The organism is Pseudomonas sp. ef1 (genome assembly GCF_007293365.2).
GTDB lineage: Bacteria > Pseudomonadota > Gammaproteobacteria > Pseudomonadales > Pseudomonadaceae > Aquipseudomonas > Aquipseudomonas siliginis.
Map to the genome: position 1 here is coordinate 1,203,305 of NZ_CM129815.1, position 57,060 is coordinate 1,260,364.

General features: G+C 59.9%; 49 protein-coding genes and 3 pseudogenes (2 of these 52 only partly in view). 16 read left to right on the forward strand and 36 right to left on the reverse strand.

Features of this window, described 5'->3' with window-relative positions:
• On the forward strand, positions 1-1,526 hold the 3' portion of the coding sequence (locus FEE99_RS05595) for an RHS repeat domain-containing protein (protein WP_064361050.1). Its footprint begins 1,282 nt before the window's first position; the window shows 1,526 of its 2,808 coding nt (coding positions 1,283-2,808); the start codon falls outside the window, past its left edge; it ends in the stop codon at positions 1,524-1,526.
• A 77-nt stretch (positions 1,527-1,603) separates the two neighbouring features.
• Here FEE99_RS05595 and FEE99_RS05600 read toward each other — a convergent pair whose 3' ends face one another.
• From FEE99_RS05600 to FEE99_RS05650, 11 genes are all read right to left on the reverse strand, one after another.
• Positions 1,604-2,248, reverse strand: a complete 645-nt coding sequence (locus FEE99_RS05600; RefSeq protein WP_016772208.1) for a methionine ABC transporter permease — start codon at positions 2,246-2,248, stop codon at positions 1,604-1,606.
• On the reverse strand, positions 2,238-3,359 hold the full coding sequence (locus FEE99_RS05605) for a methionine ABC transporter ATP-binding protein (RefSeq protein ID WP_041477465.1): 1,122 nt from the start codon (positions 3,357-3,359) through the stop codon (positions 2,238-2,240). Before FEE99_RS05605 ends, FEE99_RS05600 begins: the two co-directional genes overlap by 11 nt.
• A gap of 2 nt (positions 3,360-3,361) precedes the next feature.
• The gene (locus tag FEE99_RS05610; RefSeq protein ID WP_041477466.1) at positions 3,362-4,171 is read right to left on the reverse strand and encodes a MetQ/NlpA family ABC transporter substrate-binding protein; all 810 of its coding nucleotides are present in this window, start codon (positions 4,169-4,171) and stop codon (positions 3,362-3,364) included.
• A gap of 85 nt (positions 4,172-4,256) precedes the next feature.
• Entirely contained in the window at positions 4,257-5,648 is a 1,392-nt protein-coding gene (locus FEE99_RS05615) for an LLM class flavin-dependent oxidoreductase (RefSeq protein WP_052392140.1), read from the reverse strand.
• A complete protein-coding gene (locus tag FEE99_RS05620) occupies positions 5,648-6,841 on the reverse strand; it encodes an SfnB family sulfur acquisition oxidoreductase (protein ID WP_041477467.1) in 1,194 nt (397 codons plus the stop codon). The genes FEE99_RS05615 and FEE99_RS05620 overlap by 1 nt, the downstream gene beginning before the upstream one ends.
• 27 nt (positions 6,842-6,868) lie before the next feature.
• Positions 6,869-8,110, reverse strand: a complete 1,242-nt coding sequence (locus tag FEE99_RS05625) for an SfnB family sulfur acquisition oxidoreductase (protein WP_041477468.1) — start codon at positions 8,108-8,110, stop codon at positions 6,869-6,871.
• Positions 8,111-8,375: 265 nt separating this feature from the next.
• The gene (locus FEE99_RS05630; protein WP_041477469.1) at positions 8,376-9,140 is read right to left on the reverse strand and encodes a hypothetical protein; all 765 of its coding nucleotides are present in this window, start codon (positions 9,138-9,140) and stop codon (positions 8,376-8,378) included.
• A 462-nt stretch (positions 9,141-9,602) separates the two neighbouring features.
• On the reverse strand, positions 9,603-10,352 hold the full coding sequence (gene tcyN / locus FEE99_RS05635) for an L-cystine ABC transporter ATP-binding protein TcyN (RefSeq protein ID WP_041477470.1): 750 nt from the start codon (positions 10,350-10,352) through the stop codon (positions 9,603-9,605).
• A gap of 4 nt (positions 10,353-10,356) precedes the next feature.
• Entirely contained in the window at positions 10,357-11,022 is a 666-nt protein-coding gene (gene tcyL / locus FEE99_RS05640; RefSeq protein WP_016772200.1) for a cystine ABC transporter permease, read from the reverse strand.
• A complete protein-coding gene (tcyJ, locus tag FEE99_RS05645; RefSeq protein WP_016772199.1) occupies positions 11,022-11,822 on the reverse strand; it encodes a cystine ABC transporter substrate-binding protein in 801 nt (266 codons plus the stop codon). Before tcyJ ends, tcyL begins: the two co-directional genes overlap by 1 nt.
• A 282-nt stretch (positions 11,823-12,104) precedes the next feature.
• Complete coding sequence (locus tag FEE99_RS05650; protein WP_041477471.1) at positions 12,105-13,097, reverse strand: D-cysteine desulfhydrase; 993 nt, start codon at positions 13,095-13,097, stop codon at positions 12,105-12,107.
• Positions 13,098-13,287: 190 nt separating this feature from the next.
• Here FEE99_RS05650 and epsC point away from each other — a divergent pair, with 190 nt between their 5' ends.
• Together epsC and betT are read left to right on the forward strand one after the other, a co-directional pair.
• Positions 13,288-14,214: a serine O-acetyltransferase EpsC gene (epsC, locus tag FEE99_RS05655; protein WP_024011175.1), complete on the forward strand. Its 927-nt coding sequence runs from the start codon at positions 13,288-13,290 to the stop codon at positions 14,212-14,214.
• A gap of 405 nt (positions 14,215-14,619) precedes the next feature.
• Positions 14,620-16,581, forward strand: coding sequence for a choline transporter BetT (gene betT, locus FEE99_RS05660; protein ID WP_160768576.1), 1,962 nt, complete (start codon positions 14,620-14,622; stop codon positions 16,579-16,581).
• Positions 16,582-16,609: 28 nt separating this feature from the next.
• Here the strand turns inward: betT and FEE99_RS05665 are convergent.
• A pseudogene (locus tag FEE99_RS05665) lies at positions 16,610-16,866 on the reverse strand (hypothetical protein); the annotation flags it as partial.
• 189 nt (positions 16,867-17,055) lie between these two features.
• Positions 17,056-17,178, reverse strand: a pseudogene (locus tag FEE99_RS05670) (LacI family transcriptional regulator); the annotation flags it as partial.
• A gap of 360 nt (positions 17,179-17,538) precedes the next feature.
• Here FEE99_RS05670 and mgrA point away from each other — a divergent pair.
• Positions 17,539-18,576: an L-glyceraldehyde 3-phosphate reductase gene (gene mgrA / locus FEE99_RS05675; RefSeq protein ID WP_041477473.1), complete on the forward strand. Its 1,038-nt coding sequence runs from the start codon at positions 17,539-17,541 to the stop codon at positions 18,574-18,576.
• A 130-nt stretch (positions 18,577-18,706) separates the two neighbouring features.
• Here the strand turns inward: mgrA and tauD are convergent, their stop codons facing one another.
• The 7 genes from tauD to FEE99_RS05710 form a co-directional block, all read right to left on the reverse strand.
• Positions 18,707-19,549, reverse strand: coding sequence for a taurine dioxygenase (gene tauD / locus FEE99_RS05680; protein WP_041477474.1), 843 nt, complete (start codon positions 19,547-19,549; stop codon positions 18,707-18,709).
• Between the two features lie 138 nt (positions 19,550-19,687).
• Complete coding sequence (gene tauC / locus FEE99_RS05685; RefSeq protein WP_041477475.1) at positions 19,688-20,521, reverse strand: taurine ABC transporter permease TauC; 834 nt, start codon at positions 20,519-20,521, stop codon at positions 19,688-19,690.
• The gene (tauB, locus tag FEE99_RS05690; RefSeq protein ID WP_041477476.1) at positions 20,518-21,312 is read right to left on the reverse strand and encodes a taurine ABC transporter ATP-binding subunit; all 795 of its coding nucleotides are present in this window, start codon (positions 21,310-21,312) and stop codon (positions 20,518-20,520) included. The genes tauC and tauB overlap by 4 nt, the downstream gene beginning before the upstream one ends.
• Positions 21,313-21,327: 15 nt before the next feature.
• Positions 21,328-22,305, reverse strand: coding sequence for a taurine ABC transporter substrate-binding protein (tauA, locus tag FEE99_RS05695; RefSeq protein WP_024011179.1), 978 nt, complete (start codon positions 22,303-22,305; stop codon positions 21,328-21,330).
• Positions 22,306-22,562: 257 nt separating this feature from the next.
• Positions 22,563-24,146, reverse strand: coding sequence for a glutamate--cysteine ligase (gene gshA / locus FEE99_RS05700; protein WP_041477477.1), 1,584 nt, complete (start codon positions 24,144-24,146; stop codon positions 22,563-22,565).
• Positions 24,147-24,393: 247 nt separating this feature from the next.
• A complete protein-coding gene (locus tag FEE99_RS05705; protein WP_052392141.1) occupies positions 24,394-24,777 on the reverse strand; it encodes a PaaI family thioesterase in 384 nt (127 codons plus the stop codon).
• Entirely contained in the window at positions 24,777-27,101 is a 2,325-nt protein-coding gene (locus FEE99_RS05710; protein ID WP_041477478.1) for a Tex family protein, read from the reverse strand. The genes FEE99_RS05705 and FEE99_RS05710 overlap by 1 nt, the downstream gene beginning before the upstream one ends.
• A gap of 358 nt (positions 27,102-27,459) precedes the next feature.
• Here FEE99_RS05710 and ompR point away from each other — a divergent pair, with 358 nt between their 5' ends.
• Positions 27,460-28,200 (forward strand): osmolarity response regulator transcription factor OmpR, encoded by a 741-nt coding sequence (gene ompR / locus FEE99_RS05715; RefSeq protein ID WP_016772186.1) that lies wholly within the window; start codon positions 27,460-27,462, stop codon positions 28,198-28,200.
• 114 nt (positions 28,201-28,314) lie between these two features.
• Positions 28,315-29,628, forward strand: a complete 1,314-nt coding sequence (locus FEE99_RS05720) for an ATP-binding protein (protein WP_016770645.1) — start codon at positions 28,315-28,317, stop codon at positions 29,626-29,628.
• 98 nt (positions 29,629-29,726) lie between these two features.
• Here the strand turns inward: FEE99_RS05720 and rimK are convergent, their stop codons facing one another.
• The 3 genes from rimK to rimA are packed head-to-tail and all read right to left on the reverse strand — an operon-like array spanning position 29,727 to position 31,904.
• A complete protein-coding gene (gene rimK, locus FEE99_RS05725) occupies positions 29,727-30,632 on the reverse strand; it encodes a 30S ribosomal protein S6--L-glutamate ligase (protein ID WP_024011184.1) in 906 nt (301 codons plus the stop codon).
• Positions 30,629-31,108, reverse strand: coding sequence for a retropepsin-like aspartic endopeptidase RimB (gene rimB / locus FEE99_RS05730; RefSeq protein WP_016772184.1), 480 nt, complete (start codon positions 31,106-31,108; stop codon positions 30,629-30,631). Before rimB ends, rimK begins: the two co-directional genes overlap by 4 nt.
• Positions 31,109-31,124: 16 nt before the next feature.
• Positions 31,125-31,904 (reverse strand): S6 modification regulatory phosphodiesterase RimA, encoded by a 780-nt coding sequence (rimA, locus tag FEE99_RS05735; protein ID WP_041477479.1) that lies wholly within the window; start codon positions 31,902-31,904, stop codon positions 31,125-31,127.
• Between the two features lie 116 nt (positions 31,905-32,020).
• Between rimA and FEE99_RS05740 the strand changes: the two genes are divergently transcribed.
• Positions 32,021-32,428, forward strand: coding sequence for an RNA-binding S4 domain-containing protein (locus FEE99_RS05740; RefSeq protein WP_016772182.1), 408 nt, complete (start codon positions 32,021-32,023; stop codon positions 32,426-32,428).
• Between the two features lie 97 nt (positions 32,429-32,525).
• On the opposite strand, the gene FEE99_RS05745 is transcribed toward FEE99_RS05740, so the two are convergent.
• Entirely contained in the window at positions 32,526-33,326 is an 801-nt protein-coding gene (locus FEE99_RS05745) for a phosphatase PAP2 family protein (RefSeq protein WP_041477480.1), read from the reverse strand.
• A 107-nt stretch (positions 33,327-33,433) separates the two neighbouring features.
• Between FEE99_RS05745 and hslO the strand changes: the two genes are divergently transcribed.
• Both hslO and FEE99_RS05755 read left to right on the forward strand, forming a co-directional pair.
• Positions 33,434-34,336, forward strand: a complete 903-nt coding sequence (gene hslO, locus FEE99_RS05750; RefSeq protein ID WP_041477481.1) for an Hsp33 family molecular chaperone HslO — start codon at positions 33,434-33,436, stop codon at positions 34,334-34,336.
• Between the two features lie 181 nt (positions 34,337-34,517).
• Complete coding sequence (locus tag FEE99_RS05755; protein WP_041477482.1) at positions 34,518-36,059, forward strand: phosphoenolpyruvate carboxykinase; 1,542 nt, start codon at positions 34,518-34,520, stop codon at positions 36,057-36,059.
• Positions 36,060-36,166: 107 nt separating this feature from the next.
• Here the strand turns inward: FEE99_RS05755 and nadS are convergent, their stop codons facing one another.
• The 3 genes from nadS to FEE99_RS05770 form a co-directional block, all read right to left on the reverse strand.
• Positions 36,167-36,454 (reverse strand): NadS family protein, encoded by a 288-nt coding sequence (gene nadS / locus FEE99_RS05760; RefSeq protein WP_016772178.1) that lies wholly within the window; start codon positions 36,452-36,454, stop codon positions 36,167-36,169.
• Between the two features lie 2 nt (positions 36,455-36,456).
• Positions 36,457-36,756 carry a type II toxin-antitoxin system RelE/ParE family toxin gene (locus FEE99_RS05765; protein ID WP_041477483.1) on the reverse strand — a complete coding sequence of 100 codons (300 nt, stop codon included), beginning with the start codon at positions 36,754-36,756 and terminating at the stop codon, positions 36,457-36,459.
• 110 nt (positions 36,757-36,866) lie between these two features.
• Complete coding sequence (locus FEE99_RS05770; protein ID WP_041477484.1) at positions 36,867-38,009, reverse strand: hypothetical protein; 1,143 nt, start codon at positions 38,007-38,009, stop codon at positions 36,867-36,869.
• 273 nt (positions 38,010-38,282) lie between these two features.
• On the opposite strand from FEE99_RS05770, the gene FEE99_RS05775 reads away from it, so the two are divergent.
• From FEE99_RS05775 to FEE99_RS05785, 3 genes are all read left to right on the forward strand, one after another.
• A complete protein-coding gene (locus FEE99_RS05775) occupies positions 38,283-40,211 on the forward strand; it encodes a RecQ family ATP-dependent DNA helicase (RefSeq protein ID WP_041477485.1) in 1,929 nt (642 codons plus the stop codon).
• A 213-nt stretch (positions 40,212-40,424) separates the two neighbouring features.
• A complete protein-coding gene (locus tag FEE99_RS05780) occupies positions 40,425-41,651 on the forward strand; it encodes a 3-hydroxyacyl-CoA dehydrogenase (RefSeq protein ID WP_041477486.1) in 1,227 nt (408 codons plus the stop codon).
• A gap of 102 nt (positions 41,652-41,753) precedes the next feature.
• The gene (locus FEE99_RS05785; protein WP_071174077.1) at positions 41,754-42,173 is read left to right on the forward strand and encodes an acyl-CoA thioesterase; all 420 of its coding nucleotides are present in this window, start codon (positions 41,754-41,756) and stop codon (positions 42,171-42,173) included.
• A 55-nt stretch (positions 42,174-42,228) separates the two neighbouring features.
• On the opposite strand, the pseudogene FEE99_RS05790 reads toward FEE99_RS05785, so the two are convergent.
• The 4 genes and pseudogenes from FEE99_RS05790 to FEE99_RS05805 all read right to left on the reverse strand — a co-directional run bounded on the left by FEE99_RS05790 (position 42,229) and on the right by FEE99_RS05805 (position 47,201).
• A pseudogene (locus FEE99_RS05790) lies at positions 42,229-42,704 on the reverse strand (glycine zipper domain-containing protein).
• 332 nt (positions 42,705-43,036) lie between these two features.
• Positions 43,037-45,385, reverse strand: coding sequence for an FdhF/YdeP family oxidoreductase (locus tag FEE99_RS05795; RefSeq protein WP_041477488.1), 2,349 nt, complete (start codon positions 45,383-45,385; stop codon positions 43,037-43,039).
• Positions 45,382-46,221, reverse strand: coding sequence for a formate dehydrogenase accessory sulfurtransferase FdhD (fdhD, locus tag FEE99_RS05800; RefSeq protein WP_016772170.1), 840 nt, complete (start codon positions 46,219-46,221; stop codon positions 45,382-45,384). Before fdhD ends, FEE99_RS05795 begins: the two co-directional genes overlap by 4 nt.
• Before the next feature lie 92 nt (positions 46,222-46,313).
• Entirely contained in the window at positions 46,314-47,201 is an 888-nt protein-coding gene (locus FEE99_RS05805; protein WP_024011190.1) for a LysR family transcriptional regulator, read from the reverse strand.
• Positions 47,202-47,338: 137 nt separating this feature from the next.
• On the opposite strand from FEE99_RS05805, the gene lysM reads away from it, so the two are divergent.
• Positions 47,339-47,779: a peptidoglycan-binding protein LysM gene (gene lysM, locus FEE99_RS05810; protein ID WP_041477489.1), complete on the forward strand. Its 441-nt coding sequence runs from the start codon at positions 47,339-47,341 to the stop codon at positions 47,777-47,779.
• A 97-nt stretch (positions 47,780-47,876) separates the two neighbouring features.
• Here lysM and yrfG read toward each other — a convergent pair whose 3' ends face one another.
• Positions 47,877-48,539, reverse strand: a complete 663-nt coding sequence (gene yrfG / locus FEE99_RS05815; protein ID WP_041477490.1) for a GMP/IMP nucleotidase — start codon at positions 48,537-48,539, stop codon at positions 47,877-47,879.
• 88 nt (positions 48,540-48,627) lie between these two features.
• On the opposite strand from yrfG, the gene nudE reads away from it, so the two are divergent.
• Both nudE and cysQ read left to right on the forward strand, forming a co-directional pair.
• A complete protein-coding gene (nudE, locus tag FEE99_RS05820; RefSeq protein ID WP_041477491.1) occupies positions 48,628-49,197 on the forward strand; it encodes an ADP compounds hydrolase NudE in 570 nt (189 codons plus the stop codon).
• A gap of 7 nt (positions 49,198-49,204) precedes the next feature.
• Positions 49,205-50,032: a 3'(2'),5'-bisphosphate nucleotidase CysQ gene (gene cysQ / locus FEE99_RS05825; RefSeq protein WP_041477492.1), complete on the forward strand. Its 828-nt coding sequence runs from the start codon at positions 49,205-49,207 to the stop codon at positions 50,030-50,032.
• Between the two features lie 203 nt (positions 50,033-50,235).
• Here the strand turns inward: cysQ and FEE99_RS05830 are convergent, their stop codons facing one another.
• Genes FEE99_RS05830 through rfbC form a run of 4 tightly spaced genes read right to left on the reverse strand, consistent with a single transcriptional unit; the run spans position 50,236 to position 54,463 of the window.
• Positions 50,236-50,691: a YiiD C-terminal domain-containing protein gene (locus tag FEE99_RS05830; protein WP_041477493.1), complete on the reverse strand. Its 456-nt coding sequence runs from the start codon at positions 50,689-50,691 to the stop codon at positions 50,236-50,238.
• Positions 50,688-52,070: a sigma-54-dependent transcriptional regulator gene (locus tag FEE99_RS05835; protein ID WP_041477494.1), complete on the reverse strand. Its 1,383-nt coding sequence runs from the start codon at positions 52,068-52,070 to the stop codon at positions 50,688-50,690. Before FEE99_RS05835 ends, FEE99_RS05830 begins: the two co-directional genes overlap by 4 nt.
• Positions 52,067-53,875 carry a sensor histidine kinase gene (locus FEE99_RS05840; protein ID WP_041477495.1) on the reverse strand — a complete coding sequence of 603 codons (1,809 nt, stop codon included), beginning with the start codon at positions 53,873-53,875 and terminating at the stop codon, positions 52,067-52,069. The genes FEE99_RS05835 and FEE99_RS05840 overlap by 4 nt, the downstream gene beginning before the upstream one ends.
• A gap of 42 nt (positions 53,876-53,917) precedes the next feature.
• Positions 53,918-54,463 (reverse strand): dTDP-4-dehydrorhamnose 3,5-epimerase, encoded by a 546-nt coding sequence (gene rfbC, locus FEE99_RS05845; RefSeq protein WP_041477496.1) that lies wholly within the window; start codon positions 54,461-54,463, stop codon positions 53,918-53,920.
• Between the two features lie 161 nt (positions 54,464-54,624).
• Here rfbC and FEE99_RS05850 point away from each other — a divergent pair, with 161 nt between their 5' ends.
• Positions 54,625-57,060 carry the 5' portion of an aminotransferase gene (locus FEE99_RS05850; RefSeq protein WP_041477497.1) on the forward strand. The gene runs 477 nt beyond the window's last position, so only the first 2,436 of its 2,913 coding nucleotides appear in the window; the start codon lies at positions 54,625-54,627; its stop codon lies beyond the right edge, outside the window.

Consider the following 57,060-nt stretch of genomic DNA (forward strand, 5'->3'; position numbering starts at 1 on the left):
CCGGGGAAGCGGAGATAGCGCTGGGATTTGATCTGGCGGGTAATCAGTTGGAGTTGCAACGTGGTCAGGCCATGTGCTGGAACGTACGCAATGAGTTGAGCCGGGTTGTGTTGCTGAAACGTCCGAATGAAAGCGATGACTACGAATGTTATGGCTACGACGAGCCGGGGCATCGGTTGCGTAAAACGACTGTCAGCCAAGCGTCCGGTCAGAAGCTGACGGTAGAAGTTCGTTATCTGCCGGGGCTTGAGATTCATCGCGAAGTCGATGGTGTCGAGCGACATGTCTTCAGTGTCGACACCGGGCGCAATCAGGTACGACTGCTGCACTGGCCAAGCGGGGTGGAAAGCGACCAACTGCGTTACAGCCTCAATGATCACCTTGGTTCCAGCACGCTGGAATTGGATGATGGTGCGGGGATTTTGACTCAGGAGCACTATTACCCGTTTGGTGGCACGGCGTGCTGGGCGGGTAAGAATTCATTGGCGGTGAAAAACAAAACGATTCGCTACTCAGGCAAAGAGCGGGATGCGACCGGTCTTTACTATTATGGATATCGTTATTACGCGCCGTGGTTACAACGCTGGACAAGTCCCGATCCTGGCCGAGATATCGATGGAATCAATCTTTACGCAATGCTAGGAAATAGTCCGCTGATTTTCGTTGATGAACAGGGGACGGTCAGAGGTTTGAGTAGCGTTTTGAGCGGCGAAAGTGACGCGGAGCATGCGCGCAGGGCCCATTTCAAATTGCATTTGCTCCCCAGCATCATGGCTAGAAAGGACACGGATAAGAGTTCTGCCATTGGCAAAATTAAAAAGCTGGCGCGCATCCAGAGCGATGTGGCTGCGGATGAATTGCTGGAAGCCGCTGTTGATGTCATATCCAGGGCGAAACTGACTTTCAATATCAATCCGGAAAGCATCCCTGATCTAGAAGGTGATGGCCTCATGAATATGTGGCATCAGGGGGTTAAACCGGGTTTTGCAACGGAGATCCGGGATGGTTTCGAAATGGGCATGTTTGACTATGCTCATTCCCCTTCCAGAATAATAAAAGAGTATGGCTCGCTAGATCATCCGAAATTCAATGGGGATTTCAGGCCTGTTTATGGGGCTTTGAAACTCTCTTCCGGTCTGGCCAGCGCGGGTGGCGCTTCAGCCTATGGGGCTGCTGCCTTCCATCTGAAGGATGAGTCACGTAAATATATGACGTTGACCGGAGTCGACAGCTTTGATCTGAAGCCTTCAATCAATAATCTGGCTTCATTTGGAAATCTGTATCCAGTGTTTCACAAAATGCAATCCAAAACGTGGCAAGTATTGACAAGGATTATGTCGGGTGTCGAAACGGATCTGGCTTCGCCTGATGAGTATGTGGAGTGGCAATCTCATAACAGCGTGAAGTGGAAAGACATGACGAGTCTGATTTTTCAGACAAGAGAAAACATGGAAAACACGCTTGATCAGGGAAATACCCGGGCTTTTCTGAAAAAAAATTCGATTACTCCAGGTTATGTCGGGTGAACACTCACAGTAGCGCCACCAGTTCGCATCCGATGGTGGGCGCTGGCGTCCCAGCCATCGGAAGCAAAGAGTCTGCTTCACCGCTTGTTCAACCCCCGAGCCAACCGATCCCCACCTAATTGAATCACCGCCACCAGCGCCACTAGCAGGACGATCACCGTCAACATGATCTGGCTGTCGAAGCGCTGATAACCGTAGCGGTAAGCGATATCCCCCAGCCCACCAGCACCAATTGCCCCAGCCATGGCCGACGAATTGATCATCGTCACCAGGGTGATGGTGAAACCGCCGACAATCCCCGGCAGCGCCTCGGGCAGCAGCACATGCCAGACGATATGCCAGCGCCGGCAACCCATGGCCTGCGCGGCTTCGATCAGACCATGATCGACCTCGCGCAGACTCACTTCGGCGATCCGCGCGAAGAAGGGCGTTGCGGCAATCGTCAGCGGCACCACAGCGGCCCATACACCGTAAGTTGTGCCGACGATCAGGCGGGTGAACGGAATCAGCGCAACCATCAGAATCAGGAACGGGATCGAGCGGAACAGGTTGACGAAGGCGCCCAGCGCACGGTTCAACAGCGGCGCCTCATAGATCCCGCCCTTGTCACTGGTGACCAGAATCACCGCCATGGGAATCCCCGCCAGCAGCGCGATCAACGACGACACGCCAACCATCAGGAAGGTGTCGATAAAACCCTGCAGCAAGCGATCAAACCACATAGCCCAATACCTCCACTCGTTGCGCCCATTGCCCGGCGCGTTCGCGCAATTGCTCAGCGCTGAACGCCGAGCCGCTGACGGCCAGTAAAAGCTGCCCCAGCGCATGACCCTGAATCCTTTCCACGCCGCCCTGAAGCAGCTTCACTCGGCCACCCAATGCCGCAAATAATGCAGCCAGATCCGGCTCATCAGCGGCACTGCCGGTGAACTGCAAACGCAACACCACCGCTGCATTTGAAGCCGTTGATTGCGTCAGCAAACGGCTCTGCAATTCTTCCGGCAAGGCGTGTTGCAGCGGCGCGAGCAAGGTCTGGCTGACCTCGTGTTGCGGATTGCCGAACACTTGCCACACCGGCCCTTGCTCGACCGCATGGCCATGCTCAAGCACGACGACGCGATCGCAGATGTCGCGGATCACTGCCATTTCGTGAGTGATCAGCACAATGGTCAGGCCGAGGCGTTTGTTGATCTCGCGCAACAGGCCGAGGATCGACTGCGTGGTCTCCGGATCGAGTGCCGATGTCGCTTCATCGCAGAGCAGAATGTCCGGGTCATGCACCAGCGCGCGGGCGATGCCGACACGCTGCTTCTGCCCGCCGGAGAGTTGTGCCGGGTAGGCCTTGTGCTTGCTTTGCAGGCCGACCAGTTCGAGCAGTTCGCGCACCTTGTTGTCGCGCTGTTCCTTCGGCACGCCGGCGACTTTCAGTGGCAACTCGACGTTCTGCCAGACGTTCTTGGCCGACATCAGATTGAAGTGCTGGAAGATCATGCCGATACGCCGGCGCAGAGCGACGAGGCGGTCTTCATCGAACTCGCCAATGTCGACCTGATCGATCAGCACCCGCCCCGACGTTGGCTGTTCCAGGCGATTGATCGTGCGGATCAGCGACGACTTGCCGGCGCCGCTGCGGCCGATGATGCCGAACACTTCACCACGCTGAATCGCCAGGTCGATGCCCTGCAAGGCCGCGACCGGTCCTTGCCGGCCGTTGTAGGTTTTGCCCACGCCAATAAAGCGTACGTGGGCGCGATTCAACTCGGGGTGCAGCTCGGTTTTTTCAGCATTGTGTGGCTCTGGAAGCTCCAGTCGCCGTTGGATCGCCGCAGTCATGTTCAGCTTTCCCAGCCGGCCTGATAGAGCTTGCCGTGGGCCTTGTCCAGTGCCGCGCGAACGGCCGGCGAATGCTGATAGATGTCGACGAACTTGATCAGGCGCGGGTCGGTTTTGCTCTTCGGCTGGATGACGAACTGGATCACGTATTCCTTGTGATCGAGACCGTCGAACAGCAGCGCCGAGCCGGCATCGAAGGTCTTCGCCAGGCGGATATAGGCCGGGTAACCCTGAACCAGGTCGGCGTCGTCGTACGCGCGCACCAGCTGCACGGCTTCGACCTGAAGGATCCTGATCTTCTTCGGATTGGCGACGATGTCGTCCTCGGTGGCCTTGTAACCGACGCCCGGTTTCAGGGTGATCAATCCGGCCTTGGCGAGCAATTGCAAACCGCGTCCGCTGTTGATCGGGTCGTTGGCGATGGCGACGCTGGCGCCTTCGGGCAGTTCATCGAAACTTTTGTATTTCTTCGAATACAGACCGACGTTGTTAATGATCCCAGGAGCGAATGGCACCAGATCGAAACCGGACGCGGCTTTGGCGTTTTCCAGGAACGGGATGTGCTGGAAGTAATTCACGTCGATGTCGCCAGCGGCGAGGCTGACGTTGGGCGCGATCCAGTCGGTGAATTCCACCAGTTCGACTTTCAGGCCTTGTTTGGAGGCTTCCTCGACGGCGGCTTCCAGCGGGATGGCAAAAGCGGCGGTGGTGCCGATTTTCAGCGGCGCATCGGCAGCAAACACCGCCGAGCTGAACAGGCCGAAGGCCAAGGCCAGTGCTTTGACTGGGTGGGACAGGGTTTTCTTGGTCATGATGGTTTTTCCAGTCAGTGCATGAATTTTTGCTGTCGGGGAGGGCCTCTTCGCGAGCAGGCTCGCTCCCACAGGGGCACGCATTTCAAATGTGGGAGCGAGCCTGCTCGCGAAGCTTCTGATGCCTGTACGAAGATCCGCTGTGTTGCTCAGGCAACTGAGCCTCACCGTGAAACAATTTCTCGCGCAAGCTGCCGCTGTCATACGCAGTCTTGTACGAGCCGCGCCGCTGCAACTCGGGAATCACCAGTTCGATGAAATCGACATAGCTTTCCGGGGTGACGATGCGGGTCAGGTTGAAGCCGTCCAGACCGGTTTCGGCAATCCACGATTCGAGTTCATCCGCCACTTGCTCGGGCGAGCCGACCACGGTGATGTAACGACCACCGAGGGCGTGCTGGTCGAGCAATTTGCGCCGGGTCCAGTCGTTGTTTTGCAGGTTTTTCGTCGCCGACTGAATCGCATTGCTCTTCACGTACTGGATCGGCTCATCGATTTCGTATTGGGCAAAGTCGATGCCGGTGGAGGCGGAAAAATGCGCCACGCCGGCCTCGGCGCTGGCGTAGCTCAGGTACTCAGCATGCTTGGCCCACGCCGCTTCTTCGGTGGCGCCGACGATCACATTGAGGCCCATGAACACCTTGATGTCTTGAGGATTGCGCCCGGCTTCGACGGCGCTGGCACGGACCTTGTCGACCTGCACTTTGGTCGATGGTTTGTTCTGGCCGCTGATGAATACGCACTCGGCATGACGCCCGGCGAAGAGCAAGCCGCGATCGGAGCTACCGGCCTGAAACAGCACTGGCGTGCGCTGCGGTGACGGCTCGCAGAGGTGATAACCCTCGACCTGATAGAACTCACCCTTGTGCTCGACCTTGTGCACTTTGTCCGGGTTGGCGTAGATGCGCTGCTCGCGGTCGTTGAGCACCGCGCCGTTCTCCCAACTGCCTTCCCAGAGCTTGTACAAGACCTGCAGATATTCTTCGGCCTGGTCGTAGCGGCGGTCATGTTCGACCTGTTCGCGCAGGCCCATGGCTTTGGCGGCGCTGTCCAGATAACCGGTGACGATGTTCCAGCCGACCCGGCCGCGACTCAAATGATCGAGCGTCGACATGCGCCGGGCGAACAGATACGGCGGCTCGTAAGTGAGATTGGCGGTCAGGCCGAAGCCGAGGTTTCTGGTTACAGCAGCCATCGCTGAAACCAGTAGCAGCGGATCGTTGACCGGCAACTGGATCGACTCTTTCAGCGTGACGTCCACCGAGTTCTGGTAGACGTCGTAGACGCCGACAATGTCAGCGATGAACAAGCCATCGAACAATCCACGCTCAAGCAACTGCGCCAGTTCGGTCCAGTATTCGATCGTGTTGTAGCGGGTCGAAGTGTCGCGCGGATGCGTCCACAGGCCGTGATTGATGTGGCCGATGCAGTTCATGTTGAACGCGTTGAGCAGAATCTTCTTTTTCGCAGCGCTCATCAGATCGTCCCTCGCAGCGGAGGGTTTTCATCGTTGAGGTAGTAATTGCCCACGGCGTGATATTTCCAGCGCACCGGGTCGTGCAGCGTGTGCACGCGCGCGTTGCGCCAGTGCCGGTCGAGGCCGTGTTCACTCAGCGTCGCCTGGCTGCCGGCCAGTTCGAACAAGGTGCTGCCGGCGGCGAGGGAAATTTCCGTACTGATCGCCCGCGCTTCGGCAACCGCGATCGATGCGGCGGCGACGGTTTCGGCGTTGGTTTCGGCTTGCGCGGCATCGAGGATTTCGCCCGCGCGTTCGAGCAAGGCTTCGGTGGCGTGCAGCCGAATGCTCAAGTGGCCGAAGCTCTTCAATGTCAGCGGATCTTCGGTGGCCTTGTCGTTGCCGGAATCGATCCACGGACGGGTTTTGCTGCGCACGAAATGCAAGGCATCTTCGTAAGCGGCGCGGGCAATGCCGGTGTCGATGGCGGCGTGGAGAATCTGCGCCAGCGGGCCGACCGTGGTCGGGCGTTCGAAAGCGCTCTGGAACGGCAGCACATCTTCAGCCGCTACATACACATCTTCGAACACCACCGAGCCACTGCCAGTGGTGCGCTGGCCGAAGCCGCTCCAGTCGTCGATCACCGTCAGGCCCTTGCTCTCGCGCGGGACGAAGGCCAGTTGCTGTACGCCGTTTTCATCGACCACCGACGTCGGAATGCGCTGCGCGTAAATCGCCCCGGTCGAGTAGAACTTGCGCCCGTTAATGCGATAACCAGCGCCGTCGCGGGTGAGACGGGTGACGCGGTCGTGAGCGGTTTTGGTGCCCAGTTCCGCCAGCGCATTGCCGAAGCGTTGACCGGCGAGGACCTCGGCGTACAGACGCTGTTTCTGTTCATCGCTGCCATTCACGCGCAGCACTTCCAGTGCGTAGAAATGGTTCTGCGGAATTTGCCCGAGTGAACCGTCGGCCTGCGCGATCAGGGCGATGACTTTGGCCAGGGTGACGTTGGATACGCCAGCGCCGCCATATTCTTTCGGCACGCTGATGCCCCACAGGCCGGAGCGGGAAAACACTTCGAGCTCGGCCAATGGCAGGCGGCGTTCGCGGTCGCGGATCGCGCTGTCGCGTTTGAAATCTTCGGCCAGGTCGCTGGCGACGATCAGGGCTTGCTCATCGCTGGTGATGAGCGCGACGTGATGGGAAAGCGTCATAGGGGGTTCTCCAGATGACTGGTCGTCTCAGATCCAGGAATGGCGAGCCGGCAAAGTGCCGTTCAGGCGATAGGCGCCGACTGCGTGATATTTCCAGCGCACCGGGTCGTGCAGGGTGTGCACGCGGGCGTTGCGCCAGTGGCGGTCGAGATTGAATTCGGCGAGGGTCGCGCGGCTGCCGGCCAGTTCGAAGAGCTTTTCGCTGGCCAGCAGCGAAATCTCGGTGGTCAGCACTTTTGCTTCGGCCACGGCGATCGAAGCGCGTGCGGCGGATTCGGCAGTCAGCGGCGCGGCGTGGACTTCATCGAGCACTTGCCCGGCCTTGCGCAGCAGCGCTTCGGCGGCGTGCAGTTCGATTTTCAGTTTGCCGATATCGGCGATCACGTAGAGGTCATCGCTGGCGCGCTCGACCTTGGCGTCGATCCATGGCCGTGCGCGGGTTTTGACGAAGTCGATGGCGTCGTCGATGGCGCCACGGGCGATGCCGGCGTCGATGGCCGCTTGAATCAGCTGCGACACTGCGCCTTGGGTGTTCGGCTTATCGTTGATCTTCCAGTTGTCGATAACCAGGCTCGACTCGACGCGCACGTTGTTCAGCAGGATCGTGCCGCTGGCGGTGGTACGCTGACCGAAGCCCGACCAGTCATCGACGATGCGCAAACCTGGCGTGCCGCGACGGACGAAGGCCAGCACTTGCTTGCCTTCATCGTTGAGCGCTTTCACCGCGACCCAGTGGGCGAACAGGGCGCCGGTGGAATAGAACTTCTGGCCGTTGATCACGTAGTCGTCGCCATCTGCACTGATTCGCGCCTTCAGTTCCAGGGTGTTTTTCGTGCCGCGTTCCGGGCCGGCATTGCCGATGCGCCAGCCTTCCAGAACACTCTGGAACAGCTGCTTTTTCTGCGCTTGGGTGGCGGTGCCGAGCACCAGATGGATGATGCCGAACTGGTTTTGCGGAATCTGTCCGAGCGCCGGGTCGGCGGCAGAAATGATCGCGAATACTTCGGCCAATGTGACGAAGGAAACCTGCGGGCCACCGTATTCGCGCGGGATGGCAATGCTGCCCAGACCGCTGCGGGTGAACTGTTCGATTTCCGACCACGGCAGCTTGCGCTGACGGTCACGTTTGGCCGCTTGCACACGGGCGGCTTGCGCCAGCTCGTGGGCGGCCTTGATGGCTTGAGCGTCGTTGCGCAGTACTTGCGCGGGCAACAACAGTGGGGCGATGTCCAGATCGGACTGCAGATTCGCATCTGCCAGACTGGACATCAATGCCGCTCCCTGGCTGCACGCAATGCCCTGGCGATCTGCACTGGGGTGATTGTGTTCCGGACCATACCTACCTCACATCTCATGAAAAACGCCGCGAAGTGCGACGATTGAAAGAATGTCCGGTGGTCCGGTTCATATACCCTAAGCGTGTATAAAAATTAAATAAACTAACTTTTAGGAATATGCATAGAAGGGTGGAATGTTCGTGTTGGTTAACGAGGTTCAGGTGAGAGATAACTGACCTCCCACCCCTGAGCAGGTCTCACTTGGTGCGTGATTCAGCGGCCTTGAATTCGGGCTTCAACGGGACTTTCACGTACGGATTCACGCAACCGATTTTCAACGTGCGCGGCGGCGCCCATCGCGAGTTGTTACCGACCCGGTCGAGGATGCAGTACGTCACGTCCAGCCGCAGGTCTTCGCCCGCTTCGACAATGACCGCCGGTGGCACCCAGACCTGAATCGGCAGCCCGACATCGGCCGCAGTGAGCGCCGCCAGATCCATGCGCACATCACCCCAGCGCAATGTGATGGCGTCGTCTTCGGCCATGTTCAGGTACGGCTCGATGGTCAGAGGCACGCCGCGTTTGATCTGGCTGGGGTTCACGCCCTGGCGGCGAATCGCTTCGGGGATGATCACCGGTGCCAGTTGCTGGTTTTCATCTTCGCAGTGCGCAGCGGGCTGGCCACCCGGGCAATCGAGTTTGACCTGTATCCGCGTCGTTGCCGAAAGCGCGGGGCCCTGGCCGACCTGCATCACGCGGTAGTGAATACGCGCGGTGCCATTGGTGATGAAACTCTCCGGCACCCGCAGGCTCACTGACTCGCCCACATCGGCCGCGCTGAGGACTTTTGACGCGACATAGCATTTGTCCCAGAACAGTTCGATCAGATCGCCAACGTCCATGTCGCAGTAGGGCGGCACGTCGATGAGCAGGTGGGCTGCTGTTGCCAGGTTAATGCCGGTTTTTTGTGCGCATGCCAGCGTTGGCGCTGCAAGTTCGGGTGTGTGCGAAGTGCGGGTCATCGGTTTCTCTCCTTGAAGTCTTGCAGCGAAATCCGTTTCTGGAAAACAAAAAAGGCGCGAATCAACTGGCAATAAAAGCGACAAGTATTTGCTCGGTATTAGTGCGGGTTTTTTGAACTAAGGGGCGCCGGTTGCCGACTAGATAAAAGTCTGCGGAGAGGGGTGTCAATAGAGGGGATTAGTTAATGCGTAAATTACAAGTTAATCAGAAAGCTCCTACGTCATCGAGGCACTAAGCCTAGGCGTAAGCGCGAAATCAGCTACAGATAAACAGCGGTTTCGCGGCGTTTTGTGCGGGTTCGTTCACCGGCAAACGTGTGGAAATATGACGAATCGAGGATGTGCGTCATCGTTGCGCAATGTTTATCTGCGCGCACAAGTAATAAATGTTTAGAAGAATGAAATGCCGGGGGAGGGATAACTTCCGTCCGTGGAAGTTGAGGGCTGTGGCAGAGAAAGTTCTCAGGCGTGATTCAGAAACTTGCTGAGAAACTGTTGGGTGCGTTCTTCTTTCGGGTTGGCAAACAGTGCCTTGGCTTCACCTTGTTCAACAATTACGCCCTTGTCGAAAAACACCACGCGATTGGCCACGTCACGGGCAAAACCCATTTCATGGGTGACAATCACCATGGTGCGATTTTCTTCGGCAAGACCGCGAATGGTCGCCAGCACTTCGCCGACCAGTTCCGGGTCGAGGGCGGAGGTCGGTTCGTCGAACAGAATGACTTCCGGCTCCATCGCCAGCGCCCGGGCAATTGCCACGCGCTGTTGCTGGCCACCGGAAAGCCGGCGCGGATACGCGTCCTCCTTGCCGGCAAGCCCCACTTTGGTCAGCAGCTTTTTACCCAGAGCAACTGCCTGGTCGCGCGGCATCTTCTTGACCACGATCGGGCCTTCGATGACGTTTTCCAAAGCGGTGCGATGGGGGAACAGGTTGAAGTTCTGGAACACGAAGCCGACGTGCTGGCGCAGGTTGCGCACCAGGCTTTGCTGCTGGTTCAGCGGGCGGCTGGTATCGATTTCGATATCGCCGACCTTGATCCGGCCGCTGGTGGGTTCTTCGAGGAAATTCAGGCAACGCAGGAACGTCGTTTTCCCCGAACCACTGGGACCGATGATCGCGACGACTTCGCCTTCCTTTACCTCAAGGTCGATGCCGTTGAGCACGACCTGTCCCTTGAATTGCTTGGTCAGTTTTTCCACGACAATCATCGCGTCAGGACTCCTGGTCGTGCCGATTGACCCGCTCTTCCAACTTGTTCTGCAAGTGCGAAAGCACCGTGGCCAGAATCCAGTAGATCAGCGCGGCGGCAAGATACATGGTGAAGACTTCAAAAGTCCGGGCGGTAATCAGCTGCGCCTGACGGAACAGCTCCGGCACCTGAATGGTCGCGGCCAGCGCCGTGTCCTTGACCAGCGAAATGAAGCTGTTGCCCAGCGGCGGCAATGCCGTGCGCATCGCTTGCGGCAGGATGGCCCGGCGCAGGGTCTGCGCGCGGGTCATGCCGATACTCGCAGCGGCTTCCCACTGACCGCGTTCGATCGAACCGATCGCGGCACGCAGGATTTCACAGGCGTAGGCGGCCATGTTCAGCGAGAAACCGATCAGCGCTGCTGGCAGCGGATCAAGCTCCATGCCCAGTTGCGGCAAGCCGTAATAGATCACGAACAGCTGCACCAGCAACGGCGTGCCGCGAAAGAACGACACGTAGATGCGGGCCAGCCAACTGACCGATTTGAAGCGCGACAGGCGCATCAGCGCGAGGCCGAAGCCCAGCAGCAGACCGAAGAACATCCCGCCGAGGCTGAGGACTACCGTGTAGTACGCGCCCTTCAACAGAAAGGGCGCGGAATCCAGCGCGAGTTGGAAAGCCTCTTCCATTATTTAGTGACGTCTGCGTTGAAGTATTTCTTCGACAGTTTCTCAAGAGTGCCGTCAGCACGCAGTTCGTCGAGCGCCTTGTTCACCGCAGCCAGCAGTTCAGGCTCGCCTTTGCGCAGGGCGATACCGGATTCCTGACGCGAGAAGGCCTCGCCGGCAGCCACGGTTTTCGGGGCTTTCTTGGCGTATTCGAGGGCAGCCAGACGGTCGATCAGGATGGCATCGGTACGACCGTTGTTGAGGTCGGCGAACTTGGTCGGATCATCATCGTAGGTGCGCACGTCAGCACCCGGCACGTTGGCGCGAACCCACTGCTCGTAGTTGGTGCCCAGGCCGACACCGACTTTCTTGCCGGACAGGTCAGCGGCAGTCTTGATGTTCAGCGCCGACTCTTTGCTTTTCAGCACGAGGGCCTGGATGCCAGAGACGGTATACGGTTCGGAGAAGTCGTACTTCTTCTTGCGCTCGTCGGAGATGGTCACTTGGTTGACCACCAGATCCAGACGCTTGGATTCCAGTGCGGCGAGGATGCCATCCCATTTGGTCGGCTGGATCTTGGCCTTGACGCCGAGCTTTTGCGCCAGCGCTTCGGACAGCTCGACTTCGAAACCGGACAGCTTGCCGTTCTCGTCGACGTAGCTGAACGGTGGGTAAGTGCCTTCCAGGCCGACGTTGAGCACGCCTTTGTCCTTGATCTGTTGCAACTGCTCACCGGCCACTGCCTGACCGATCAGGCCAGCGCTCAGTGCCAGACCCAGCGAACCGACCAGCAGAGTGCGACGTAGTGCGGAAAAATTCATGACAAGCCCCTGTGTTTTCTTATGGAAGACGCTTAAGGAATGAAGGCAAATTGGTGATTTGAACGACAGCGCTATCCTGCCTTAAAGCAGCTTAAGCGTCTCGCCCGAAATTCGCCTGCGGCGAGACTATAAGATGTCTGTTTTAGACTTGAAAATACTTAATACTAAAATTGTTATTCATTTCAGGAATATGCGTGACTGCTTGAAGATCGCAGCCTTCGGCAGCTGCTGCGGGTGATCTCATGTAGGAGCTGCCGAGGGCTGCAATCTCTTGATCTGCTCTTACAGAAAATCCTTGTAGGCAAACAACGCTGGCGCGCCCCCGGTGTGCAGGAAGATGATCGGGCCGTCATCGAATCGCTGCCGGCCAATCCCGTCTAACAGGCCGGCCATGGCCTTGCCGGTGTACACCGGGTCAAGCAACAGACCTTCCTGAGCCGCCAACAGTTTCACCGCCGCCAAAGTCCCGGCATTCGGTTCGCCATAACGTGGGCCGAAATATTCGTCCCACAGCTCGACCTTGAAGCTGGCCGGCAACTCGACGCCCAGCAGCTCTGCCGTGCGTTCGGCCAACCCCTGCACCTTCGGGCGCTGATCTTCTTCACTGCGCGAAACGGTCACGCCAATCACCGGCAGTTGCGGCAGCGCCTCACTCAGCGCCAGTCCGAGGCCGCTGTGAGTACCGGCGCTGCCCGAAGCCAGCAGCACTGCGGCGAAATCGAGGCCGCTGTCCTTTATCTGCTCAGCCAGTTCCAGCCCGGCGCGCACGTAGCCCAAGGCACCAAGGGCGTTGGAGCCGCCGATCGGCACCAGATACGGCTTCTTGCCGTTGCTGCGCAGGCGCACGGCGAGGGCGGCCAGTTGTTCGTCGGCATTGTCGAGGTTGTCGACCAGCTCGACTTTGGTGTCGAACAGATTCAGCAGCAAGCGGTTGCCGTTGCCGGTGTAATTTCCATCATCAGTGCCCAGCGGATTTTCCAGCAGCGCCACACAACCGAGGCCGAGTTTCGCGGCCAGCGCGGCGGTCTGGCGCACGTGGTTCGATTGCAGCGCACCGGCCGTGATCAGCGTGTCAGCACCTTGCGCGAGCGCGTCGGCGGCCAGGTATTCGAGTTTGCGCAGCTTGTTGCCGCCCATCGCCAGCGGCGTCAGGTCATCGCGCTTGACGTACACCTCGCGACCAAGCCAGGTGGACAGGCGTTCGAGTTTTTCCAGCGGAGTAGGGTGGCTCAGCAGTTCGAGACGGGGGAAGCGTTGCAGCTGTTGTTTGATCATGAGTCCGTACTGGCGCAGAAGAATGAAAGGACTATAGGCACGCGATTTTGCCCGGGCAACCGCCAATCGCTTATAGCCAAATGGACTGAGGCCAGCACTATCGGTTCTTAATTCGTCGGCAAAGGCATGCCGTAAAGTAGGCGCCGATGACGCGGCCAGACAGTCCGGCCGCCCGTGAGGAGTCTTTACCGTGAGCGAGCGTTCCAGCCATTGGCAATTGCAGACCATCGTCAGCCAGCTGCGCAGCGCGCGGGATCAGTGGCGCGCACAGAATGGCCGGGCTTCAGGGGAGCAGGGCGGCCGCGAATTGCCGTCGCGAGCGGCGATGGCGGAAATCCTCGAGGCGCTGTGTGGCGCGCTGTTCCCGATGCGTCTGGGGCCGGTCGATCTGCGTGAAGAAAGTGAAGACTTCTACGTCGGCCACACGCTTGATGTAGCGCTGAATGCCTTGCTGGCGCAGACGCGCCTGGAGCTGCGTTACGTTGCCCGCCACAGCGCGCAGGACGACAGTGAAGTCGAGACCCGCGCCATTCAGATCGTGCAGGATTTCGCCTTGGCCTTGCCGGGCCTGCGCACGCTGCTCGACACCGATGTGCTTGCGGCTTATCACGGCGACCCGGCGGCACGCAGCGTTGATGAAGTGCTGCTGTGCTATCCGGGCATTCTTGCGGTGATTCACCATCGCCTGGCGCACCATTTATACCGTGCCGGACTGCCACTGCTGGCGCGGATCAGCGCGGAAATCGCGCACTCGGCGACGGGCATCGATATCCACCCGGGCGCGCAGATCGGCCGCAGTTTCTTTATCGATCACGGCACAGGCGTAGTGATTGGCGAAACCGCGATCATTGGCGAGCGGGTGCGCATTTATCAGGCGGTGACTTTGGGTGCCAAGCGCTTTCCGGCGGATGAGGACGGCCAGTTGCAGAAGGGCCACCCGCGCCACCCGATCGTTGAGGATGACGTAGTGATTTACGCCGGGGCGACGATTCTCGGACGGATCACCATCGGCAAGGGCTCGACCATTGGCGGCAACGTCTGGCTGACGCGCAGTGTGCCGGCGGGGGCGAATCTGACGCAGGCAAATCTGCAGCATGATGACGGGACGCAAAAGTAGCCTGCAAACATGCGACCTGTAGGAGCTGACGAGTGAAACGAGGCTGCGATCTTTTGATCTTTGCTTTTTAAACATCAAGATCAAAAGATCGTCCGAACGCGGCCCGAGCCTTCGGCAGCTCCAGGTTCGGGCATCAGGCATTTTGCTGTTGAACAAATCCCCTCAGACCCGCGTCATACAGCTCTTCGGGCGCTGTAGGAAACCTACCGCCCAGCCCTGCGATTAGTCCTTACCACCCCATTCATGTTTAACTTGAACGTTCATTCAAGTTAAACCGGTGGTTCGCTGCCCGCTCACAACAGGAGGCTTGCCTTTGCTGAGTCCGATCATTTCAGCCACGTTTCAACCCTTCGAGGTGCACCTTTCATGAGTGCATCGTCTACCCCCTCCAGCGGTCTGGTGCGCATGAATCCGCCGGTGTTCTACTTCGCCGCGACGGTCATTCTGCTGTTTGGTCTTGTCGTCATCGCCATCCCCGAGCAGGCCGGCGCCTGGTTGCTGGAAGCGCAAAACTGGGCGGCCAATACGGTCGGCTGGTACTACATGCTCGCGATGACCCTGTATCTGGTCTTCGTGGTGGTCACCGCCTTATCCGGCTACGGCAAGATAAAACTCGGTGCCGACCACGACGAACCCGAATTCAGTTACCTGTCCTGGGCCGGCATGCTGTTCGCCGCCGGGATCAGCATCACGCTGTTCTTCTTCTGCGTCTCCGAACCGCTGACCCACATGCTCCAGCCGCCGCAAGGCGAGGCCGGCACCGCCGACGCCGCGCGCCAGGCGATGCAGATTCTGTTTCTGCACTGGGGCCTGCATGGCTGGGGCGTGTTTGCCTTCGTCGGCATGGCACTGGCCTATTTCGCCTATCGGCACAACCTGCCGCTGGCCCTGCGTTCGGCGCTGTATCCGCTGATCGGCAAACGCATCAACGGCCCGATCGGCTATGCGGTGGACGGCTTCGGCATCATCGCCACGGTTTTCGGCCTCGGTGCCGACATGGGCTTCGGCGTGTTGCATCTGAATTCCGGTCTGGATTATCTGTTCGGCATCGCCCACACCCAGTGGATTCAGGTCGGCCTGATCACGCTGATGATGGGTGCGGCGATCATTGTGGCCGTCTCCGGCGTCGACAAAGGCGTACGGGTGATGTCGGACATCAACATGCTGCTGGCCTGCGGGCTGCTGCTGTTCGTATTGTTTGCCGGGCCGACTCAGCACCTGCTCAACACGCTGATCCAGAACGTCGGCGACTACCTCGGCGCTTTGCCGATGAAGAGTTTCGACCTCTACGCCTATGACAAACCGAGCGACTGGCTGGGCGGCTGGACCGTGTTCTACTGGGCCTGGTGGATCGCATGGTCGCCGTTCGTGGGCCTGTTCATTGCGCGGATTTCCCGTGGCCGCACCATCCGTGAATTCGTCTTCGGCGTGCTGTTGATTCCGCTCGGTTTCACCTTGGCGTGGATGTCGATCTTCGGTAACAGCGCCTTGGACCAGGTGCTCAACCATGGCATGAGCGCGCTGGGCATGTCGGCCATCGACAATCCGTCGATGAGCATTTATCTGCTGCTGGAAACCTATCCGTGGAGCAAGACTGTCATCGCCGTGACGGTGTTCATCAGCTTCGTGTTCTTCGTGACGTCTGCGGATTCCGGCACCGTGGTGCTCTCCACCCTGTCGGCGAAAGGCGGCAACCCGGATGAAGACGGGCCGAAATGGCTGCGGGTGTTCTGGGGTGCGATGACCGCGCTGATCACCAGCGCACTGCTGTTTTCCGGCAGCATCGATGCGTTGAAGTCGGCGGTGGTGCTGACCTCATTGCCGTTCTCGTTGATTCTGCTGCTGATGATGTGGGGACTGCACAAGGCGTTCTATCTGGAGTCGCAGAAGCAGATCGCGCAGTTGCATTCGTTGGCGCCGGTCTCCGGTTCGCGGCGTGGCACCGGTGGCTGGCGTCAGCGCCTGAGTCAGGCCGTGCACTTCCCGTCCCGCGACGAGGTGTACCGCTTCATGGAAAGCACGGTGCGTCCGGCGATCGAGGAAGTGACCGCCGTGTTCGTCGAAAAAGGCCTGCACGTGGTTACCCAGCCGGATCCGGCGCATGACAACGTCAGCCTGGAAATCGGCCATGGCGAGCAGCATCCGTTCATCTATCAGGTGCAGATGCGCGGCTACTTCACGCCATCGTTCGCGCGCGGCGGCATGGGTTCCAAGCAACTCAACAATCGCCGCTACTACCGCGCCGAAGTGCACTTGAGCGAGGGCAGTCAGGACTACGATCTGGTCGGCTACACCAAAGAGCAGATCATCAACGACATCCTCGACCAGTACGAACGGCACATGCAGTTCCTGCATCTGGTGCGTTGATCCAGCGGCTGAGCGCCGAGTCTGCTCGGGATTCGGCGCTCAGCAGCATGAACAACACCATTGCTGCTGCCGGCATGCCGAATACCGCGCTGCCAAGCGCTATTTCCGTACCCAGCGGCCGCCCGCATGAACTACGCCGACTGCGCCATTGATCAGGGTCATCGCAAGCCATAGCGCTGCGAAGCGGTAGGCCATGGTCTGGCGGCTGAAGCCAATGGGGTCGCCGATGTAAAGCATCAGTGCGAGCAGGACCAGGCCGGAGAAAGTGATGATGGTGATGTGCATGGCAGTTTTGGCCTGGTGAATGGGTGTTGCCTGATCGGCCGCCTTCGCGAGCAGGCTCGCTCCCACAATGGATCTCGGCTGGACATGAATTTCATGTTCACAGGAGAACTCTGTGGGAGCGAGCCTGCTCGCGAAGGGGCCAACTCGGTGTCACTTTGAGCATAGCCAATCCAGCCTCTGCCACATTCATCAGGAGCTTTCGAGTTCGATCACTTGGCATCGCAGCAGGTTCAGCCGCTGCACTTCGTCGCTCGGCAATACCCCAAGGCTTTCCAGCACCCGCGTTGCCGCCAGCACGCCAATCTCCAGCGAGGCTGAAGCGCAGGAAAAAATGTGAAACGTTTCAGCAATTGGTCGAACCGGAGGTCGGCGTCGCGCCGCTTGGGCGTATGCTGGACGGGTTGTTCAGAACTGGATATGAAGACCGGACGCTGCGGCAGAACCTGGGGCTGGTTCGACCTGCAAATCGCTTTGCATGATTGATGGGGCTTTTGTGGCGAGGGGATTCATCCCCGTTCGGCTGCGAAGCAGTCGTAAAACCAGCGCACTCGGTACACCTGATTCGCCGAGGTTTCAGGTTTTGGGGCGGCTTCGCCACCCATCGGGGATAAATCCCCTCGCCACAAAGGTGTCCGGTTTCTGATGACTAAAAGACAGACAAGAGAGGATTCGATGACTTACACCGCTGCCGAAAACCGCTACGACTCCATTCCTTACCGCCGCGTCGGTCGCAGCGGTCTGGTGCTGCCGGCCTTGTCGTTGGGCCTGTGGCACAACTTTGGCGACAGCACGCCGATCGACACCCAGCGCGCCTTGCTGCGCACAGCGTTCGATCTGGGCATCAACCATTTCGATCTGGCCAACAACTACGGCCCGCCATACGGCAGCGCCGAGATCAATTTCGGTCGCCTGCTGCGCGAAGACTTCAAGCAGTATCGCGACGAGCTGATCATCTCCAGCAAGGCCGGTTGGGACATGTGGCCTGGCCCGTATGGTCAGGGCGGTGGTTCGCGCAAATACGTGCTGGCCAGCCTCGACCAGAGCCTGCAACGCCTCGGTCTGGACTATGTGGACATCTTCTATTCCCACCGCTTCGACCCGGACACCCCGCTGGAAGAAACCGCCAGCGCCCTCGCCACCGCCGTGCAGCAGGGCAAGGCTTTGTACATCGGCATCTCGTCCTACTCAGGGGTGAAAACCCGAGAAATGGCCGCGCTGCTGAAAGAATGGAAAGTGCCGCTGCTGATTCATCAGCCGGCGTACAACCTGCTCAATCGCTGGGTGGAAAAGGATCTGCTCGACACCACCGATGAACTCGGCACGGGCGTCATCGCGTTCACGCCGCTGGCGCAGGGCTTGCTCACCGACAAATACCTCAACGGCGTGCCGGCCGATGCGCGAGTCAATCGTCCCGGCGGTGGTTCGTTGCAGGCTTCGCACTTGTCCGAGGCCAACATCGCTCACGTGGGGGCGCTGAACGAGATCGCCCAGCGTCGCGGCCAGAGTCTGGCGCAACTGGCACTGGCGTGGACGCTGCGTGATCCACGAGTGACCTCGGCACTGATCGGCGCGAGCCGGCCGGAGCAGATTGTCGAGAACGTCGGCGCGCTGAAGAATCTGCATTTCAGTGCTGAAGAGCTGGCGGAGATTGACCGGTTTGCCCAAGAGGGCGGGATCAATCTGTGGGAGAAGCCTTCGACAGCCGAATAAGCCGCTGAGAGGATCGTTCCCACGCTCTGCGTGGGAATGCCGCCCGGGACGCTCTGCGTCCCATCTAAAGCCGAACGCGGAGCGTCCGTTGATGCATTCCCACGCAGAGCGAGGGAACGATCATCAGCTATCACTTGAAGAACGGCACATCCCCCAACACCGTCGCCCGCTGCATCACCCGCCGCGCCGGGCGGTAATCATCCACCGCGTAATGCTGCGTCACGCGGTTGTCCCAGAAGGCAATATCGTCTTTCTGCCAGCGCCAGCGAATGGTGAATTCCGGCCGTGTCGCGTGGGCGAACAGATACTTCAGAATCGCATCACTCTCGGTTTCGGACAGCTCGTTGATCTTCGAGGTAAATCCTTCACTGACGAACAGCGAGCGCCGTCCACTGACCGGATGGGTGCGAATCACCGGGTGCGACAGCGGCGGATTCTTGCGCCGCGCTTCTTCCCACTGCGCCAGCGCCTCAGGCGTGTTGCCGTAGCGCTCGAGCGGAAACGAACGAGTGAAATCGTGGGTGGCCGTCAGACCTTCGAGCAGGTTTTTCATCGGCGCCGACAACGCTTCATATGCCGCGATGCCGCTGGCCCACAACGTGTCGCCACCGAACTCCGGCAGCAACTTGGCGCTGAGCACTGCGCCCATTGCCGGCGTCGGCAGGAAGGTTACGTCGGTATGCCAGATCGCGTTATCGCGCACGTCGGTGACGGCGGTGTCAAGGATGAGTACTTCCGGTTGTTCCGGCACGTTCGGGTAGATCGGATGAATGTGCAGGTCGCCGAAATAATGCGCGAAGCGTGCCTGCTGTGCCGGCTCGATCGGCTGGTTGCGGAAGAACAGCACCTGATATTTGAGCAGCGCCTGTTCGATGACGTCGCGGTGTTCCAGGCTCAGCGGCTGGCTGATGTCGACGCCACTGATCTGCGCGCCGAGGGCCGAGCTTAACGGGGTGATGTTGAGGGTGCTCATGGTCTTTCTCTTCAATTCGGTGAAACCACCCTTTGTAGGAGCTGCCGAAGGCTGCGATCTTTTGATCTTGTTTTGGTCAAAATCAAAGTCAAAGATCGCAGCCTTCGGCAGCTCCTACATGTGTGATTCAAAAATGCTTCAGTGCGCCTGGCCGTGCCACGGCACCAGTCTGCGCTGCAATGCGCGCAGGCCCATTTCCATGGCGAAGGCGATCAGGGCGATGACCAGAATTCCCAGCACCACGACATCTGTGACCAGGAATTGCGCGGCCGACTGCACCATGAAACCCAAGCCGCTGGTGGCAGCAATCAGTTCGGCCGCAACCAGCGTCGACCAGCCAACCCCCAGGCCAATGCGCACGCCGGTGAGAATGTCCGGCAGAGCGCTGGGCAAAATCACATGGCGAATCAACTGCGCGCGCGTCGCGCCCAAGGACTGCGCCGCGCGCAGTTTTGCCGGATCAACCGTGCGCACACCCGTCGCGGTGGCAATTGCAATCGGCGCAAAAATCGCCAGATAGATCAGCAGCACTTTCGACAACTCGCCGATGCCGCACCAGATCACGATCAGCGGCAGATACGCCAGCGGCGGGATCGGGCGGTAGAACTCGATCAGCGGATCGAGCACGCCACGGGCGATGCGGTTGGCGCCAATGGCAATGCCCACCGGCACGGCGGTCAGAATGGCAAAAACCAGACCAAGGCCGATGCGGCTCAGGCTCGCGCCCAGGTGCTGCCATAACGTCGAATCCATGTACCCCGAGGTCGCCAGCAACCAGCCCTTTTGCAGGACGGCGGAGGGTGGCGGCAGGAACAGCGGTTCGATCAGGCCGGTCGCGGTCACCGCCCACCAGATCGCCAGCAGGCCGAACAGGGTCAGCAGGCTGATCCAGCGAGTGCTGAGGCTGCGGCGCACTGGGATGCTCACCGAAGGTGTTTTCACCGCCGCAGCGGAAACGTCGTAACTGCTCATGCGCGCTCCTGCCGGGGTACGGCGCTGCGTTGCGAGAAGACTTTGCTCAGCACGTGCTCGCGGGTTTCGATAAAACGCGGATCGGACTTGATCGCGCGGGCCGACTCGCCAGCGGCATAACGCTGACCAAAATCCAATTGCAGGCGCTCGACGATCTGCCCCGGATTCGGTGCCAGCAGAATCAGGTCCGTGGCGAGGAACACCGCTTCTTCAATGTCGTGGGTAATCAGAAAAACCGGCTTGGCGGTGCGCTGCCAGACTTGCAGCAACAGTTCCTGCATCTGTTCGCGAGTGAATGCATCAAGCGCACCGAACGGTTCGTCCATCAGCAACACGCGCGGGTCGGCGGCGAGGGCGCGGGCGAGGCCGACGCGTTGTTTCTGGCCACCGGACAATTGCCAGATGCGCCGGTCTTCGAAGCCGGCGAGATCGACCAGCGCGAGCATTTCACGGGCGATTTTTTCCCGCTTGTCCTTGCCGACACCGGCCAGTTCGAGGCCGAAGGCGACGTTGGCCAGCACGTCCTGCCAGGGCAGTAAAGCGTCGTCCTGAAACACCACGCCCCGTTCGGCGCTCGGGCCTTTGACCGGCACGCCGTCAAGGGTGATGCGCCCGGCACTCGGCTCGACGAAGCCGGCAATCAGGTTCAACAGCGAAGTCTTGCCACTGCCGGACGGGCCGAGGGCGACCAGCAATTGCTGCGGCCCCAGGGTCAGAGAAATATCCGCCAGCACCGGCTCCGGGCTGCCCGGGTACTGTGCGCTGATGCGCTCCAGCTGTAGCAAGGCCATCGCTGTATCTCCCGATCAGTTGGTGATGTATTTGGCGCTGACGTAAGGCGCGTAGTCCGGCAGCACGGCTTCGACTTTGCCTTGCTCCTTGAGGAACGCGGCGGTGTCGGTGATGGCTTTGGTGGTCGGCGCGCCGAGGTCACTGACCTGATCTGCCGCCAGCGGGTAGACGTTGCCCTGCAACAGCAATGGAATGTCGCTGGCCTTGGCGCCGGAGAGTTTGACCAGTTTGTCGACGTTGCTCTGGTTGGCCAGCCAGGCCTGCGGATCCTTGCGGTAAGCGGCGTAGGCGTCGAGGGTGACCTTGGCGAACGCGGTGACGATTTCCGGGTGCTTCTCGGCGAAGTCCTTGCGCACGATCCACGCGTCGAAGGTCGGCGCTCCGAACTTGGCCAGTTCGCCGGAGGTGATCAGCACTTTGCCGTTTTCCTTGGCGACGCCCAGTGCCGGATCCCACACGTAAGTGGCGTCGATGTCGCCGCGTTTCCACGCCGCGATGATGGCTGGCGGCGCGAGGTTGAGCACGGTGACTTTCGACGGATCGATGTTCCAGTGCTTGAGCGCGGCGAGCAGGCTGTAGTGCCCCGTGGACACAAACGGTACGGCGATTTTCTTGCCGATCAGATCCTGCGGAGTCTTGATGCCGGAACCGTCGCGCGCGACCAGTGCTTCAGCGGCGCCGATCTGCGTGGCAATCAGGAAGGTTTCGACCGGCACTTTGCGCGTGATCGCGGCGGTCAACGGGCTCGAACCGAGATAGCCGATCTGCACATCGCCGGACGCGATGGCGGCAATGATGTCGGCACCGTTATCGAATTTGCGCCAACTGATGTCAGCCTTGGTGGCTTTCTCGTAAGCGCCGTCGGCCTGCGCGACTTTGGCCGGGTCGACGGTGGTCTGGTAGGCGACGGTAAGATCGGCCGCCTGGGCCAGGAAGCTTGCAGCGGCCAGCGAGGCGGCGGCGAGCAGGCGAAGCGGGAAATTCAGTTTCAAGGGGGAGCTCCAGATCAGGCGACCGAATGTCGGCATGAGTGGAGACTAAATGATCTAATAATCGCGAAATAAATAACTTTTTAGAATGAGCTTATGAGCGGAAAAATCTAAGACAGGAGAGGATGTGAGCCTTTGACTGATCGTTCCCACGCTCTGCGTGGTAAAGCCTCAAGGGACGCTCTGCGTTCAAAGTGACGCGGAGCGTCACAGGCCGCATTCCCGCGCAGAGCGTGGGAACGATCAAGGCCGGGGCGGCTTTAATTACTGATGGCGAGGATGCTCGCCTGATACGCGCCGACAAACACATCGAAATCGCCGACTTCGTTCTGCTCAAGCTCGGTCTGCTGTGCCAGCGACGCGCGCGCCAGTTCTTCAAACTTCGCTTGCTCATCAGCCGCCAACGGCTCGCTGCGGAAGAACTCGGCATGGGTCTGGCTCTGGCGCAGGGAGAACTGCGCAAAGCTTTCCTTGTGCTCGGCCATGGCCGCCAGCACCTGCGCCGATGGGGTCAGGGACGGGTCGTTGACCTTGGCCAGTTGCGCATCCAGGGCCTTGCTGTGGGCATCGCCGCCGACGCTCTGGTCGAGCATCGCCGCCAGCGGAGCAATCTGTTCCAGCAGTTCGGCCGCCCATTGCTTCATCTCGACCGGTTGACCGTCACGCTGCAATTGCAGGCCCGGACGGCGACCTTCCTTGACCACGCTGAGGAAGTTCGAGGTGGCGTTGCCGCACGAAGTGTTGGTCAGCAGCGGGCTGTCGTTCAGCGCGCAGTACAGCAGGAAGGCGTCGATGAAGCGCGATTCGGTGAGGTCGATGCCCATCGGCAGGAACGGGTTGATGTCCAGGCAGCGCACTTCGACGTACTGGATGCCGCGCGCCATCAGCGCCTGGATCGGCCGCTCGCCGGTGTAGGTCACGCGTTTCGGGCGGATGTTGGAGTAGTACTCGTTTTCGATCTGCAGGATGTTGGTGTTGAGCTGCACCCACTCGCCATCCTTGTGCGTGCCGACTTCCACGTATGGCGCGTAGGGCGTGGCCACGGCTTCGCGCAGGCTGTCGGTGTAGCTCGCCAGGTCGTTGTAGCACGGTGTCAGGCCGGCCTGGGCATTGCTCTGATAACCGAGATCGCTCATGCGCAGGCTGGTGGCGTACGGCAGATACAGCGTGTCCGGATCAAGCTGTTCGAGCTGATGCGAACGCCCACGCAGGAAGCCGGCGTCCAGCGCCGGCGAGGCACCGAACAGGTACATCAGCAGCCAGCTGTAGCGACGGAAGTTGCGAATCAGCGCGATGTAGGACACCGACTGGAAATCGCGATCGGTGCCGACGAAGCCTTCGGCCTCGCGCAGCAATGGCCAGAGCTGTTCCGGCAGGGAAAAGTTGTAGTGAATCCCGGCAATGCATTGCATGGTCTTGCCGTAACGCAGGGCCAGGCCCTTGCGATAAACGTACTTGAGCTGACCGATGTTGGAGGTGCCGTAATAGGCGATCGGAATATCTTCCTCGGCCGGCAACGGGCACGGCATCGATGGACTCCACAGGTACTCGTTGCCGAGTTTGCTGTAGGCAAAGCGATGAATCTTGTCCAGGCTCGCCAGCGTGTCGGCAGGATCCGGCAGGGCAGGCGTAATGAATTCCAGCAGCGACTCGGAGTAGTCGGTGGTGATCTGTTCGTTGGTCAGCGCGGAACCCAGGGCTTCGGGGTGCGGCGTTTGCGCCAGGCGACCTTCACTGGTCACGCGCAGGCATTCACGTTCGATACCGTGCAGGCACTGCTTGAGCAGAGAGAGGTTAGCGCGCTCGCCGAGCAGAGCCAGGCGGCGGTTGAGAAGTTCGCTCAATTTGGATTCCTTCACGCGTCAGTCGCCCCAATATGGGGGTGGGCAAGACGGTCTACAAGGGTGAAGTTGAAACTGGCGTTATCGCCTGGTTTTCTAGCCTGTCAGCCGCACACATGAACCCGTAGAAGCTGCCGAAGGCTGCGATCTTTTGATCTTGCTGTTGAAAAACAAAATCAAAAGATCGCAGCCTTCGGCAGCTCCCACAGGATTCGTTGCGCCGAAATTAACTCAAAATGATGAGCAACATCTACAGGACAGCGAAGGTGCCTTGCGCTTTTGCGACCAGTTTGTCGCCCTGCACCACCTCGGCTTCGACCACCAGCGTGCGCCGGCCCGGGTGGATCACCCGCGCCGTGCACAGCACCTCGCCGTCGGAAACGGCGCGGATGTAGTTGATCTTGCATTCGATGGTCGCACTCTGCTGATCGAAGCCATGGCTGCTGGAACAAGCCAGGCCCATGGCGATGTCGACCAGACTGAACAGCGCGCCGCCGTGCAGTTTGCCGCCGCGGTTGCGCAGTTCGGGCTCAAGCGCCAGGGCGACTTGCGCCACCCCGGTTTCGAGACTGTGCAGGCGACAGCCCAACAGCTTGAAAAACGCGCTCTCGACGAGCCCGGCCGGCATCTCCATCAGCGTTTCTTCAACTGCTTGGCGTTGGCGAACAGCGAGGCCATCGCATTGTTCACCGGCGCGGCTGTGGCGGTTTCCTTGCGCGGCGCGTTGCCCGAAGACTGGCGCGGTGCCGAGCCCGGACGCGAGCCACGGGCGCCATCGATTTTCTCGCCGGGAGTGTCGCTCATGCGCATCGACAGACCGACGCGTTTGCGCGGGATATCGACTTCCATGACCTTCACTTTCACCACGTCACCGGCCTTGACCGCTTCGCGCGGGTCCTTGATGAACTTCTCCGACAGCGCCGAGATGTGCACCAGACCATCCTGATGCACGCCGATGTCGACGAATGCACCAAACGCCGTCACGTTGGTCACCACGCCTTCAAGGATCATCCCCAGTTGCAGATCCTTGAGGTCTTCGACGCCTTCCTGGAACTCGGCAGTCTTGAATTCCGGACGTGGATCGCGACCGGGTTTTTCCAGTTCTTGCAGGATGTCGGTGACGGTCGGCAGACCGAACGTTTCGTCGGTGAATTTCTTCGGGTCCAGACGCTTGAGGAACGCGGCATCGCCGATCAGCGAGCGAATGTCGCGGTCGGTTTCAGCGGCAATGCGCTGCACCAGTGGATAGGCTTCCGGGTGAACCGCCGACGAATCCAGCGGGTTGTCGCCGTTCATCACGCGCAAGAAACCGGCGGCCTGTTCGAAGGTTTTCTCGCCCAGTCGCGCGACTTTCTTCAGCGCTGCACGGGTCTTGAACGCGCCGTGTTCGTCACGGTGAGCAACGATGTTCTGCGCCAGCGTCGCATTGAGGCCGGAAATCCGTGCCAGCAAGGCCACGGAGGCGGTGTTCACATCCACGCCCACGGCGTTCACGCAGTCCTCGACCACGGCGTCCAGACCGCGCGCCAGTTTCAGCTGCGAGACGTCGTGCTGGTACTGGCCGACGCCAATGGATTTCGGATCGATTTTCACCAGCTCGGCCAACGGATCCTGCAGGCGACGGGCGATCGACACGGCGCCACGGATCGACACATCGAGGTCCGGGAATTCCTTGGCCGCCAGTTCCGACGCCGAGTACACCGAGGCGCCGGCTTCGGAAACCATGACCTTGGTCATTTTCATAGCTGGATATTTTTTGATCAGCTCGATCGCCAGCTTGTCGGTCTCGCGGCTGGCAGTGCCGTTGCCGATGGCGATCAGGTCCACCGAATGCTTGGCACACAGGGCGGCCAAGATGGCGATGGTCTGATCCCATTTGTTGTGCGGCACGTGCGGGTAAACCGTGGCGTGGTCGAGCAGCTTGCCGGTCGAATCGACCACGGCCACCTTGCAGCCGGTACGCAGGCCCGGGTCGAGGCCCAGCGTCGCGCGCGGGCCTGCCGGAGCGGCCAACAGCAGGTCGTGCAGGTTGTGCGCGAAAACGTTGATCGCTTCGGTTTCGGCGCCATCGCGCAACTCGCCGAGCAGGTCGGTTTCCAGGTGGGTATAGAGCTTGACCTTCCAGGTCCAGCGCACCACTTCACCGAGCCATTTGTCCGCCGGGCGGTTCTGGTTCTCGATGCCGAACTGCTGAGCGATCATGCCTTCGCACGGGTGCATGGTGCCAGGCAACTCATCGCCGACTTTCAGCGCGGAGCTGAGAATGCCTTCGTTGCGGCCACGGAAAATCGCCAGGGCACGGTGCGATGGCATGCTTTTCAGCGGCTCGTCGTGTTCGAAGTAATCACGGAACTTGGCGCCTTCCTCTTCCTTGCCGGCGATGACGCGGGCACTGAGGATCGCTTCCTGTTTAAGGAAATTACGCAGCTTTTCCAGCAGGCTGGCGTCTTCGGCGAAGCGCTCCATGAGGATGTACTTGGCGCCTTCCAGCGCAGCCTTGACGTCGGTCACACCTTTTTCGGCATCGACGAAGCGTGCGGCTTCGGTTTCCGGCGACAGGTTCGGGTCGTTGAACAAGCCGTCGGCCAGTTCGCCGAGCCCGGCTTCGAGGGCGATCTGGCCCTTGGTGCGGCGCTTCTGCTTGTACGGCAGGTACAAGTCTTCGAGACGGGTTTTGGTGTCGGCGAGCTTGATGTCGCGTTCCAGAGCAGGGGTGAGCTTGCCTTGCTCTTCGATGCTGGCGAGGATGCTGATGCGCCGTTCGTCGAGTTCTCGCAGGTAGCGCAGGCGCTCTTCCAGATGACGCAACTGAGTGTCATCGAGGCTGCCGGTGACTTCTTTCCGGTAACGGGCGATGAAGGGGACGGTAGAACCTTCATCGAGTAGCGCGACGGCCGCTTCGACCTGTTGTGGGCGTACGCCGAGTTCCTCGGCGATGCGGCTGTTGATGCTGTCCATAAAACCACCTGACATAGTATGAAAGCAGGCTCGCAGGCACGCAGATAATGGCCTGGAGGCTGATTGAGCGGCTGGAAAATTGCCGCTGCCTGGATCAAGAAGCTGCCCATTGACCCGTGAAATCGAACAGTTACTGCACAGGGCCGGAAAAAATACCGGCCACTTACGGTAACGATTCAGACGTTGCCTGGCGCAAAACGCCGCGCATTATAACCAGCGTTCTGTCATTCGGGGGCGTTACAGGCTGTAGGCATAAACCCCGGTTTTCTGGCAGTGAAGGAAAAATCTGCTAACAATGCACACGGTGCGTATAACGGCAGCTACGCCATAATGCGCGCCGAGCTAAAAGGAGCATCCAATGAGCAGCACTGCACAAACGGCTGAAGGCGAAAAAATTCTTATCGTTGATGACGATCCGGGGCTGAGCAGCCTGCTGGAGCGTTTCTTCGTCAGCAAGGGCTACCGTGCCCGTACCGTTCCGAACACCGAGCAGATGGATCGTCTGCTGGCGCGTGAAGTGTTCAATCTGGTCGTTCTCGACCTGATGCTGCCGGGCGAAGACGGCCTGACCGCGTGCCGCCGTCTGCGCAGCGCGAATAACCAGATTCCGATCATCATGCTCACCGCCAAGGGCGATGAGCTGAGCCGTATCAAGGGCCTTGAACTGGGCGCCGACGATTACCTGGCCAAGCCGTTCAACCCGGACGAGCTGATGGCTCGGGTCAAAGCGGTATTGCGCCGTCAGGCCGCACCGGTGCCGGGCGCACCGGGCAGTGAAGACGAAAACGTCACCTTCGGTGATTACGTGTTGTCGCTGGCGACCCGCGAGCTCAAGCGTGGCGATGAAGTGCACATGCTCACCACCGGTGAGTTCGCGGTACTCAAGGCGCTGGTGATGAACGCGCGTCAGCCGCTGACCCGCGACAAGCTGATGAACCTCGCCCGTGGCCGTGAATGGGATGCGCTGGAGCGTTCCATCGACGTGCAGATCTCGCGTCTGCGCCGCATGATCGAACCCGATCCGTCGAAACCGCGCTACATCCAGACTGTCTGGGGCGTGGGTTACGTGTTCGTACCGGATGGCACCGCCACCAAGTGATCGGTGATTTGTAGGAGCGGGTCTGCAAGGCTCTGGTCGCACGGCCATTGCCACAGACTCGCAATCCGCAATATGCGAGCATTGCTCGCTCCTGCAAGTGTGTAGCGGTTAAAGATGAAAACCCCCGTCTGGTTCCCCCAAAGTTTTTTCTCCCGCACCCTCTGGCTGGTGCTAATCGTCGTGCTGTTTTCCAAGGCGCTGACCCTGGTTTATCTGTTGATGAACGAGGACGTGCTGGTGGATCGCCAATACAGCCATGGTGTCGCTCTGACGCTACGCGCCTATTGGGCCGCCGACGAAGAGAACCGCGCAAAAATTGCCGATGCCGCGACCCTGATTCGTGTGGTCGGCGCCGGTGTGCCGGAAGGTGAACAGCACTGGCCGTACAGCGAAATCTATCAGCGCCAGATGCAGGCGGAACTGGGTGCCGACACCGAGGTGCGTTTGCGCATGCACTCGCCGCCGGCGTTGTGGGTGAGGGCACCGAGTCTGGGCGATGGCTGGCTGAAAGTACCGCTGTATCCACATCCGCTGCGCGGCCAGAAAATCTGGAACGTGCTCGGCTGGTTCCTCGCCATCGGCCTGCTTTCTACGGCGTCGGCATGGATTTTTGTCAGCCAGCTCAACCAGCCGTTGAAGCGCCTGGTGTATGCCGCGCGGCAACTCGGCCAGGGCCGCAGCGTGCGTTTGCCGATCAGCGACACGCCGAGCGAAATGACCGAGGTTTATCGCGCCTTCAACCAGATGGCCGAGGACGTCGAACAGGCCGGGCGTGAGCGCGAGCTGATGCTGGCCGGGGTTTCCCACGACTTGCGGACACCGCTGACGCGCTTGCGCCTGTCGCTGGAACTGATGGGCGATCACACCGACCTCACCGACGACATGGTCCGCGACATCGAAGACATGGACGCGATTCTCGACCAGTTCCTCGCGTTCATTCGCGACGGTCGTGACGAGTCGGTGGAAGAGGTCGACCTCAGCGATCTGGTGCGCGAAGTCGCCGCGCCATACAACCAGAACGAAGAGAAAGTGCGCCTGCGTCTGGAACCGATCCAGCCGTTTCCGCTGCGTCGTGTGTCGATGAAACGCCTGCTCAACAACCTGATCGGCAATGCCTTGAACCATGCCGGCACGGGTGTTGAGGTCGCGGCGTATGTATCGGGAGATACCAGCGCGCCGTATGTGGTGCTGAGCGTGATGGACCGTGGCGCGGGTATTGACCCGTCCGAGCTTGAGGCGATCTTCAACCCGTTTACCCGAGGTGATCGGGCTCGCGGTGGCAAAGGCACCGGGCTGGGGCTGGCGATCGTGAAAAGGATTGCGGCGATGCATGGCGGCAATGTCGAATTGCGCAACCGGTCCGGGGGTGGACTGGAGGCGCGGGTGAGATTGCCGTTGGGGTTGATGTTGCCGAGAGATGCGGTTTAGAGGCAGCTGCAAGCTACAAGCTACAAGCTACAAGCTACAAGCTACAAGCAAGAGCGATTTCACTTGCCGCTTGAAGCTTGCCGCTAGCAGCTGCTTCTCTAGCCCTTGCCCTTGGTGCGGGTCATATTCGGCCCGCCATTCTTTTCCAGATGCTCGATGATGATCCCGGCGACATTCTTGCCCGTAGTGGTCTCGATGCCTTCCAGTCCCGGCGACGAATTCACTTCCATCACCAGCGGACCGTGATTGGAACGCAGGATATCCACACCCGCCACCGCCAGGCCCATGACCTTGGCAGCGCGTAACGCGGTCATGCGTTCTTCCGGGGTGATCTTGATCAGGCTGGCGCTGCCACCGCGATGCAGGTTGGAACGAAATTCCCCCGGTTTGGCCTGGCGCTTCATTGCGGCGATCACCTTGTCGCCGACCACGAAGCAGCGGATATCCGCGCCGCCGGCTTCCTTGATGTATTCCTGGACCATGATGTTCTGCTTCAGGCCCATGAACGCTTCGATCACCGACTCTGCCGCCGTCGCGGTTTCGCACAGCACCACGCCGATGCCCTGAGTGCCTTCGAGCACCTTGATCACCAACGGTGCGCCGTTGACCATGGCGATCAGGTCGGGAATATCGTCCGGCGAGTGGGCAAAACCGGTGACCGGCAAACCGATGCCGCGCCGCGACAGCAGCTGCAGCGAACGCAATTTGTCCCGCGAGCGGGCAATCGCCACCGACTCGTTGAGCGGGAACACGCCCATCATTTCAAACTGACGCAACACCGCGCAGCCGTAGAACGTCACCGATGCGCCGATCCGCGGGATCACCGCGTCAAAACCTTCCAGCGGTTTGCCGCGGTAATGGATCTGCGGCTTGTGGCTGGCAATGTTCATGTAGGCGCGCAAGGTGTCGATCACTACCATTTCATGCCCGCGCTCGATTCCGGCTTCGACCAGACGGCGGGTGGAATACAGACGCGGATTACGCGACAGCACAGCGATCTTCATGCAACACCTGTGGAGGAGGTAGATACCGGGAACACCGGCTTGTCTTGTACATATTTGATGCCCGGATTGACCACCAACTGGCCATCGATCAGGGCTTTGGAACCGAGCAGCAGGCGATAGCGCATGGACTTGCGGCAGGCCAGAGTGAACTCCACCGGCCAGACCCGATCACCCAGGGCCAGCGTGGTGCTGATCACATAGCGCACCTGCGCATGGCCATTGGAGCTCTTGATGGTTTTGCGCGTGACCAGCGGCGCTTCGCAGCGCCGGTGACGCAACTGCACCACCGTGCCGAGATGCGCAGTGAAGCGCACCCATTTCTCGCCGTCGCGTTCGAAAGGCTCGATGTCGGTGGCGTGCAGGCTGGAGGTGCTGGCGCCGGTGTCGATTTTTGCGCGCAGGCCCGCAACTCCCAAACCCGGGAGCGCCACCCACTCGCGCAGACCGACAACGGTCAAATGATCAAATGTCTTCAAAGAAAAAAACCAAGGGTTAACGCTTCCAGGCCCCGTCCGGCACCTGGGCCAACGCTTTGAATGCAGGTCTGGCGAACCAGTAGCCCTGCATCAGGAAAATTCCACAGTCCGCGAGGAAATCCCGTTCCCCGGCGCTTTCTATGCCTTCGGCAATGACTGTAACGTCCAACTCCGCACACATTGTGACAATCCCCCGAACGATCACCTGACGGACACGATCCTGGTCAACATCGCGGATCAGCGCCATGTCGAGTTTGATCAGATCCGGTTGGAAATCAGCCAGCAGATTGAGCCCCGAATAGCCGGCACCGAAATCGTCGATGGCGGTCTTGAAGCCGAATTCGCGGTATTCACGCAGAATATTGGTCAAATGGCGATAATTATCTACGTGCTCGATTTCCAGGGTTTCGAAAATCAGTCGGTCGATCGGAAAGTTGTGTTTTCGTGCGGCCTCCAGTGTGCTTCGAATGCATAGCTCTGGACGGTAGACGGCGTTGGGCAAAAAGTTGATCGACAAGTGTGTCTGCATATTAAGGCTGGCCGCACCTTCGATGGCGCGGGTCCGGCAGAGCTGGTCGAAACGGTAGCGGTTGTCTTCTGTAACCTGATTTAACACCGACAGTGCACCTTCCCCTGACACGCCTCGGACCAGCGCTTCGTGGGCAAATACCGATTGATCGCTCAGGTCGACAATCGGCTGGTAGGCGAAGGCAAAATCGAAATCCAGCGGTTCGCTCTGCTGGCAGCCCTGGCAACCGCCCCTGGGTGAGGTCAACGAAGTTGGAAATTTAGTCACGCGGTCACTCCAGGCCGGTCGGGCGGCGAAGATCGCAGTCAATCTGGAGGGCCGAGTTCTTGCGCCCGACAGAAACGGTAGTACAGTTCCGACTACTGGCTGAGCGAGGAATTCATATGGGACAGAAGCAGGAGGAGGACGACAAGGTCCGTCTCGATAAGTGGTTATGGGCGGCGCGTTTCTACAAGACGCGTGCTCTGGCCAAAGCAGCAATCGAAAGCGGCAAGGTGCATTGTCGTGGCGAGCGCTGCAAGCCGGGCAAGGAGCCGCGCATTGGTGATGAGTTCGAGATTCGCACCGGCTTCGAAGTGCGCACGGTGAGGGTCGAGGCATTGTCGATCGTGCGTCGTGGCGCACCCGAGGCGCAAACCTTGTACGCGGAGACCGAAGCGAGTGTCGCCAAGCGTGAAGCGGCTGCGGCGATGCGCAAGGCGGGCTCGTTGGGCGTGAGCACCGATGGCAAACCGAGCAAGAAGCAGCGGCGGGATCTGTTCAAGTTTCGCGGTAGCAGCAACGAAGATTGAAACGTTGTGCCGGCCTCTTCGCGAGCAGGCTCGCTCCCACATTCGATCGAGTCGTCTGTGGCAGCGAGCCTGCTCGCGAATCGAGTACGACGCGGTATCAGGCGCTACGCACCACACTCATCCGCGACACCATCGGCAGCTTGCCCAGCAACGCGAAAATCGGCGCGGTCAGCTTCAACCAGAGGTTCGACGCGTGATAGGCAAACGGCGTGTAGTAACCCCAGCCCAACGCCCACACCGCCAGCAGCACACCGCCGATGTAGTCGTCCTGACCCCAATGCGCGCCGGCCACCAGACGCGGCAACATGAACAATACGGCCAGACCCCAGACCGTTAGAAATTGTCCGACGGTGCGGCTGAACACGCCCATGAACAACGCCCAGATCAACAACACCGAGGCATGATCACCGGGAAAACTCTGGCCCGAACGGTCCTTCAGCTCCCAGGTTTTTTCCAGATGCGGAAAGTAATCGCTGATGTGCACGGCGCCCTCAAGCACCATTGACGGGCTGCTGTGCTGCCAGCCCATGTGATCGGCGAATTTGGAAAACAGCGCGCGGATCACCACCATCAGCAGCAGGATCGAGAAAAAACCGAAGAACGCACGACGCACGTCGATCGCCCTGAAAACCCAATCGCCCTTGATCAGCAGCGTCAGCAGAATCAGTCCGACGACGATGTCGAACGGGCGCAGACTTGCAATTGCCCAGATGTGGAGCCATATCGGGTTGCTGGCCAGCGGCGCATTCAACGAGCGGAACAGCCACTCGTCGAAAATCACACACAGCATCTGACCGGTAGGCCATAACCAGAAAGCCAGTAGCGCCAGCGGCACTACGTTACACAGAACCAGCCGGCCGAGGTTCCACCTTGATTGGAACAAACCCGGATTGTTCATAAAATGCCTCCCATGGCGAAAAAGCGCCGGCACCAAAAAAAGTGCCAGCAAGCGCAAATTTTCACGTTTTGTAACCATTTTGTCATCACATTCAGATACCCAGACCTATGACCGACCTAGCGGATACCGATTTCACTCAACGCTTCATCTTCGATGACAGCGACACTCGCGGCGAACTGGTAGCGCTGGAGCGCAGCTACGCCGAAGTCCTCGCCAAACACCCGTACCCGGAGCCGGTCGCGCAGTTGCTCGGCGAACTGATGGCGGCCGCGTCGTTACTGGTCGGCACGCTCAAGTTCGATGGCTTGCTGATTTTGCAGGCACGCTCCGAAGGGCCGATTCCGCTGCTGATGATCGAGTGTTCCAGCGAGCGCGAAATCCGTGGCCTGGCGCGTTACGACGCCGAGCAGATCGCGGTTGACGCGACCCTTGCCGACTTGATGCCGAACGGCGTTCTGGCCCTGACCGTCGACCCGACTGTTGGCCAGCGCTATCAGGGCATTGTTGATCTTGACGGCGAGACACTGTCGGACTGTTTCACCAACTATTTCGTCATGTCGCAACAGGTCGGCACCCGCTTCAAGCTCTTCGCCGACGGTCGTCGTGCCCGTGGCATGTTGCTGCAACAGCTCCCCGCCGATCGCTTGAAAGACGACGAGGACCGCGCCGCCAGCTGGCAGCATCTCACCGCGTTGGCCAGCACTCTGAGCGCCGATGAATTGCTCAGCCTCGACAACGAAACCGTGCTGCATCGCCTGTACCACGAAGAGCAGGTACGTCTGTTTGATGTGCAGCATCTGCGCTTCAGTTGCAGCTGCTCGCGGGAACGCTCCGGCAATGCGCTGGTCAGTCTTGGGCTGGAAGATGCGCTGGCGCTGGCCGCCGAGCAGGGCGGCAAAGTAGAGATCGATTGCCAGTTCTGCAATCAGCAGTACCTGTTCGACGCGGCCGATATTGCTCAATTGTTCGCTGGCGCGGGCGTCGATACGCCGTCAGATACCCGTCACTAAAACGGTTCAGCGCAGGTAAATTCACTGCGGAATGACGGAATATCGCCGTTACGACGGGAGGACCCTACTCTTTTTGGGCTTTTCTGGCATAATCCGGCCCACTTTTTTCGCGGTAGTAGTGCACGACTTTCTACTACAAAACGTTTGGAGCACACTCGGCCACTGGCCGACGGGGAACCTCATGACGCAAGCCAATAACGCCGTGTACACCGATCTGAGTGTTGATGATCTGGTAAAAGAAGCCCTGAATCGCGGTGAAGGCGAGCTTGCCGATACCGGCGCTCTGGTTGTTCGCACCGGTCACCGCACCGGCCGTTCGCCAGTCGACCGTTTCATCGTTGAAGAGCCTTCCACCCAGGCCGCTATTGCCTGGGGCCCGATCAACCGCAAGTTCCCGGCCGACAAGTTCGATGCCCTGTGGGCTCGCGTCGAGGCCTTCAACAACGCGCAAGAGCACTTCGTTTCCCACGTGCATGTAGGCGCGGCGGAAGATCACTACCTGGCCGTGCAAATGACCACACAGACTGCCTGGCAGAACCTGTTCGGTCGTTGCCTGTTCATCAACCCGGCCCAGTACAACCCGGCTGGCCGTGAAGAATGGCAAGTGCTCAACGTCGCCAACTTCGAGTGCGTGCCTGAGCGTGACGGCACCAACTCCGACGGTTGCGTGATCATCAACTTCGCGCAGAAGAAAGTGCTGATCGCTGGCATGCGTTACGCCGGCGAGATGAAGAAAGCCATGTTCTCGGTGCAGAACTTCCTGCTGCCGGCCGCTGACGTGCTGCCAATGCACTGCGCTGCCAACATCGGCGAAGAAGGCGACGTGACCCTGTTTTTCGGTCTGTCGGGCACCGGTAAAACCACCCTGTCGGCCGACGAAAGCCGTTACCTGATCGGTGACGACGAACACGGCTGGGGCGAAGGCGTGGTGTTCAACATCGAAGGCGGTTGCTATGCCAAGTGCATCGACCTCTCCGAGAAGAACGAGCCGGTTATCTGGAAAGCCATCAAGCACGGCGCGGTGCTGGAAAACGTCGTCATCGACGACGCCAAGCACGCCGATTATGCCGATGTCAGCCTGACCCAGAACAGCCGCGCGGCGTATCCGCTGGAGCACGTTGCCAAGCGTTCCGAGAAGAACCTGGGTGGCGAGCCAAACGCGGTGATCTTCCTGACCTGCGACCTGACCGGCGTACTGCCGCCAGTGTCGATCCTCAACGAAGAACAAGCGGCCTACCACTTCCTTTCCGGCTACACCGCACTGGTGGGCTCGACTGAAATGGGTTCGGGCAGCGGCATCAAGTCGACCTTCTCCACCTGCTTCGGCGCACCGTTCTTCCCGCGTCCGGCTGGCGAATACGCAGAACTGCTGATCAAGCGCATCCGCGGCTTCGGCTCCAAGGTCTACCTGGTCAACACCGGCTGGACCGGCGGCGGCTATGGCGTCGGCCAACGCTTCAACATCCCGACCACCCGCGCGGTGATCGCAGCGATCCAGAGCGGCGCTCTGATCGGTGCTGCCACCGAGCACCTGGACACCATCAACCTCGACGTGCCTCTGGCCGTACCAGGCGTCGACACCAACCTGCTCAACCCACGCAACACCTGGGCTGACAAGGCGGCGTACGACGAGGCAGCGAAAGCACTGGCCGGTCTGTTCATCGAGAACTTCAAGAAGTTCGAAGTGAGCGACGCGATCAAGGCGGCTGGGCCGAAGTTGTAAGTAGTAGTTTGCAGTGAATAAAAAACCGCCCTTTGGGGCGGTTTTTTATTTCTGATCTGAAATGCAGCTTGGTTGGACTCAAAGACTTGGCTTGCCCTGGCTATCTGTCAATCGGCCAGGGCACTCAGCACATGGACAGGATCGTTATGAATGGCCTTGAGTAGTGCTTTGGCCGGCCCCGTCGGCTGACGACGACCTTGCTCCCAATTACGTAACGTTCCCAACTGGACATCAATCAAGGCTGCGAACTTTGCCTGCGTCATTCCCGTCGCTTTGCGAATCTGTTTAACCTGTAATGCATCCACATAGAATTCGCGGGACGGCTTTTTTTCACCCCGAAGAATCTCATCCATTTCCTGCACGCTTTCCATCAGCTCATCAAAAAACTTGCTCATGGTTACCTCCAGTTTCCAATCATGGCCTTCAGTGCTTTCCGTTCGTCATGGGTAAGATCCTGCTGCTCGTTTTTTGGGTAAATCATCAACAACGCGATCTGTGATGCTGAAACGAAGTGGTAGTAGATAACCCGTGCGCCACCCCGTTTGCCATGGCCTTTGGAGGCGACTCGTGTTTTACGCACCCCGCCGGTTCCTTCCATTACATCGCCAATAGACGGATTTGCGACCAACTGTTTTTGAAAGGTGGCGTAGGCATCGTCGTCCAGTAACTCTCTTACTCGCTGCGAAAGCAGCGACATCCACGACTATAGGTACCCACCACCCGCTCGCGATAGCCGACAAGACATCGCGTGAAGTAGGAATGGGGCGAACAATTCGCCAGACGTTGCTACCGATTCTTAAACGCTTTTCAACGCAAATGTTGGTAGCCAGAAATATCCAGCAGGCTTGTGGTCAGTCCTGTTGCCGGCCGGTAGATCGTGCCTTTGACTGCCGAGAACGGCACGCCTTTGCTGCCCAGCGAGACACAGCGCTCGCCTTTTTCCTGTTCGGTGAAATAGGTGTAGGACTGGCTGTGCATCTTCTTGTAGCGGGCTTCGTCGCTGACGATGGTGCCGGTGAAGCGCAGTAGGTCGGCATCGCTCAGGTTGAGCGTTTTGCTCAGTGGCACGCCCCAACGCTTGAGGCAGGTTTCCGCCAGATGGCGAACGATGCGGCCGGGCTCGATCAGCGCATTGAGGTCGCTGCTGTTGGTGGGATCGCCGCCGAGGGCCGTGGCGTTGCCGGCGAGGGTGGCGTGGCGACCGGCCATTGGATAGATCGAGGTTTTGGTGCCGGTAGCGGTTTGCGGGATCACGCAGCTGAAGCCTTTTGAGCGCTCGTCGCGGGCATAGAAGGCGATGTATTCCTTGACGTTGGATTGAAGTTTGACGCGGTTTTCCTGGAAGTTGCCGATGCCCGGGACTGGATCAATCGCAAATATATTCACCGGAATATGTTTGAGTGCAGCGTCCTGGAACATCGCATTGGCGAGCATGTGGCAACTGATACCGCCACGGCTCCAGCCGACCAGATTGACTCGCGCAGGAATAACGCCGTCCTTGCGGAAAGTCTTGATGATTTGTTCCTGTAGTTTCTGTTGCGTGATACTCCGATCGCCATAGTTATACTGGCGCCAGAACCAGGAGCCTTCCACTTTTACATCTTCAATAGGAATGCCTGCGGCTTTCAGACGGTTATATTCTAACTCGGTCAGTTGTTTACGCTGCCAGTCGCATTTGCCTTTGATAATGTTCACAGCGTGTTGCACGTTTTCATCCCAGCCTTTGCCGAACAGGGTGCCGGACAGGCCGTATTCAGAGGTCTTGGTGAACAGGTCGTCGGCTTGCAGATTGCCGCTGCCAGGGCCATCGACGACGATCCACTCGGCAAATTCGCGTCCACTGTGGTGTGCAGCGAGCGTAGAAACGATTTCGCCGTCCCAGAAGCTTTTATTTTTGTCATCAAACTTGTTGGAGCCGGTGCCGCAGAAAAAGATTGTTAAAGTTGTCATTTCGTTGCTCTTGCTTATGTATAAGAGCAGTCAAGTTAGTTTTAGGTGGTGTTAAAAATAAAGGGCGCTGTTGTATCTGTGTTTGTAATGTGAAGTTTGTTATATATATGTAGCTGAGCTTTTCGAAAGTATGTCGAGACGCTTCGATTGTTAAACGCTTGGTTTTCGCTTCCCATGTATCATTCAGTATTGATTCAACCCCGACCTTTTCTCGACTCGCTGCAATCGCCCGCTAGGCTTTGGGCATGGCAGCAGTCAAAGGAGTGACAGCAAATGCACCACACCCTGGAACAGGTTTTTGGTTATCCACAGTTTCGCCCCGGTCAGGAGGCCGCTGTCAGCGCGGTGCTGGCGGGGCGATCCGCGGCGGCGATCTTTCCCACCGGCTCCGGCAAATCGCTTTGCTACCAACTGCCGGCACTTTTACTGCCACACCTGACATTGGTGGTCTCGCCGTTGCTGGCGTTGATGCAGGATCAACTGGCGTTTCTCAAGTCCCGCGGCATCTCGGCAGGCAGTATCGATTCGGCGCAGAGCCGCGAGGATGCCAACGACGTCATGGCCCGTGCGCGTTCGGGCGAGCTGAAAATTCTGATGATCTCCGTCGAGCGGTTGAAGAACGAGCGCTTCCGCAATTTCCTGCAGCAGGTGCCGATCTCGTTGCTGGTGGTCGACGAGGCGCACTGCATTTCCGAATGGGGCCACAACTTTCGGCCGGACTATCTGAAACTCCCCGACTACCAGCGTCAGTTCAACATTCCGCAGGCTTTGCTGCTCACCGCCACGGCGACACCAAAAGTCATCGCCGACATGCAGGCCAAATTCGCCATCGCTCTGGACGATGTAGTGACCACTGGTTTCTATCGGCCCAACCTCAATTTGCTGGTCGAGCCTGTACGCGGTCAGGACAAACGCCGGCGTCTGGTCGAATGGATGACCGAGCGTCCTGGGCAACCGAGCATTGTCTACGTGACGTTGCAGAAGACCGCCGAGCACATCGCCGAGCATCTTCAACGCAATGGAATCCAGGCCGAGGCTTACCACGCCGGTTTGCCCCACGATCAGCGTGAAGACATTCAACGCCGCTTCATGGCCGGGCAGTCCAATTGCATTGTCGCCACCATTGCCTTCGGCATGGGCATCGACAAGAGCGACATCCGCAACGTGGTGCATTTTGATCTGCCCAAATCCATCGAAAACTACAGCCAGGAAATCGGCCGCGCCGGACGCGACGGACAGCCCTCCGACTGCCTGGTACTGGCCAACCGCGACAGCCTCAATGTGCTGGAAAACTTCGTCTACGGTGATACGCCCGAACGCGACGGGATTCATTATGTGCTCGAAGAGCTCAAAGCCTCAGTGCCGGACGGACAATGGGAGTTTTTGCTTGGGCCATTGGCGGATCAGAGCAACATTCGCTCGTTGCCGTTGAAGACGTTGTTGGTGCAGCTGGAACTGCGAGGCCTGATCGCGCCGCGCTACGCTTATTACGCTGAATACCGCTTCAAATATCTGCTTGAGCCTGAAGCATTGCTCCAGCGCTTCGAAGGCGAGCGCAGGGATTTCGTTGCGGCGATCATCAGGACGTCCACACGAGCACGCACCTGGGCCACAGTAGATTTCGAGGCGATGTTTTCGCAGTATTCCGCCGAGCGCAATCGCGTGGTGACAGCACTTGATTACTTCCAGGAAAAAGGCTGGGTCGAGCTTGAAAGCAAGCAAATGACCGAGGTTTACAGCCTGCTGCAAAGTGATTTTGCCAGCGACGCCCTGAGCGCTGAGCTGCACGAGTACTTCACTCGTCACGAAGAGACTGAAGTGGCGCGAATTCACGCCATGCTTGAGTTGTTCGCCACCGAACGCTGCCTGGGTTATCGCCTGGCCGAGTATTTCGGTGATCACAATGCCCCCGAGCGTTGTGGCCATTGTTCGGTATGTCACGGCCAGATCGCGCGGTTGCCGGAGCCGCCGCCATTGCCGCCGCTTGTGGATAAAAACTTCGCGCAGTTGTGTGGTGAATTTATCCACAGGCATGAGCAGCAAACAGGGCGTATTCCATCGGCCGAACGTCTGACGCGGTTTCTGTGCGGAATCAGCGTGCCGTTGTTCACCAAACTCAAGGCGCGGGCGATACCGGGTTTTGCTGCGTTGGAAGAATACCCCTACGCGCAGGTCCGCGAGTGGGCGCAAGAGCACCTTTGACCCCTGTAGGAGCTGCCGAAGGCCGCGATCTTTTGATGTTGTTTTTTTCAAGATCAAAAGATCGCAGCCTTCGGCAGCTCCTACTTCAAGTGTCATCAAGGCAGAGCCTCCATCCATCCGCTGAATGTCGATCATCACGCTAATAAACTTCAAAAAGCGTCGTGGCCTGACTAAGGTTGGAATCTGTCTTCGGGCCACCCACAAGAGAACAACATGAGCCAGGCATCCTTCGAAATCCAGCAAGCTGCGGTGATCGGCGCGGGCACCATGGGCCGTGGCATTGTCATGTGCCTGGCCAATGCCGGCGTGAGCGTGCAGTGGGTGGACAACAATCCACAGATGCTTGAGCAGGCGCTGACGACGGTCGCCGAGACTTATGCACACAACGTGCGTCAGGGCCGCATCGATCAGGCCGAAGCGGATGCGCGAATGGCTCGCGTATCAGCAGCGGCGGATTACGCATCGATTCGCAATGTCGATCTGGTGATCGAAGCGGTGTACGAAAACCTTGAACTGAAGCAGAAGATCTTTCGTGAACTGGATGGTCTGCTCAAGCCTGAGGCGCTACTGGCGAGCAATACCTCGGCGCTGGACATCGACGCCATCGCGGCTGCGACCCGGCGCCCGGAACAGGTGCTGGGTCTGCATTTCTTCAGCCCCGCGCACATCATGAAATTGCTGGAAATCGTGCGCGGTGCGCAGACCTCGCCAGCGGCACTCGAGGCAGCGTTGTCGCTTGGCAAGCGCATGGGCAAGGTCAGTGTGGTGTCGGGCAACTGCCACGGTTTTATCGGCAACCGCATGCTGCATCCGTATGTACTGGAAGCGCGCAAGATGCTTCTCGAAGGCGCTTATCCACAGCAGGTGGATACCGCGCTGCAAGGCTTCGGCTTCGCCATGGGGCCGTTTCGCATGTACGACGTGGTTGGCATCGATCTGGAATGGCGTGCTCGGGAGCTAGCTGGCAAGGGGCAGGATGCGCCCGAAGTTCAGGTGGATAACCGCCTGTGCGAGATGGGCCGGTTCGGGCAAAAGTCCGGTAACGGTTATTACCATTATGAGCCGGGCAGTCGCCAGGCCGAGCATGATCCCGAGGTCGATGCATTGGTACTGCGGGTCAGCGAAGATCTGGGTTTCCAGCGTCGCGACGTCGGTCCCGAAGAAATCCTTGAGCGCTGTTTGCTGGCTCTGGTCAACGAAGGCGCGAAGATTCTGCAGGAAGGCATTGCCGGCTCGGCCCATGACATCGATCTGGTGTACTTGAACGGCTATGGTTTTCCAGCGGATAAGGGTGGGCCTATGGCGTGGGCGGATCGGCAGGGGCTAGCGGATATTCATCAGCGCTTGCTGGCGCTGGAGACACGCCAGGGCGATCAGTGGAAGCCGGCGCGGTTGATTGGCGAGTTGGCGGCGCAGGGGAAGGGGTTTGCTGATCGTTGACACCAGTCGGCTGTGCTGACGCCTTCGCGAGCAGGCTCGCTCCCACAGGTAAAGTGTTCGTCATCACGATCAAATTCAATTAAGAGAATGCGAGAACCCTGCATGAATCAACGCTGCGACTACCCTCACTTCCAGCCCATCACCACACGCTGGCACGACAACGACGCGTACGGTCACGTCAACAACGTTACCTACTACAGCTTCTTCGACACGGCGGTGAACACTTATCTGATTCAGGTCGGTGGCCTGGATATTCATGACGGCGAAGTGGTGGGATTCGTGGTCAGTTCCGCCTGCGATTACTTTGCCTCGATCGCTTTCCCCGATCTGATCGAGATCGGACTGCGGGTCGGCAAGCTGGGCAACAGTTCGGTGCAATATGAATTGGCTGTGTTCAAGGTCGGCGAAAGCGAGGCGTGTGCGGCGGGGCGGTTCGTGCATGTGTTTGTCGATCGGGCGAGCAATCAGCCGGTGCCGATTCCGGCAGGTTTGCGCGGGGCGCTGGAGCGGCTGGTGGTCTAGACGCGCAAAAAAAATCGCAGCCCAAAAGCTGCGATTTTTTGTTCAAGCCTTCGCCTTAGTGGTGGCGATAGTACTTGTGATGCTTGCGGTGGCCGTAGGCATGGCCGCGACCTGGATGACCACGGTCGCGGTAGTAGCGACGGTCATCATGGCGACGGTCGTAACGACGATCATCGTCGTCACTCTTGTTGCCCATGTAGTTACCCAGTGCGCCACCTGCGCCGCCACCAGCGGCGGAGCCGATCAGGCTGCCGGTGGTGCCGCCGAGGCTGCGGCCGACGACGTTACCGCCTGCTGCACCCAGTGCACCGCCGATGGCCGCTTCGCCACGGCTGCGCCGACCGCACTACCACCCGCGCCGCCCAGGGCTGCGCCGATGGTGGAACCTGTATTGCCGCCTAACGATTGACCGACGACCGAGCCAAGAACCCCGCCCAATGCGCCGCCCACACCTGCTTCGGTGGTGCCTCCGGCAGAAGCGAAGCCACTGACCAGGCCAAGGGACAACAAGAGAATCGAGGAGAACTTCATAGAGGATGAGCCTCAAAGGGATGACGGCGCCGATCCTGAAGCTCTGCAATGGGCGTGACAATCAAAATCCGACGAATAACACGACTTGTATACAATATTGCAAGTTACTGTTTTTTCACCGGAACTTAACCGATTTTCGCCGGTCTTTAGCTACTTCGGACAGGCCGTTTTCATGCAGAAACGGCCTTTTTTGTGGGCGGTCGAAAATCTTCGCCACGGCAGACCTGTTGACAGGTCGATCGCATTCGCGAGCAGGCTCGCTCCCACCTTTGAAATGCATTCCAAGTGTGGGAGCGAGCCTGCTCGCGAAGGGGCCGGATCTGGCTCCGCGGTTAAGCGGATTTAGCCATGATCAACCCAGTCTCACTCGCCGCTTCCAGCCGGATCGCAATGAACTTCGACGTCGGCGTGTGGCTGCCATCCCCCGTACTTTCCAGCGGCACCAGCGGATTGACCTCCGGATAGTACGCCGCCGCCTGCCCCGCAGGAATATCGAACGCCAACAATGTAAAACCTTTCACCCGACGCTCGCGACCGTCGTCCCAGATCGACACGATGTCGGCCTTCTGCCCCGGACGGAAGCCCAGGCGAATGATGTCGGCCTCGTTGGCGAACAGCACGTCACGCTGGCCCTTCACGCCACGGTAGCGGTCGTCGAGACCATAGATTGTCGTGTTGTACTGATCGTGGGAACGCATCGATTGCAGGATCAGATCCGGCACCTGGCCGGTGGCGCGGGTGCGTTCGTGAACCAGATCTTTCGGCAACTGGTTGGCGCGGAAATTGGCACGGCCCGATGGCGTGTTCCACTTGCGGGCGCCAGCCGAGTTGCCCAGATAGAAGCCGCCCGGGTTTTTGATCTTGTCGTTGAAGTCTTTGAAACTCGGGATGGTGTCGGCGATCAGTTCGCGAATGCGCCCGTAATCGGCCACCAGCCAGTTCCAGTCCACCGGTTGGCTGCCCAAAGTCGCGGCAGCGATGCCGGCGATGATCGACGGCTCCGAGCGCATCTGGTTCGACAGCGGCTGCAACTGGCCGTTGGAAGCGTGGACCATGCTGAACGAGTCTTCCACAGTCACCGCTTGCGGGCCTTCGGTCTGGATGTCGATGTCGGTACGGCCCAGGCACGGCAGGATCAGCGCGTCTTTACCGTGAGCGAGGTGGCTGCGGTTGAGTTTGGTGCTGATCTGCACAGTCAGGTCACAGTTGCTCAGCGCTTCGAAGGTGCGTGAGCTGTCCGGCGTGGCCTGGGCGAAGTTGCCGCCCAAGCCGATGAACACCTTGGCGCGACCTTCGGCCATCGCATGGATTGCCTCGACCACGTTGTGACCGTTATGACGCGGCACCTTGAACTGGAAGCGACGCTCCAGCGAATCGAGGAACGCCACCGGTGGACGCTCGTTGATGCCCATGGTGCGGTCGCCCTGCACGTTGCTGTGACCACGCACCGGGCACAGACCGGCGCCAGGTTTGCCGATATTGCCGCGCAGCAGCATCAGATTGGCGATTTCCTGAATGGTCGGCACCGAATGACGGTGCTGGGTGATGCCCATGGCCCAGCACATGATCACGTTCTTGCCTTTGGCGTACATGCGCGCTGCTTGCTCGATCTCGACCAGGGTCAGGCCCGATTGCTCGACGATCTGCTCCCATGCGGTGTCGTCGACCGTGGCGAGGTACTCCAGCACGTTGGCGCTGTGGGCATTGAGGAAGTCATGATCGAACACCGCTGGCTCACCAGCTTTCTGCGCATCGCGTTCCCATTGCAGGAGGAACTTGGCCATGCCGCGCAGCACCGCCATGTCGCCGCCGAGTGCCGGGCGGAAGTACGCAGTGTTGGTCGGCTTGTCGCCGTTGGTGAGCATTTCGATCGGGTGCTGGGGATGCTGAAAACGCTCCAGACCGCGCTCTTTCAGCGGGTTGATGCATACCACCTGGGCGCCGCGTTTCACCGCTTCACGCAACGGTTCGAGCATGCGCGGATGGTTGGTGCCAGGGTTCTGGCCCCAGACGAAAATCGCGTCGGCGTGTTCGAAGTCGTCGAAGGTCACCGTGCCTTTGCCGACCCCGACACTCTGCGCCAACGCTACGCCGCTGGCCTCGTGGCACATGTTCGAACAGTCAGGGAAATTGTTGGTGCCGTAAGCCCGCACGAACAGTTGATACAGATACGCCGCTTCGTTGCTGGCACGCCCCGAGGTATAGAACTCTGCCTGATCCGGGCTCGGCAGATTGCGCAGGTGCTTGCCGATCAGAGCGAAGGCATCTTCCCAACTGATCGGCTTGTAGCGATCGGACTCGGCGTCGTAGACCATCGGCTCGGTCAGGCGACCCTGATATTCCAGCCAGTAATCGCTCTGCTCCAGCAGCGAAGTGACGCTGTGCTTGGCGAAGAATTTGGCATCGACGCGACGCTTGGTCGCTTCCCAGTTCACCGCTTTGGCGCCGTTCTCGCAGAACTTGACCATGCCGCTCTCCGGCGAATCACCCCAAGCGCAACCCGGGCAGTCGAAGCCGCCGTTCTGGTTGGTCTTGAGCATCATGCGCAGGTTTTTCAGGGCGTTGTCGCTGGTCAGCCACGCCTGGGCCACACTGATCAGGGCGCCCCAGCCGCCGGCGGCACCTTTGTAAGGCTTGTAGCGCGGGACAGGTTTCTGGTCGGCTTGATGATGTTGGCTCACGCTTGATTCTCCATCGCGGGGCTGTACACCCGCGGCGCACTTTTCTGCGGCAGGTGGATGAGATTGAGGTTGTGGCGCCGGGCCCATTGCACGGCAAGGCCGGTAGGCGCCGACAGGCTGACCAGGGTCTGGATGCCGGCACGCAAGACTTTCTGGATCAATTCGAGGCTGCAACGGCTGGTGACGATCGCCAGCCCGCCCTCTGTGGATATCTTCTGGCGGATCAGTCCGCCGATCAGCTTGTCCAGCGCGTTATGCCGACCGATGTCTTCACGACCGAGCAGCAGTTCACCACTGGCGTTCATGAACACCGCCGCGTGCACCGCGCCGCAGTGCTGACCGAGCGGCTGGAACGCGCCGATGCGCTGGCGCAAGCCGTCGAGCCATTCGATTGGTGGCAGGGCGGCGCCCGGCAATACCTTGAGATCAGGCAGTGCCTGTTCGACCGCTTCGACGCCGCACAGTCCGCAGCCGCTGGTGCCGGCCAACTGCCGACGCTGCTGTTTGAGGTTCCAGAATGCGCGATTGGCGATGGTCACTTGCGCGTACTGCGCCGAGCCTGCGCCTGTCAGTTGCAGATCGTAGATATCGCTGGCGTCTTCGATGATGCCGCTGCCGAGGCTGAAACCGACGATGAAATCTTCGAGGTCGGTCGGTGTAACCAGCATCACTGCCTGGCTGATGCCGTTGTAGGCGATCGCCAACGCGACTTCCTCGGCCAGCGCGGTGCTGGCCGATGCCTCAAAGGGTAAATCGCTGTAGCTGTAGGTCTGGCTGGCGGCTGGCGCGGGCGTTTCAATTGCTGGCGCCGCGCAGGCTGGACGCTTGGCGTTCATGGCATCACCGACGGTTTGATCTAGGTCAAGACTAGGCGCGGCAAGTTGTCGCGTCTAATCGCTATTACCGATCTACCGATAGATGCCGTCGATCAAGCGTCTTTTGACGATTTCTGATAAAGCGCGAAACAGGCTTCTGCCAGCGCTGAACGCGGCGCGCCACGGCGCATGATCAGGCCCAGCGGGGCGAGAGTGTGGGCATTTTCGATCGGTTGCAGGCGCAGGTGATCGGCGAGGGTTTCCGCGCCGCCGTCGAGGGGCATGATTGCGCAGCAAAAACCGCCGTGGACTGCTTGCAGCAGTTGATGCACGGCGTCGGTTTGCAACAGCGGCTGCGGGGTCAGGCCACGGCTGTGGAAGTTGTGGTCGATGGACTGGCGAAAATGCATGCCGCTGGTAAGCATGCACAGCGGCAATTCGATCAGCGATTCCCAGCTCAGGGGTTCTTCGCCGAAGTTGAACGAGCGCTCGTCATAGAGCAGGCCCATGCGCGTCTCGTTAAAGGCCAGCGAATCGAACCGCTCGCTGTCCAGACGCTCCAGATACGAAACGCCAATGTCGATGCGGTTGTTCGCCAAGTGTTCGAGCACCTGCTCGGAGCTCAGCGACGACAGCTCGAAGCGCAGGTCCGGGTGCGCCGCGTGCAGACGTTGCATCAGCGGCAAGGGATCGAAGCTCGACAGCGGCACCACGCCCAGGCGCAGTGTACCGATCAGATTGCCGCGACAGGCCGCCGCTTCCGCCTGCAAGCCGTCATAGGCTGCCAGCACCGTGCGCGCCCACGCCAGCACGCGCTCGCCCGGCGCGGTGAAGCCTTCGAAGCGCTGGCCGCGATTGACCAATGGCAGGTCGAGTTCTTCCTCGAGGCTGCGCAAGCGCATCGACAGGGTCGGCTGGGTGATGTGGCAGCGCGCGGCGGCCTGGCCGAAATGGCGGGTTTCGTCGAGGGCGATGAGGAATTTCAGTTGCTTGATGTCCATCTTCGCTCCGGGCGGTTGGCGGGGTGTGGCGATTCTACCGCCTGCGGCGCGGCAGCGTCATTGGTCGGACTGGAACCGGGTTTGGCCTGGGTGGTCTAGGCTTGGACGACTGGAACCCAAATCAAGGAGTGTGCGCTATGAGTCTGTTGAGCTTTGTGAAAGAGGCCGGTGAGAAGCTGATTGATCTGTTGACCCCAGGCAATGCCAATGCGAGTGAGCAGTTGAAGGAACATATCAGCAAGGTCGGGTTGGGCAATCCCAACGTGCAGGCGACCGTGGATGGCGACAAGGTGACGGTGACCGGTGAAGTGGCGAGCCAGGAAGAGAAGGAAAAGATTCTGCTCGCGCTGGGCAACATTGCGGGCGTAGGCAGGGTCGATGATCAGATCACGGTGACCGGACCGGTCGTCGTGGCTGCCGAGTTTGTCGAGGTCAAGGCAGGTGACACGCTCAGTGCGATCTCCCTGCGCGTCTATGGCAATGCCAACCAGTACCAGAAAATCTTCGATGCCAACAAACCGATGCTCAAGGATGTGAACAAGATCTATCCGGGACAAAAACTGCGCATTCCAAAATAACGCAGTCATGTAGGAGCTGCCGAAGGCTGCGATCTTTTGACTTTGATTTTTAAGATCAGGATCAAAAGATCGCAGCCTTCGGCAGCTCCTACAAAGATCAGAGTCCGGTAATCAGATCGCGGTAATCCTCGACTGCGGCAAATTCTGCGGTGTCCTTCGGCCCTTTGCGGCTGTCCGGTTCTTTCACCGCCAGCAAGTGCGCCACGCCAAAATTCCGCGCACTGCGCAGAATCGGCAAGGTGTCGTCGATAAACAGGCTGCGCGCCGGATCAAAACCTATGTCCGCCTGCAAGGCATCCCAGAACTGCGGGTTCTCCTTGGGATAACCATAGTCATGCGAACTGATCAGCCGCTCGAAGTATGGTGCGAGTTCGATCCGCTCCAGTTTCAACGACAGCGAATCGCGGTGCGCATTGGTGATCATGATTACCCGTTTGCCGGCGCGTTTGATTGCGCCGAGAAAGGTATCGGCATCGGCGCGCAGGGCGATCAAGTGGGCAGTTTCCTGTTTCAGTTCACGCACCGACAATTTCAGTTCTGCGCTCCAGAAATCCAGGCAGTACCACTGCAACTGGCCAGCGTGGCGCTCGAACAACGGCTGCAATTCGAGCTCGGCCATGGCCCGGCTGATGCCGTGCAGTTCGGCGTAGCGCTGGGGCAGGTGTTCGAGCCAGAAATGGTTGTCGAAGTGCAGATCCAGCAGCGTGCCGTCCATGTCGAGCAGAACGGTATCGATGTCGGACCACGGTAAAGAAGGCATGGCAACGTCTCGAACGGTGAAAGGATATCCGACGCAAACAATCGGGAAAGCCGCGTTATAGTAGCGCGTTCACGCCAAGGAGCTTTGCATGCGCCAGAAACCCACCGTACTTGCCCGCGAGATCGTCGCCACCAGTCGCCTGTTTCGCGTCCAAGAACTCAAGCTGCGATTTTCCAATGGCGTGGAGCGCACTTACGAGCGTCTGGTCGGCAAGGGTGCGGGCTACGGCGCGGTGATGATCGTCGCGATGCTTGATGCCGAACACGCAGTGTTGATCGAGGAATACTGCGGCGGCACTGACGAGTACGAACTGTCTCTGCCCAAAGGCCTGATCGAGCCGGGCGAAGACGTGCTGGCAGCGGCCGAGCGGGAGCTCAAGGAAGAGGCCGGTTATGGCGCGCGTCAACTGGAACATCTGACCGAGCTGTCGCTGTCGCCCGGTTACATGAGCCAGAAAATCCAAGTGGTGCTGGCCACCGACCTGTATGAAGAGCGGCTGGAAGGTGATGAGCCGGAGCCGATGCGGGTCGACAAGGTCAACCTGCGCGAACTGTCGGCACTGGCGCAGAATCCGCAATTTTCCGAGGGCCGCGCCTTGGCTGCGCTGTATTTGACCCGTGACCTGCTGAGCCAGCGCGGGGTGTTCAGCTATGAGTGAGACGTCGATGAATTTTCCCCATCCGCTGATGGCACCTGTGGTTGCGCTGGCTTTACAGGCTGGCGAGGCGATTCTGCCGTTCTGGCGCGCCGGCGTTGAAGTCACGGCCAAGTCCGATGATTCGCCGGTCACGGCCGCCGACCTGACCGCCCATCACCTTATCGTTGCCGGGCTGACGGCGCTGGATCCGAGCATTCCGGTGCTATCCGAAGAGGACGCCGACATCCCGCAAAGCGTGCGCGCCGGTTGGCAGCGCTGGTGGCTGGTGGATCCGCTGGACGGTACCAAGGAGTTCATCAGCGGTAGCGAAGAATTCACTGTCAACATCGCGCTGATCGAAAATGGCCGAGTGGTGTTTGGTGTGGTGACGATGCCGACCAACGGTCGTTTTTATGTCGGCGGTGCCGGATTTGGAGCCTGGCGTGGCGACGAGGGCGGTACGCCGACGGCGATTCAGGTGCGCGATGTGCCTGCGCCGGGCGAGGCGTTTACCGTGGTCGCCAGCCGTCGACATTCAAGTCCCGAGCAAGAGCGTTTGCTGGTCGGGTTGAGCGCCAGTCTTGGTGAGTTGCAACTGGCCAATATCGGCAGTTCCTTGAAGTTCTGTATGTTGGCCGAAGGTGCTGCTGATTGCTATCCGCGACTGGCGCCGACTTCGCAGTGGGACACGGCGGCAGCGCAGGGCGTGCTGGAAGGGGCGGGGGGCGAGGTGCTGGATTTGAAGGGTGAAGCGTTCAGTTACCCAGCGCGGGAATCGCTGTTGAACGAGTTCTTTCTGGCGCTGCCGGCGAAGGCTGCGTGGCGCGGACGGTTGTTGGAGTTGGCCCGAGGCTAACTGCCTGATCCGCAATTCCCCTCACCCCAGCCCTCTCCCCCAGGAGAGGGAGCCGACCGAGTTGTCTGGCGCTATGCATCGACCTGGGGAATCGAGTCGATTGTGGATTCGGCGAAGCAGTTTCAGGTCGACGTAAATCTGTAGCATCCCCGTATCGGTTCCCTCTCCCTCGGGAGAGGGCTAGGGTGAGGGGCTGTTGATCTTCAACGGTGCAAAACGTACTGCCCGGTAAATCTCACCGCCTCGTCCTCACTTCCCGCATTCAGTATCCGCGTATCCAGCGTCAGCCGCGCCCGTCCATATCGCCGATACATCGCCACGAACCGTTTCCAGACTGCCGCATCCGGCGCCGGGCAGATCGCCACGGCGTCCCCGGTCACCGGCAGCGGATAACTGATCTGCCCTTCCTGAATGACGATGTGTCCGTCGGTAATCCCTTCTTCCTTCAAACGTAGATGCAACCAGCCCCAGCCGGCCAGCACCGCGCCGCAGTAAAGGCTGCCGCCAAACATGGTGCTCTTGTGATTGACGTTGGGTGCGAGCGGCAGGTTCAGGCTCAGTTGCTGCTCGCGCCACTCGAGCACCTCGAGGCCCATTTCGGCGGTCAGCGGAATGTCGTGATGCAGCACCGTTTGCAGGTATTCGCTTTCGCTGCTCATTCGTTGTCTTCCCCGTGGCTGCTGTCGCCGAAATTCAGACCGTGTTTGCGCAGCTTGTCGTGCAGGGTCTTGCGCGGAATACCCAGAGCTTCGGCGAGGCTGCGCACCGAGCTGTGCGAGCGCGCCAGTTCAGCGGCTATCAACGATTTTTCGAAGTTTTCCACTTGCTCGCTAAGGCCGCCGCTGACCACTTCTACGGGCGCGCCGCCGCTGCCGTCAGCGCTGTTGTCCAGTGCCAGTTCAAGGCCGAGGGCGAAGCGTTCGGCGGCATTTTGCAGTTCACGTACATTGCCCGGCCAGGTGTGGCGCAGCAGCAGGGCGCGGTGTGCCGGCTGCAGCTCATGGGGCGGCAAGCCATGGCGGGCGCTGGCTTCATCGGCGTAATGCTGGAACAGCACCAGTGCGTCTTCGCCCCTTTCGCGCAGCGGCGGGATGCGCAGCGGCGCGACGTTGAGGCGGTAATACAAGTCGGCGCGGAAGCGACCCTGATCCGCCGCCTGGCGCAGGTCTTCCTTGGTCGCGGCGATGACGCGGATGTCCAGCGGGATCAACTGATTGCCGCCCAGGCGCTCGACGACCCGCTCCTGCAGCATGCGCAGCAGTTTCACTTGCACGTCCATGCTCATGCTTTCGATTTCGTCGAGAAACAGCGTGCCGCCATTAGCAAATTCAAATTTACCGATGCGACGTTTCTGCGCCCCGGTGAAGGCGCCGGGCTCGTGACCGAACAGTTCGCTTTCCACCACCGATTCCGCCAGGGCGCCGGCGTTGATCGCTACGAACGGACCGTTGCGGCGGCTCGACAAGTCGTGCAGCGCGCGGGCCACGACTTCTTTGCCGGCACCGGTTTCGCCGAGGATCAGCACGTCGGCCTTGGTCGCCGCCAGCGCGCCGATCTGTTCACGCAGGCGCAGCATTGGCGTCGAATGGCCGACCAGCCGAGCGCTCAATTCGTTGCGGTCGCTCAAGGCCAGACGCAGGCTGCGGTTGTCCAGCACCAGCCGCCGTAGCGCGAGGGCGCGACGGACGCTGTCGAGCAGTGCATCGCTGGCAAAGGGCTTTTCCAGAAAGTCGTAAGCGCCGGCGCGCATCGCCTGCACCGCCAGCGGTACGTCGCCATGGCCAGTGATCAGCAGCACCGGCAACTCGGGATCCTGTGCGTGCAATTCACTGAGCAGCTCGAGGCCGTCCATGCCCGGCATGCGAATGTCGCTGACCACCACACCTGGCCAGTCACGCTCAAGCTGTGCGGCGAGGCCCTTGGCTTCGGACAGCGGCAGAATTTTCAGGCCGGCCAGGTCCAGGGTCTGGCCGAGAGCCTGGCGCAAGTGCGGATCGTCGTCGATCAACACTACCTGGATGCGATTGTCGATGGTCATGCACTTCGATCCTCGGACGGTTGCAGGCTGACTCCGGGCGCGCCGGCGCGCAGGCGCAGGGTGATCAGGGCGCCGCCTTGTTTGTGGTTGGCGAACGACAGCTCGCCACCAAATGCGCGCATCAGCGTTTCACAAATGGCCAGTCCCAGACCCAGACCCTGGGTGCGAGTCTTGGTGGTGTAAAAGGGCTCGCTGGCGCGGCCAAGAGCTTCCATGCAGAACCCGGGGCCGTTGTCGCGAATGTACAGATTGACGCCGTCGGCGGTGGCTTCGGCACTCAGCCACAACTTGCGCGGCGGGCCTTTTTCGGTGAGCGCATCGAGGGCGTTGGCCAGCAGATTGCCGAGCACCTGGCGCAGTCGGGTTTCGCCGGCCTCGACCCACAGCGTCGCGGCGGGCAGGTCGCGAATCAGTTCGACTTCCATGCTGCGCCGACGTTTGGCGAGTAATGCCAGCGCATCGTCCAGCGCCGGTTGCAGAGCGACGCTTTCCGGTGCGTGGCGATCGCGCCGAGCGAAGGCACGCAAATGGGCGATGATCGAGGCCATGCGCCCGGTCAGTTCGCTGATCAGCTTGAGGTTGCCGCGCGCGTCCTCGGTGCGCTGATGATCGAGCAGCACTTCGGCGTTTTCCGCATAACTGCGAATCGCTGCCAGCGGTTGATTGAGTTCGTGGCTGATACTCGCCGACATGGTCCCCAGTGCCGACAATTTGCCGGCCTGAACCAGATCGTCCTGAGCGCGCACCAGCTCCTGCTGCGCCTGCTCACGCTCGAGCACTTCCTGTTTCAAACGGCGGTTGAGGCCTTCCAGATCGCTGGTACGTTCGGCCACCCGGCCTTCCAGTTCGCGGCGCGCCTTGGCCTCGAAGGCGATGCGCTCCAGATAGTGCCGGCGACGCTGCATCATCAAACCCACCAGCAGCATCACCACCAATAGTGTGGCGCCGCCGATCGCGACCACCGTGCGCACGGGACGATCAATCAGCGTGCGCGGGGCGAGGATGCTCACGCTCCAGCCGGTCTCGGCGATGTCGTGGGTCTGCGTCAGCCAGGCGTCAGGGCTCAGGTTCAGCGGCCGGGGTTCACGGGTCGGGTAGGGCTGGATCGCGGTGATCGCGGCGCGCTCGGCATCGCTCAACTCGCGAGTGGAGCGGAAACGCCATTCCGGGCGTGACGTCAGGATGACCACGCCGTTATGGTCGGTCACCAGCAGTTGTTCCGGGGTTTTGCCCCACAGGCTTTCCGTGTGGTCGAGGTCAACCTTGATCACCAGCACGCCGATGATTTTCTCGCCGCTGCGCACAGCCGCGGCGAAGAAATAACCGCGCTTGGCCGAGGTGGTGCCGAGGCCGAAGAAGCGTCCGAGGCGCCCGGCCATGGCTTCACTGAAATACGGGCGGAAGGCGAAGTTGCGGCCGACGAAGCTGTCGCGTTTGTCCCAGTTCGACGCCGCCAGAGTCTGGCCTGACGTGTCCATCAGATACATGACTTCAGCGCCGGTCTGCGCAGCGATGTTTTTCAGCAGGCGATTGGCGTTGCCTTGCGTCACGCCGTCGTCCGGCGCACCGAGCACCGCGCGCAGGGCCGGCAGATCGCCGAGAATCTGCGGCAACACTTCATAGCGATGCAGGGTGCCGAGCAGGTTGGCGACGTACAGATCGAGGGTCTGGCGATTCTGTCCGGCGAGTTCGCTGCGGTAATAGCGTTCGGCGAGATGTTCCAGCGGCCACAGCAGCGGCGCCAGGCACAGGGCCAACAGCGCGAGGCTGCGCCAGCGAGGTCTGCGAGGGAGAGATGCTTTCATGAGCCGGTAGCGCCTGTAGGGACAGGCGCATTATGCCCGGCCTCAGGCGAAGACGTCAGCGTCCTTGAGCAGCGCGGCCGCCTGGTCCTTGGCCGACAGCTTCGGCGCTGCGTCCAGTTGCCAGTCGATGCCCAACGCCGGGTCATCCCAGCGAATGCTGCGCTCGGAAGACGGGTCGTAGTAGTTGGTGGTCTTGTAGAGAAATTCGGCGAACTCGCTCAGCACCACGAAACCGTGAGCGAAACCTTCCGGCACCCACAGTTGACGATGGTTTTCCGCCGACAGGCGCACCGCCACCGACTTGCCGAAATGCGGCGAACTGCGACGGATGTCCACCGCCACATCAAGCACTTCACCCGCGGTCACGCGAACCAGTTTGCCCTGGGTGTTCTGCAACTGGTAATGCAGACCACGCAGCACGCCTTTTTGCGAGCGCGAATGGTTGTCTTGCACAAATTGCGTATCCAGACCGGTGGCGTCCTGAAACGCTTTGGCATTGAAACTCTCGTAGAAAAAACCGCGCTCGTCGCCGAACACCTTGGGTTCGATGATCAGAACACCGGGCAGGTCGGTGGTGATGACATTCATGAGGATTTCCGTTGATAGGTGTGAATGGCCGACATTCTTGCGCAAAGTGCTGCAGGGCGCGAGTGTTCGGTTTGAATTGGGCCGTTCAGTCACGCTGGGGGTTGCTTAACCGCCAAGGCAATGGCGATATAAGCGCCTAATAAAATTTCAGGGGTCGTTTCATGCCGCTCGCCACGTTGATTCATCGCGCCAGTTTGCCCGGTCCGCAGGTTTCAGAGGCGCAGGCGCTGCAATGGCTGGCCGAATATTACGGACTTGGCGGCACGCTGCAGGCGCTGGGCAGCCAGCAGGATCTGAATTACCGCGTCGACAGCGCAAATGGGCGCTTCGTGTTGAAAGTCTGTCGTGGCGACTACGCTCTTGTGGAGCTGCAAGCCCAGCACGCAGGCCTCAATTATCTGGCCGAGCACTCGGCGATCAAGGTGCCGCGCGTCATCGCAGCCAACAACGGTGCAGATCTGTTGTCGTTGCAAGCCAATGGCGAAACGGTGCATGTGCGGTTGTTGGAGTACATCGACGGGCAGCCGTTGACCGATTTCGATCATCTTGGCCAGAACGTGGTCGCCGGGTTTGGCCGACTCTGTGGCGAGATGGATCTGGCGCTGGCAGGCTTCGATCACCCGGGCCTTGAACGCACCTTGCAGTGGGACGCGCGTCACGCCAACGCTTTGATCAGTCATCTGTTGCCGGTGATCTCAGACGTGCAGCAGCGTGCGGTGATCAGCGCTGCCGCCGAGCAGGCCGAGCGCCGTTTGCAGCCGCTGCTGGACAAGCTGCCGGTGCAGGCGATTCACATGGATATCACCGATGACAACGTCGTCTGGGCGCGTGATGCCCAGCGGCATTGGCAATTGCAGGGTGTGATCGACTTCGGTGATCTGGTGCGCACCTGGCGCATCACCGATCTGTCGGTAACCTGTGCGGCTTTGCTGCATCACGCCGATGGCGATCCGTTTGTCATCCTGCCGGCGGTCAAGGCGTATCACGCGGTCAATCCGTTGCAGTACGCCGAACTGCAAGCGCTGTGGCCCTTGATCGTGGCGCGGGCGGCGGTGCTGGTGCTCAGTGGCGAGCAACAGGTGAGCATCGATCCCGGCAATACTTATAGCCGCGACAATCTCAGTCACGAGTGGGAAATCTTTCGCGTCGCGACATCGGTGCCACAGGCGCTGATGGAAGCGGCGATTCTCACAGCCGTGGGACAGACCGTGCCGGAGGCTGAAAACACAGAATTTGCACCATTGTTGCCCGGGCTGGTCGGGCGTGAATTTGCGCTGATCGATCTGGGCGTGTTGAGTCCGCACTTCGAAGCGGGCAATTGGGAGCAGCCGGGCATTGATCAGCGCTTGCTGACAGAAGCCGCAGCGGTGCATGGGCTGGCGGCGACGCGTTATGGCCAGTACCGCTTGTCACGCACCCGCCCGGACAGTGCGGCTGAACCGGATACGTTCCCGTTGCATGTCGAATTACGTGTGCCGACCGGAACCGAAGTTCAAGCACCGTTCGCCGGCGTTCTGAATCAAGCGGTAAACGGGGCGCTGCAACTCGATGGCCCGCAGTTCAGCGTTCGCCTGTGGGGCGTGACGGCAGTTCTTGGCCATGGCGCGGCACTGGATCGAGGCCAGAAGCTCGGTGCGGTCACGGGGCCGCTGCTTGTGCAGATGTGCCGGGGAGCGGAACTCGACGCGCCGCTGTTCTGCACGCCGTCCCGTGCATCCGCGTGGCAGGCGTCGTGCCCGTCGCCGGCGACCTTGCTCGGGCTGGCCTGCGACGCCGAGCCTGAGCTGGACGCGCAAACCCTGCTTGAACGCCGCGATGCCAGTTTCGCCCGCACGCAAAAACACTATTACGTTGACCCGCCACGTATCGAACGCGGCTGGCGCAATCACCTGATTGATATGCAGGGCCGCTCCTATCTGGACATGCTCAACAACGTCGCGGTTCTCGGCCATGGTCACCCTCGGATGGCGGCGGTCGCGGCGCGGCAGTGGTCGTTGCTCAATACCAATTCGCGCTTCAACTATGCGGCGGTCGCCGAGTTTTCCGAGCGCTTGCTCAAGCTGGCGCCGAAGGGCATGGATCGCGTGTTCCTGGTCAACAGCGGCAGCGAGGCCAATGACCTGGCGATTCGTCTGGCCTGGGCTTTCAGCGGCGGGCGCGACATGATCAGCGTGCTCGAGGCGTATCACGGCTGGACGATCGGTGCCGATGCGGTATCGACGTCGATTGCCGACAACCCGAGGGCGCTGGAAAGTCGCCCGGACTGGGTGCACCCGGTGCCGGCGCCGAATACTTATCGTGGCGAATTCCGTGGCGCCGATTCGGCGCCGGATTACGTGCGCAGCGTCGAGCATCATCTGCAAAAATTGGCCGAGCAAAAGCGGCAACTGGCCGGTTTCATCTGCGAGCCGGTCTACGGTAATGCCGGGGGTATTTCTTTACCGCCGGGCTATTTGCCGCAGGTGTATGAAAAGGTCCGCGCGCAGGGCGGTGTGTGCATCGCTGACGAAGTGCAGGTCGGTTACGGGCGCATGGGCCACTTTTTCTGGGGCTTCGAAGAGCAGGGCGTGGTGCCGGACATCATCACCATGGCCAAA

What these genes read in the sequence shown, in the direction of transcription:
- tauD (WP_041477474.1), bottom strand. Translation starts at nt 19,549, where the DNA reads ATGAGCACCCTCAACATCACCCCGTTAAGCTCGGCCCTCGGCGCGCAG.
- FEE99_RS05745 (WP_041477480.1), bottom strand. Translation starts at nt 33,326, where the DNA reads ATGAACAATCCGGGTTTGTTCCAATCAAGGTGGAACCTCGGCCGGCTG.
- betT (WP_160768576.1), top strand. Translation starts at nt 14,620, where the DNA reads ATGAATCCGCCGGTGTTCTACTTCGCCGCGACGGTCATTCTGCTGTTT.
- FEE99_RS05775 (WP_041477485.1), top strand. Translation starts at nt 38,283, where the DNA reads ATGCACCACACCCTGGAACAGGTTTTTGGTTATCCACAGTTTCGCCCC.
- FEE99_RS05740 (WP_016772182.1), top strand. Translation starts at nt 32,021, where the DNA reads ATGGGACAGAAGCAGGAGGAGGACGACAAGGTCCGTCTCGATAAGTGG.
- rimK (WP_024011184.1), bottom strand. Translation starts at nt 30,632, where the DNA reads ATGAAGATCGCTGTGCTGTCGCGTAATCCGCGTCTGTATTCCACCCGC.
- FEE99_RS05620 (WP_041477467.1), bottom strand. Translation starts at nt 6,841, where the DNA reads ATGACGCTTTCCCATCACGTCGCGCTCATCACCAGCGATGAGCAAGCC.
- FEE99_RS05605 (WP_041477465.1), bottom strand. Translation starts at nt 3,359, where the DNA reads ATGACTGCGGCGATCCAACGGCGACTGGAGCTTCCAGAGCCACACAAT.
- ompR (WP_016772186.1), top strand. Translation starts at nt 27,460, where the DNA reads ATGAGCAGCACTGCACAAACGGCTGAAGGCGAAAAAATTCTTATCGTT.
- FEE99_RS05830 (WP_041477493.1), bottom strand. Translation starts at nt 50,691, where the DNA reads ATGAGCAGCGAAAGCGAATACCTGCAAACGGTGCTGCATCACGACATT.
- FEE99_RS05835 (WP_041477494.1), bottom strand. Translation starts at nt 52,070, where the DNA reads ATGACCATCGACAATCGCATCCAGGTAGTGTTGATCGACGACGATCCG.
- FEE99_RS05720 (WP_016770645.1), top strand. Translation starts at nt 28,315, where the DNA reads ATGAAAACCCCCGTCTGGTTCCCCCAAAGTTTTTTCTCCCGCACCCTC.
- FEE99_RS05840 (WP_041477495.1), bottom strand. Translation starts at nt 53,875, where the DNA reads ATGAAAGCATCTCTCCCTCGCAGACCTCGCTGGCGCAGCCTCGCGCTG.
- FEE99_RS05600 (WP_016772208.1), bottom strand. Translation starts at nt 2,248, where the DNA reads ATGTGGTTTGATCGCTTGCTGCAGGGTTTTATCGACACCTTCCTGATG.
- FEE99_RS05610 (WP_041477466.1), bottom strand. Translation starts at nt 4,171, where the DNA reads ATGACCAAGAAAACCCTGTCCCACCCAGTCAAAGCACTGGCCTTGGCC.
- FEE99_RS05780 (WP_041477486.1), top strand. Translation starts at nt 40,425, where the DNA reads ATGAGCCAGGCATCCTTCGAAATCCAGCAAGCTGCGGTGATCGGCGCG.
- tcyJ (WP_016772199.1), bottom strand. Translation starts at nt 11,822, where the DNA reads ATGAATTTTTCCGCACTACGTCGCACTCTGCTGGTCGGTTCGCTGGGT.
- nudE (WP_041477491.1), top strand. Translation starts at nt 48,628, where the DNA reads ATGCGCCAGAAACCCACCGTACTTGCCCGCGAGATCGTCGCCACCAGT.
- FEE99_RS05710 (WP_041477478.1), bottom strand. Translation starts at nt 27,101, where the DNA reads ATGGACAGCATCAACAGCCGCATCGCCGAGGAACTCGGCGTACGCCCA.
- tcyL (WP_016772200.1), bottom strand. Translation starts at nt 11,022, where the DNA reads ATGGAAGAGGCTTTCCAACTCGCGCTGGATTCCGCGCCCTTTCTGTTG.
- lysM (WP_041477489.1), top strand. Translation starts at nt 47,339, where the DNA reads ATGAGTCTGTTGAGCTTTGTGAAAGAGGCCGGTGAGAAGCTGATTGAT.
- FEE99_RS05770 (WP_041477484.1), bottom strand. Translation starts at nt 38,009, where the DNA reads ATGACAACTTTAACAATCTTTTTCTGCGGCACCGGCTCCAACAAGTTT.
- tcyN (WP_041477470.1), bottom strand. Translation starts at nt 10,352, where the DNA reads ATGATTGTCGTGGAAAAACTGACCAAGCAATTCAAGGGACAGGTCGTG.
- fdhD (WP_016772170.1), bottom strand. Translation starts at nt 46,221, where the DNA reads ATGAACGCCAAGCGTCCAGCCTGCGCGGCGCCAGCAATTGAAACGCCC.
- FEE99_RS05755 (WP_041477482.1), top strand. Translation starts at nt 34,518, where the DNA reads ATGACGCAAGCCAATAACGCCGTGTACACCGATCTGAGTGTTGATGAT.
- yrfG (WP_041477490.1), bottom strand. Translation starts at nt 48,539, where the DNA reads ATGCCTTCTTTACCGTGGTCCGACATCGATACCGTTCTGCTCGACATG.
- cysQ (WP_041477492.1), top strand. Translation starts at nt 49,205, where the DNA reads ATGAATTTTCCCCATCCGCTGATGGCACCTGTGGTTGCGCTGGCTTTA.
- hslO (WP_041477481.1), top strand. Translation starts at nt 33,434, where the DNA reads ATGACCGACCTAGCGGATACCGATTTCACTCAACGCTTCATCTTCGAT.
- FEE99_RS05705 (WP_052392141.1), bottom strand. Translation starts at nt 24,777, where the DNA reads ATGGAGATGCCGGCCGGGCTCGTCGAGAGCGCGTTTTTCAAGCTGTTG.
- tauB (WP_041477476.1), bottom strand. Translation starts at nt 21,312, where the DNA reads ATGGCCTTGCTACAGCTGGAGCGCATCAGCGCACAGTACCCGGGCAGC.
- FEE99_RS05765 (WP_041477483.1), bottom strand. Translation starts at nt 36,756, where the DNA reads ATGTCGCTGCTTTCGCAGCGAGTAAGAGAGTTACTGGACGACGATGCC.
- mgrA (WP_041477473.1), top strand. Translation starts at nt 17,539, where the DNA reads ATGACTTACACCGCTGCCGAAAACCGCTACGACTCCATTCCTTACCGC.
- FEE99_RS05625 (WP_041477468.1), bottom strand. Translation starts at nt 8,110, where the DNA reads ATGTCCAGTCTGGCAGATGCGAATCTGCAGTCCGATCTGGACATCGCC.
- tauC (WP_041477475.1), bottom strand. Translation starts at nt 20,521, where the DNA reads ATGAGCAGTTACGACGTTTCCGCTGCGGCGGTGAAAACACCTTCGGTG.
- rfbC (WP_041477496.1), bottom strand. Translation starts at nt 54,463, where the DNA reads ATGAATGTCATCACCACCGACCTGCCCGGTGTTCTGATCATCGAACCC.
- FEE99_RS05630 (WP_041477469.1), bottom strand. Translation starts at nt 9,140, where the DNA reads ATGACCCGCACTTCGCACACACCCGAACTTGCAGCGCCAACGCTGGCA.
- FEE99_RS05615 (WP_052392140.1), bottom strand. Translation starts at nt 5,648, where the DNA reads ATGAGCGCTGCGAAAAAGAAGATTCTGCTCAACGCGTTCAACATGAAC.
- FEE99_RS05785 (WP_071174077.1), top strand. Translation starts at nt 41,754, where the DNA reads ATGAATCAACGCTGCGACTACCCTCACTTCCAGCCCATCACCACACGC.
- FEE99_RS05805 (WP_024011190.1), bottom strand. Translation starts at nt 47,201, where the DNA reads ATGGACATCAAGCAACTGAAATTCCTCATCGCCCTCGACGAAACCCGC.
- nadS (WP_016772178.1), bottom strand. Translation starts at nt 36,454, where the DNA reads ATGAGCAAGTTTTTTGATGAGCTGATGGAAAGCGTGCAGGAAATGGAT.
- FEE99_RS05650 (WP_041477471.1), bottom strand. Translation starts at nt 13,097, where the DNA reads ATGATCAAACAACAGCTGCAACGCTTCCCCCGTCTCGAACTGCTGAGC.